We start from the raw sequence: 56,128 nt of genomic DNA on the forward strand, positions 1-56,128 counted from the left end.
GTGCTGCCGCTGGAAGAGGCCGACCTCGTCGACGACGAGCTGCTCGGGCTGATCGCACGCGCACGCCGGTCGCTGGAGCAGCAGCCGACGGAGCCGCGATGACCGTCATCCGGCTGGAATCGGTCGACGCGACGCACGCCTTCGGGGAGCGGCTCGGCAGGCTGCTGCGCGCGGGCGACGTGCTGGTGCTGACCGGCGGCCTCGGCGCCGGCAAGACCACGCTGACACAGGGCATCGCCGCCGGGCTCGGGGTGCGCGGACCGATCACCTCACCGACCTTCGTGATCGCCCGGACCCACCCGTCACTGGTCGGCGGCCCAGAGCTGGTCCACGTCGACGCCTACCGGCTGAGCGGCGCGATCGAGCTCGACGACCTCGACCTGGACGCCTCGGTGTCCGACGCGGTGACCGTGGTCGAGTGGGGCGCCGGCCTGGCCGAGGAGCTGGCCGACGAGCACCTGGAGGTGGTGCTCGAGGCGGGCGGCGACGGCGATGGCGGCAGCGACGGGCGCACGGTGCGGTTGCTGCCGACCGGGAAGCGGTTCGAGCGACTCGCCGCGGAGCTGGCCGGCTGAGCGACCGCTCGATGCCGGGATCGCGGCGGCCGACGCGTACCCTTGTGCGGTGCTACTGCTCGCCATCGACACCGCCACCTCCGCCGTCACGGTCGCCGTGCACGACGGCGACCGCGTGCTCGGCGAGCACACCGAGGTCGAGGCGCGTCGCCACGCGGAGATCCTGACGCCGACGATCGAGCGGGTGATGGACCAGGCCGGTCGCCGGCCCGCCGACCTCACCGCCATAGCCGTCGGCGTCGGACCCGGCCCCTTCACCGGATTGCGGGTCGGTGTCGCCACGGCGGTCACCCTCGGCCTGGCGCTGGACGTGCCGGCATACGGCGTCTGCAGTCTCGACGCCATCGCCCAGTCGGTGCGCGAGTCGGGTATGGCGCAGGACTTCCTGGTCGCGACCGACGCCCGGCGCAAGGAGGTCTACTGGGCGCGCTACCGCAGCGGTGCCGACCGAGTCGAGCGCGTGTCCGGGCTGCCCGGGGTCGACAAGCCGGGGGAGCTGCCCGAGCAGGTGCGGACCCTGCCGGTCGCGGGTCGCGGCCCGCTGCTCTATCCCGAGGCGTTCGGCAAGGCCCTCGAGCCGGTCGATGCCGATGCCGCCTCACTGGCCGGCTTCGCCCTGGGCGAGCTCGCGGCCGGCCGGGAACTGTTGCCGGTGCAACCGCTCTACCTGCGGCAGCCCGACGCCCAGCCCGCGTCGGCGCAGAAGTCGGTGCTGGCGAGATGAGCACCTCGATGAGCACCTCAATGAGCACTGCGGCGAGCACCCCCGCGAAGACCCCGCAGGCGAGCATCCGGCTGCGGCCCGTCGAATGGCCGGACATCGACGCCCTGACCGCCCTCGACAGCGAGCTCTTCCCGGATGACGCGTGGTCGGCGCAGTCGTGGTGGGCCGAGCTCGCGGGCCGCCCTCGCCGGCGCTACATCGTCGCCACCGCAGGGGATGCGGTGGTCGGCTATGCCGGCGTCGATTGCACCGGCCAGACCGCCGACGTGATGACCGTGGGCGTCGCACCCGCCGCGCAAGGCAGCGGGCTGGGCCGCCGGCTGCTCGACTGGATGATCCGGGAGGCCGCGGACTCGGGTGCCGAAGCGCTGCTTCTCGAGGTGCGTGCCGACAACGAGCGGGCCCGAAACCTATATCTGCGAGCGGGATTCGAGCAGCTGCAGACCCGCCGCGGCTACTACCAACCCGGCGGCGTCGACGCGCACGTGATGCGGCTGCTGCTGACCGAGGAGGCGACATCATGAGCGGGTCACTGATCCTCGGCGTCGAGAGCTCGTGCGACGAGACCGGCGTCGCCTTCGTGCGCGGCAACGAACTGCTCGGCGACGTGGTGGCGAGCAGCGTCGACGAGCATGCGCGCTTCGGCGGCGTCGTCCCTGAGGTGGCCAGCCGCGCCCACCTCGAAGCATTGGTGCCGACGATCCGCCGGGCCTGCGAGGAGACCGGTCACCGGCTCGCCGATGTCGACGCGATCGCGGTGACCTCGGGTCCCGGGCTGGCCGGCGCGCTCATGGTTGGGGTGTCCGCGGCCAAGGCGCTGTCCTGGGCCTTGGACAAGCCGCTCTACGGCGTCAACCATCTCGCGGCGCACGTGTGTGCCGACGTACTCGATCACGGTCCGCTGCCGGAACCCACTGTGGCGCTGCTGGTTTCGGGCGGCCACACCAACCTGCTGCTGGTCCGTGACATTGCCTCCGACGTGGTCGAGCTGGGCAGCACGATCGACGATGCCGCGGGCGAGGCGTTCGACAAGGTTGCCCGGGTGCTGGAGCTGCCCTACCCGGGCGGGCCGCACATCGAGCGCGCCGCCGCGACCGGTGACCCGCAGGCGATCCGCTTCCCGCGCGGGCTGACCGCGCGCAAGGATCTGGACAAGCACCGCTTCGACTACTCCTTCTCGGGTCTGAAGACCGCCGTGGTGCGGTGGGTCCAGGAGCGGCAGCTCGCCGGTGAGCCGGTGCCGGTGGCCGACGTCGCGGCCAGCTTCAACGAGGCAGTCGCGGACGTGCTGACCGCGAAGGCGATCGACGCGTGCCGCACCTACGGCATCACCGACCTGCAGATCGGCGGCGGCGTGACCGCCAACTCGCGACTCCGGGCGCTCGCCGAGGAACGCTGCGCCGAGGCCGGCATCAGCCTGCGCGTGCCCCGCGTGCGACTCTGCACCGACAACGGCGCGATGGTCGCCGCGCTCGGGTCACAGATGGTGCAGCGCGGACTGCCGCCGAGTTCCCTTGACCTGCCTGCTGATTCGTCAATGCCGGTGAGTGAGGTCAAGGCTTCCTGAGGGGGCGGCGCCGCGGTGCGCCGCGGGTGTGCGGCGTACAGCGTGCAGAAGTCGCGACGGTTGCGGGGTGTGCACGAGTTTGCGGCGTATGGCGTACAGAAGTCGCGACGGTTGCGGGGTGTGCACGCGAAAGCGGCGTATGGCGTGCAGAAGTCGCGACAGTTGCGGGGTGTGCACGGGGTTGCGGCGTATGGCGTGCAGAAGTCGCGACGGTTGCGGGTGTGCACGGGTTCGGCGGCGTATGGCGTGCAGAAGTCGCGACGGTTGCGGGTTACGCACGCGCACCTCGCCCGCCCTCGCCCGCACTCGCGCCGGCCGAACGTCACACCCCGGCCGGCGGCGCGTCGGGATCGCCGCCGAGGCTCTTCTGGAACCACGCGACATCACGCCACGCGCCGTGCTTCCAGCCGATGCGCCGGTAGATGCCGACCTCGGTGAAGCCGAGCGCCCGGTGCAGGGCGAGGCTCGCGTCGTTCGGCAGCGTGATGCCCGCGCACGCCATCCGCATGCCGTCCGTCGTGAGCCGGGCGAGCAGTTCGTCATACAGCGCCCGGCCGACGCCGCGGCCGCGGGCGGCGGGATCGAGATAGACGCTGACTTCGCAGGAGAAGCGGTAGGCGGCGCGCCCCTTGAACGGCCCGGCATACGCGTAACCGACGGTGTTGCCGTCGTTTTCGGCGATCAGCCACGCGTGCCGACGTTGCGCCTCCTCGATGCGGTGGCGGAACTCGGCGGCGTCCGGCGGCTCGGTCTCGAAGGTCACCTCCGTCTCGGTGACGTATGGCGCATAGATGGCCGCGCAGGCCGCGGCGTCGGAGTCGGCGACCGCGTCGCGGATCAGCACGTGAGCAGACCCATGCGCTCCTTGAGCGCGAGCACCCGCTGCTCGGCGGCCTGCAGCTTCTGCGCGAACGCCTTGTCCGAGGCGCCGCGCGCCGTCAGCGCCGAGATCATCGCCCGGGTGTCGGCCGGCCGGCCGGTGAGCACGATGTCGCCGCCGGCCGCGACGAAGCGGACCGCACGTTCGCCCGGAGGCGTGCCGGCGACGGCCACGGCGTTCATGTCGTCGGTGACGACCACGCCCTGCCAGCCCAGTTTGCCGCGCAGCAATCCGTCGATGATCGCCGACGAGAAGGGCGCCTGGTTGGCCTGGTCGAGCTTCGGATAGCGCGCCGACGACATCATGACCAGGTCTGCGCCGGCTTTGATGCCGGCCGAAAACGCCTGCAAATAAGGGTCGTTCGCGCTCATCACGGCATCGGAGATGCCGCTGCTGGTGATGTCGGTGTTGCCGGTGATCCGGCCGATGCCGGGGAAGTGCTTCACGGTCGCCGCGACGTTCGCCCGGCCGAGGCCCTGCACCACGTCGGTCACGGCCGTGCCGACGACGCTCGGGTCGTTGCCGTATTCGCGGCCGTAGCGGCCGATCGGCTGGTTGGCGGTGCCAATCGACGCCGGCACGGTGTCGGCGACCGGGGCGAGGTTGACGTTGACCCCCGCCGACCGCAACTGCGCGCCGATCGTGGCGGCATAGGACTCCCGTTGTGCGGCGGGCATCGTGCCCTGGTCGCGCGCCGACACCAGGCGGGTGAATCCTGCCCCCTTGAGCTGCTGGACCGCGCCGCCCTCCTGGTCGGCGGCGATCAACAGCGGGACACCGCCGGTGGCAGCCGAGGTCGCCTGGCGTTGCAGGTGATGGGAGGTGGCGGCGACCTTCGGCATACCGGTCCAGCCGCCGAGGTAGATCACGTTGCCGACGTGATCGCCGGCGATGTAGGAGTCGACCGCGGTCTGCGGGGCGTTGCCGTCGATGCCGATCATCAGCAGTTGCCCGACGCGTTGCTCCGGGGTCAGCCGGTCATAGGTGCGCCGCACGCAGCTGCTCGCCGGCACTGCTGCCCCCGACGGGCGGCTGGAGGAGGCCGACGGCGCGCTCGACGCGCTCGCACTCGGGCTCGACGCACTCGCAGACGCCGAGCGTGTGCGGGAGGGCGACGACGCAGATGTCGACGCGGAGGCGGCCGGCGCACCGGACGTGGCGGAGGGGGCACTCGCGCTGCCGGCGGCATCTCCCGAGTTGCTGGTGCAGCCGGTCAGCACCAGCGGCACGGTGACGCCGAGGGCGAGCACCACCCGCAGGCGGTGACCTGTCGGACCTGTCGGACCTGTTGAACCCGTGGGACCTGTCGAAACTGTCGGCACGACCACGACGGTAACGCAGGCGGAGCGCCGGATCGGTCAGGGAAGCGGCGCGAGCATCAGCACGGCTTGGGCGCCGCCGACCCGGGTGAGCAGGATGGTGCCGGTCGCCGATCCGCTGAGGCGCAACTGGCGGCGCAGCTGGTCGGTGTCGACGCTCGCCCCGCGCTTCTTGATCGTCAGCCGGCCGATGTCATGATCGCGTGCCCACGCACGAAGTGCCTTGACGTTGAAGGGGATTGCGTCAAGCACGGCGTACTTCTTCGCCCAGGGCACGACGACGTCGCGCGGTGAGGTGACCACCCCGAGCCCGCCGTCGAGCTCGCTGCCGTCGACCCGCCGCACCAGTGCGCCGGTCAGTCCCGCCCGGATCACCGCGCGGTCGGCCTCGTAGACGAAACCGTGCAGCCGGTCCAGTCGCGCGGTCCGGCTCTCCGCGCCGACAGCGTCGTCCTCGCGCACCTCGTAGGCGAAGCGTCCGCTCACCACGACCGCGCACCGGCCCGGCTGCCAGGCGAGTTCGCCCCACCAGAGCACGCATTCGAGCACTTCGCCGTCGAACGAGGTCCACTGCGCCTGCGTCCCGGCCGGGATCTGTGCGTGGCTGAACGCGGGGGACAGCTTCACACCGGCGCCCGGCATCCGGGCGCAGGTCTCGCGCACGAAGTCCCAGCTCGGCACGAGCTCGTCGAGCCGGAAGGTGCGCCGGGTGCGGCCGGTGATGTCCGCGACCCCGGGCGTACGCCGGGCCGGGTCCATCCAGACACCGGTGTCCGGCGCCACCTCGCGCGTCGGCAGCGGCACCGCCTCGGCGGCCTCGTGCCGGACCTTGGCCCGCTCCCAGGGACGCAGGTTGACCGCCGCCACGGCCGCGGTGAGCTCGTCGGCGTCGACCGCGGTCACCTGCAGTCCGGCCCGGGCGAACGCGCGGGCGTCGGCGCCGATGCCGCAGCCGAGGTCGAAGACGTGCCGCAGCCCCGAGTCGCGAAAACGGGCGGCGTGCAGCTGCGCGAGTTCGGACCGGGTCGCCTGCTCCAGGCCGTCGTCGGTGAAGAACATCTCCGCCGCGGCCTCGCCGAACTTGCGGGTCGCGCGGACGCGCAGACGCGACTGGGTCAGCGCCGCGCCGACCAGCTCGGCGTCGAAACCGGCGGCGCGCAGACGCCCGGCGAGCTCCAGGGCGGAGCTCTCGTCATACGGCGGGAGGGACTGCAGCAGACCCCAGCCCTCACCGGAGGTGAGACGCGCGAGGAGTGCCGGATCCATGCCGCACATCCTTCCGTATGACGAGGCGTCCGCGCCGGGCCGGTGCCGATGTCGGTGCAGTCGCCGGCCGGGCCCGGAGCGACCGGCGAGCTACGCTGCACACACCGCACTAGGGTGCGGATTGCCGCCGAAACCCACCCGAGGAGTACCTCGTGCGCGAGATCGTCGTGTTCTCCGGCTCCGCCCACCCTGCGCTCGCCGACCGCATCTGCGGTCACCTCGGTGTGCCGCGCTCGCGGGTGGACATCCAGCGGTTCAGCAACGACTGCCTGCAGGCGCAGCTGCTCGCCAACTGCCGGCAGCGCGACGTCTACCTGATCCAGCCGCTGGTCCCGCCGACGCAGGACAACCTGATGGAGCTGCTGCTGATGATCGACGCCGCACGCGGTGCCTCGGCGGCACAGATCACGCCGGTGATCCCCTATTTCGCCTACGCCCGCTCCGACAAGAAGGACGCCTCGCGCATCTCGATCGGTGGCCGGCTGGTGGCCGACATGCTGGCGACCGCGGGCGCCGACCGGGTCATCACGATGGCATTGCACGCCCCGCAGGTGCACGGCTTCTTCTCCACCCCGGTCGATCATCTGACCGCCATCGGCGTGCTCGCCGAGCACTTCCGGGTGCAGGATCTGTCCAACGCCGTCGTGGTGTCTCCGGACTTCGGAAACGCAAAGACCGCAACGCAATTCGCCCGGCTGCTCGGTCTGCCGGTCGCGGCGGGATCGAAGAAGCGGCTGGCCGACGACAAGGTCGTGATCGACACAATCGTCGGTGATGTCGCGGGCAAGCGGGCGATCGTGCTCGACGACGAGATCGCCACCGGCGGCTCGGTGATCGAGCTGATGGATCGCCTCGCCGAGCAGGGCTGCACGTCGGCGGACGTCGCGTGCACGCACGGGCTCTTCGTCGGCCGCGCGGTCGAGCGCCTCTCGACCCACCCGCTGATCCGGGAGGTCGTCACGACCGACACGGTGCCGCCGCCGACGGACTGGCCGCAGTTGCAGGTGATGTCGGTGTCGTCGCTGTTCGCGCAGGCGATCGCCCGGATCCACGACGGTGAGTCGGTCAGCAGCCTCTTCAACGGGGTCGACCCGTCACACGCCCCGCCCGAGGCGACGCTCCCGCTCGGCTGATGATCTTCCCCGGATGACTTCCACCGCTTTCGGCCCGGCGCGTCTCGTCGTCAGCTTCTACCTGGTCGCGGTCACGATCGGCACCGCGTTGCTGATGCTGCCCGTCGCCAAGACTGGTCCCGGTGGCGCGGAGCTGTCGGTGGCGGTCTTCACCGCGACCAGCGCCACCTGCATCACCGGGATGTCGACCGTCGATGTCGCGACCTACTGGACCCCGCTCGGCCAGACGATCATCCTGGCGCTGGTGCAGGTCGGCGGACTCGGCATCGTCTCCATCACCACGCTGCTGATCCTCATGGTCCGCGGCCGGCTCGGACTGCAGGACACCCTTGCCGCACAGACGGATTCGCACGCCGCGACCACCGGCGAGGTGCGCCGGGTGCTGCTGCGGATCACCCGGTTCTTCTTCGTCTTCGAGGCGATCATCGCCACTTTCCTGACCATCCGCTTCCGCATCGGCTATGACGACAACTGGCCGGATGCGTTGTGGCACGGGGTGTTTCACGGCATCTCCTCGGTCAACAACGCCGGCTTCACCAACCTCCCGCAAGGTCTGCTGCCGCTCGTCGGCGACCTGTGGATCATCGGCCCGATGTGCGCCGCGGTGTTCGTCGGCGGGCTCGGCTACCCCGTCTGGTTCGGCCTGCGCCGGCAGTGGCGGACGCCGCGCAAGTGGACGGTGCACCTGCGACTGACGGTGTGGGGATCGTTGGTGTTGCTCGCGATCGGGCTGGTCACGTTTGCGGCGTTCGAGTGGACCAACCCGGGCACACTCGGCCGGCTCGACCTGTCGGACAAGCTGGTGGCCTCGCTCGCCGGCGGTGTTTTCCCGCGGACGGCCGGCTTCAACACCGTCGACTACGGGTTGATCCGGCCGGAGACGATGATGCTGCACTACGTGCTGATGTTCATCGGCGGCGGCAGCGCCGGCACCGCCGGCGGCATCAAGGTGACGACGTTCCTGGTGCTGGGCGCGGTCATCTGGTCCGAGGTGCGCGGGGAGCGGCAGGTGGTGGTCGGGCGTCGCGCCATACCGCTCACCGTGCAACGGCAGGCGCTGACGATCGCGCTGCTCGGGGTGGCGACGGTGATGCTCGGCGCGATCGCCGTCGTCACGCTCTCCGGGGAGACGTTGCAGCTGTCGCTGTTCGAGGTGATCTCGGCCTTCTCGACCACGGGCCTGTCGGCCAATCTGACCGCCGAGCTGCCGGTTTCGGCCCAAGTGGTGCTGATCGCGTTGATGTTCCTCGGCCGGGTCGGCACCATCACGGTGGCGTCGGCGTTGGCGATGCGTCGGACCCGACGCCGTTACGAACTTCCCGAGGAGCGCCCCATTGTCGGCTGATCGCACCCGCAAGACCCCGTCGCAGCGCAGTGCGCTGGTGGTCGGCCTCGGCCGGTTCGGTGCCGCGGTCGCGCAGTCGCTGGTCCACGAGGACTGGGAGGTGCTGGCGGTCGACGAGTCGATGGACCTGGTGCAGAAGTATGCCGACACGCTCACCCAGACCGCGCGCGTCGACTCCACCGACCCCGAGGCGCTGGTGCAGCTCGGCGCGGCCGACTTCGAGCGAGCCGTCGTCGGCATCGGCAGCGACATGGAGGCGAGCGTCCTCACCGTCGTCAACCTCGTCGACCTCGGCGTCGAGGAGATCTGGGCGAAGGCGGTCACCCCGCAGCACGCCCGCATCCTGGAGCGCATCGGCGCGCACCACGTCGTCTTCCCCGAGCGGGCGATGGGGGAGCGCGTCGCACACATGGTGACCGGATCGCTCGAGGACTACATCGAGTTCGACGACGACTTCGCGATCGCCCGCACGCTCGCCCCGCGCTCGCTCTGGGGCCGGTCGCTCACCGAGTCGGCGCTGCGCACCAAACTCGACATCACCGTGGTCGGGTGAAGCGCCCGGGCACCGACTTCACCTATGCGCGCCCGGAGACGGTCATCGTCGAGGGCGACGAACTCGTGGTCTGCGGGCGCACGCACACGCTGGAGAAGTTCGCCCAGCAGAGCGAGCGCTGAGCGGCGACGAAAATTGGCACTCGAGTTGCGCGAGTGCTAATCACCGCATAGATTCGGCTCTGGCACTCTTCCTGGGACAGTGCCAGCCTGGAGCCGAGGCCGGCCCCCGCGACGGCGGCCTTGGACACGTTCACTCCCGGCGGCACTGCACCAGGGTCCGCATCCGCGGCCTGCGCCACGCAGGCCCCAGCACAGGAAGGTCCCACCGTGTCGGTGAACATCAAGCCGCTCGAAGACCGCATCGTCGTCAAGTCCGTCGAGGCCGAGCAGACCACCGCGTCCGGCCTGGTCATCCCGGACACCGCCAAGGAGAAGCCGCAGGAGGGCGAGGTCCTGGCCATCGGCCCGGGTCGCGTCGACGACAACGGCCAGCGCGTCCCGCTCGACGTCGCCGTCGGCGACAAGGTCATCTACTCCAAGTACGGCGGCACCGAGGTGAAGTACGGCGGCGAGGAGCTGCTCATCCTCTCGGCCCGCGACGTGCTCGCCGTGGTGACGAAGTAAGACTCACAGATTTTCGTATGACGACGAGGCCCCGGCTCGCGCTCGAGACTGAGCCGGGCCGGGGCATCGTCATACCTCTGGAATTTACGAAAGGTCAGTAATGGCAAAGGAACTGGAGTTCAACGACGCCGCGCGCAAGTCGCTTGAGCGAGGCGTCGACGCACTCGCCAACGCGGTGAAGGTGACGCTCGGCCCCAAGGGTCGCAATGTCGTCATCGACAAGAAGTGGGGCGCCCCGACCATCACCAACGACGGTGTCACCATCGCGCGTGAGGTCGAGCTGGAAGACCCGTACGAGAACCTCGGCGCGCAGCTCGCCAAGGAGGTCGCGACCAAGACCAACGACATCGCGGGTGACGGCACCACGACCGCGACGGTCCTCGCCCAGGCGATGGTCCGCGAGGGTCTGCGCAACGTCGCGGCCGGCGCCGGTCCGGCCGCGCTGAAGCGCGGCATCGATCAGGCCGTCGACACCGTGAGCGAGCGGCTGCTGAAGAACGCCCGCGAGCTCGAGGGCAAGGACGAGATCGCCCAGGTCGCCGCGCTCTCCGCGCAGGACGAGACGATCGGCAAGCTGATCGCCGAGGCGTTCGACAAGGTCGGCAAGGACGGCGTCATCACCGTCGAGGAGTCCTCCACCGCGGAGACCGCGCTGGAGTTCACCGAGGGCATGCAGTTCGACAAGGGTTACATCTCGCCCTACTTCGTCACCGACACCGAGCGCATGGAGGCCGTCCTGGAGGACGCCTACGTGCTGATCAACCAGGGCAAGATCTCCGCCATCGCCGACCTGCTGCCGGTGCTGGAGAAGGTCGTGCAGACCGGCAAGCCGCTGCTGATCATCGCCGAGGACATCGACGGCGAGGCGCTGTCGACCCTGGTGGTCAACAAGATTCGCGGCACGTTCAACGTGTGCGCGGTGAAGGCGCCGGGCTTCGGTGACCGCCGCAAGGCCATGCTGCAGGACATCGCGATCCTCACCGGCGGTCAGGTCATCGCCGAAGAGGTCGGTCTCAAGCTCGACCAGGTCGACCTCGACCTGCTGGGCCAGACTCGTCGCGCGGTCGTCACCAAGGACACCACCACGCTGGTGGACGGCCAGGGTGACGCCGAGCAGGTCAGCGGGCGCGTCAAGGAGCTCAAGGCCGAGATCGAGCGCACCGACTCCGACTGGGACCGCGAGAAGCTGCAGGAGCGCCTCGCCAAGCTCGCAGGCGGCGTCTGTGTCATCCAGGTCGGCGCGCACACCGAGGTGGAGCTGAAGGAGAAGAAGCACCGCATCGAGGACGCCATCTCCGCGACCCGTGCGGCCATCGAGGAGGGCATCGTCGCCGGCGGTGGCTCGGCGCTGGTGCACGCCGCCGAGGCGCTCGACGGCCTCACGCTGAAGGGCGACGAGGCCACCGGTGCGGCACTGATCGGCAAGGCGGTCGTCGAGCCGCTGCGCTGGATCGCCGAGAACGCCGGCCTCGAGGGCTACGTCGCGGTCTCCCGCGTCAAGGAGCTGAAGCCGGGCGAGGGCCTCAACGCCGCCACCGGTGAGTACGGCGACCTGATCAAGCAGGGCGTCATCGACCCGGTCAAGGTCACCCGCTCCGCGCTGCGCAACGCCGCGTCGATCGCGTCAATGGTGCTGACCACCGACACGCTCGTGGTCGACAAGCCGGAAGAGGAAGAGCCGGCCGCGGCCGGTCACGGCCACGGCCACTGACGCACGACGGGTCACCGACCCACGACGGGTCGGTCACCGGCGCGGGAACGCCCGGGCAGCAGCCGCTGTCCGGGCGTTCCCCTGCGTCCGACGGCGCACGACGACGTGCAGTGACGTGCGACAAAGTCGCGTGCCGCGGCGCCCGCCTGCCGCGGATTGACCTGGGTGGGGGCGGCGGCCTTAATCTACGAAGGAGAAGGCTCCGGCCCGGCTCGGGCGTGAGTGACGGAGAACGATGTGACCTCGGGGATCTGGCAGACGAGCGCCGACCAGGACGACCTGGCCGCCGGCGTCGATGCTGCGCGCGTAACGATTCCGCCCCGTTCTGCGATGTCACAGGCGGAGACGCAGGATCCACTGCGTGTTCTCGCCGCAGCGGCCCGTGATGGCGACGAGGCGGCGACCGACCAACTGATGGCGGCTGTGCACCAGCTCGCGGAGCGTTACGCCCGCGGCAAACTCGGGCGTTTTCCGGCCGCCGTCGATGCCGCGGCGGACGCGGCGCAGGAGGTGTGCGTGGCGGTGCTGACGGCCCTGCCGCGGTATGCCGACCGCGGCGCCCCCTTCGAGGCGTTCGTCTACCGCATCGCCGCGAACAAGGTGGCCGACGTGTAGCGCGGCGTCATACGCCGTCCCGTGCCCACCGACGAGGTGCCCGACGCGGTCGACGAAGCCCCCGGCCCCGAGGACCTCGCCCTCTCCGGCGAGCGGTCCGGCCGGGTGTGGGCGCTGCTCGACCGGTTGTCGCCGCAGCACCGCGAGATCCTCACGCTGCGGGTCGCGGTCGGCCTCTCCGCCGAGGAGACCGCCGACGCACTGCAGATGTCGGCCGGCGCCGTGCGCGTCGCGCAGCACCGTGCGCTCGCCCGGTTGCGCACGCTGCTGGAGAAGTCGGGGGACGACCTGTGAGCCCTCCCTCGATCGGAGACATCCGGCGGGACGACGAACTCCTCGACGCACTCGGTGCCCGGCGTGAAGTCTCCTCCGGCGACGAGGTCGCCGCACTCCTCGGCGACTGGGTCGCGCAGGTGGACGCCCCGCCCCGCGCCAAGCGCGGCGGCCGTTACGCCCGGGCCCGGCGCGGCTCTGCCCGCATCGGGGTCACCGCCGCGGTCGTCGTCGGCGCACTCTCGATGTCAGGTATGGCGGCAGCCGTCACCGGAGTGCCGGGCATCTCCCGGGTTGCGCAGAACTTCGGCCTGGCCGGCCGCAGTGCGCCCACCGCGATCGCCGACGGACCCGCCGGGCACCCGGCCGGGACGTCGCAGCCCGACCCCGCCGTGACCGGCACCGAGCAGCCGTCCGCGCCGCCGACCGTGCGGTCGACCACCGCGGTCTCGGCCAGGTCGTCGGCCTCGACGCCGGCCGACAGGACCACCGGCCGGGTGATGCCCGGCACGCCCGAACCCTCGATGGGCGTCTGGGTGCCGAGCCCGACCCGTATCGTCCGCGGCGGTCCGGTGCTGTCGCCGACGGCGACCGCGCCGGCCACGTCGCCGACCTCGTTGCCCGCGAGCACCAGCAGCCCCAGTGCGACGTCGAGTTCGTCCATGTCGCCGTCGTCCTCGTCGTCGAGCTCGAGCAGCCCGAGCAGCTCGAGCAGCCACACGCCGCGAGCGTCACGGAGTGCGACCAGCACGTCGCAGGAGTATTTCGGGCCGACCTCGTCGCCGCGCGGTTCCGCCAGGGGGCACGCCCGGACCCCGCTCGTCACGGGTCCGACCTCGGCCTCCAGCTCCGATGCGACGCCCACGTCGACGTCGGGTTCCAGCGCGGAGAGCAGCTCGTCCACCAGCGGCGACTGAGAGGCGTGGCACGCATCACTCAGCGACGCCTCTTACACTTTTGCAATGGCGCTCGAGCAGTCCCCGAATCCGGCCCACTCCTTCGACGTTCCGAGCAAGTTCGGTCAGCTCGGCCTCACCTATGACGACGTCCTGCTGTTGCCCGGCGAGACCGACGTCATCCCCAGCGAGGTCGACACCACCTCGCGGTTGACCCGCGAGATCAACCTCCGCGTGCCGCTCGTGTCGGCCGCGATGGACACCGTCACCGAGTCACGCATGGCGATCGCGATGGCCCGGCAGGGCGGCATCGGTGTGCTGCACCGCAACCTGTCGATCGCCGACCAGGCCGAGCAGGTCGACCTGGTCAAGCGCACCCAGACCGGCATCATCTCCAACCCGGTCACGATCGGCCCGGATGCGACCCTGGAGGAGCTCGACGAGACGTGCGGTCGCTACCGTGTGTCCGGCCTGCCCGTGGTCGACGTCGGGGGCCACCTGATCGGCATCATCACCAACCGCGACCTGCGCTTCACCCCGGTCGCCGAGTGGGCGTCGACCAAGGTCAGCGAGGTGATGACCGCCTCGCCGCTGGTGACCGGCCCGGTCGGCATCAGCCGCGACGACGCGACTGCCCTGCTGCGCCAGCACAAGCGGGAGCGCCTGCCGCTCGTGGACGACGACGGCAAGCTCGCCGGGCTCATCACCGTCAAGGACTTCGTGAAGTCCGAGCAATTCCCTTACGCCTCAAAGGATTCCGACGGCCGACTGCTCGTCGCCGCCGCCATCGGTTACTTCGGTGACGCATGGGAGCGGGCCACCACGTTGGTCGAGGCCGGCGTGGACGTGCTTGTGCCCGACGTCGCCAATGGTCACGCCCGGCTGATGCTCGACATGATCCGCAAGCTGAAGTCCGACCCCGCGACCAAGCACGTGCAGATCATCGGCGGCAACGTCGCGACCCGAGAGGGTGCCGCCGCCCTCGTCGACGCCGGTGTGGACGCGGTCAAGGTCGGCGTCGGACCGGGGTCGATCTGCACCACCCGCGTGGTCGCGGGTGTCGGCGTGCCGCAGGTGACCGCGATCTACGAGGCAGCGCAGGCGTGCCGACCCGCCGGCGTGCCCGTCATTGGTGACGGCGGCCTGCAATATTCCGGCGACATCGCCAAAGCCCTTGTGGCAGGCGCGGATTCGGTGATGCTCGGCTCCCTCCTCGCCGGCTGTGAGGAGTCACCCGGCGACCTGGTGCTGGTCAACGGCAAGCAGTTCAAGGCCTACCGCGGCATGGGATCGCTCGGCGCGATGGCCTCCCGCGGCAAGAAGTCCTTCTCCAAGGACCGCTACTTCCAGGCCGATGTCTCCAGCGACGACGAACTCGTCCCCGAGGGCATCGAGGGCCGGGTGCCCTACCGTGGCCCGCTCGGGGCGGTCATCCACCAGCTCGTCGGCGGCCTCCACCAGTCGATGTTCTACGTCGGAGCCAACACCGTCCCCGAGCTGCAGGACCGTGGGCGCTTCGTGCGCATCACCACCGCCGGCCTGAAGGAGTCGCACCCGCACGACGTCCAGGGCATTGTCGAGGCGCCGAACTACTCGTCGTGATTCGGCTCCTCCTCAACTCCTCGCCTCGTGACCCGGCCACGCTCGCGACACTTGAGCATCGGTGCGCGCCCTGCACACTGGGGGTATGACGGTGCCCGCGATCCTGGTGTTCGACGGTGACTGCGGCTTCTGCACCCGCAGCGCCGAGGTCGCCGAACGCATTGCGCGTGGCAGGTTCACCGTTGTGCCGTGGCAGCGGCTCGATCTCGACGCGCTCGGGCTGACGCCGCAGGAGTGCGAGGAGGCGGTGCAGTTCGTGCGGGGGAGCGGCTCCCGTCATACGCACGTGTCGGGGCACCGCGCGGTCGCGGCGGCGCTGCGGGAGGCCGGAGTGCCCTGGTCGGTGGTGGGCCGGGTGCTCACCGCGCCCGGGCTCGACGCGGTGGCGGCGCGGGTCTACCGGTGGGCGGCCGCGCACCGCCACCAACTGCCTGGCGGCACCCCGGCGTGCGCGCTCCCGCCCGGCCCGCGCTAGCCGTCCTTGGCCGCCGAGCGCCGGGTGGTCTGGTAGAGCACCGCGAGCAGCACGACGAACACCGCCATACCGATCCACTCCGACGCGTTCGCGAAGCTGTCGCCGACGACTGCGAGCGGTGCGTCGTTGCCGGTCGCGGCGATCAGGGCCGCGATGAGCACGCCCATGATGCTGTCGCCGACGATCAGACCGGTGGCCATCAGCACCCCGAGTCGGCGTCCGTGCTCCGGGTCGCGCCGGCCGCGCATCCACCGGTTGTAGACGACACCGAGGATCGCACCGATCGGGATCAGCAGGGTGACCGACATCGGCAGGTAGAGACCCATCCCGACCGCGAGCGGCGGCAGGCTCATCCGGGTGGTGCTGCGGGTGAGGATCTCGTCGACCACGATGGCCGCGGCACCGATGGCCGCGCCGAGACCGATCAGGCCCCAGTCGAGGCTGCCGCCGAGCACCCCCTTGGCCAGTGAGGTCATCAGCGACGCCTGCGGTGCGGCGAGTGCGTCGCCGCCGGCACCGGGCGCACCCTGGAAACCGAAGGCGGAGTTGAGCAGGTCGAGCACCGGCGCGATCACGATCGCGCCGAAGACGACGCCGACGACCAGCGCGACCTGCTGCTTCCACGGGGTCGCGCCGACGAGCTGGCCGGTCTTCAGGTCCTGCAGGTTGTCGTTGGAGATCGTCGCGACACCGAAGACCACGGCGGTCACGAACAGCACGTAGGCGACCACCGAGGTGACGTGTTGCGGCGTGCCGCCGCGGCCGTAGACCGCCACCATCAGCAGCGAGGCGAGCAGCACCACGAGGATGCCGACGCCGGAGATCGGGCTGTTCGAGGAGCCGATCAGACCGGCCATGTAACCGCAGACCGCCGCGATTACGGCGCTGATGATCAGCACGAAGATCAGGCTGAGCAGGATGACGCCGAAGGTGCTGTGGAGCGTGGTGTCGGAGAGGAATGCCCACAGCAGCAGGCCGATCGGGATCAGCGCGGCGACGATGACGCCGCCGACCACGGTGATCGGCAGATCCTGCTCGACGAGCTCGACCTGCTGGCCGGAGCGGCGGTTGCGGGTGGAGGCGATGGCCTGCGCGATGCCGCGCACGATCGGGCCGATGATCTTCAGCAGCGTCCAGATCGCGGCGACCGCGATCGCGCCCGCGCCGACGAAGCGGACCTCGGTGCTGAAGGTGTTCGACACGATGTCCTCGAGCGCCCCGCCGCCGAGGTGACCCGAGGTCTTCATCGGCACCAGCACGCCCCAGGAGATGACCAGGCCGACCAGCATCGCGATGGCGACCGTGAGACCGACCAGGTGACCGACACCGATCAGCGCCAGCGACAGGCTCGCGCTGATCGCGGTGCCGCCGTTGCCGACCCGGAACGCTGTCGACACCTCACTGCTGACCAGCTTCGTTGCCGCGAGTATGGCGAACCCGGCCGCTGCCACCGCACCCTTCACGATCGCCCACAGGCCCTGCCGGTTGCGCTCGGGGTCGGTGTCCTCGCCGCTGCCGACCTTCAGCACCTCGGCCGCGGCGACCCCCTCCGGGTAGGGGAGGTCGGAGTTGGTGACGAGGGCGCGGCGCAGCGGCACCGAATACATCACGCCGAGGATGCCGCCGACGATGCACAAGGCGAGCGTCGTCCAGTAGTGGAAGCCGCTCCACCAGCCGATGATGACCAGACCGGGCAGCACGAAGATGATCGCGCTCAGCGTGCCGGCCGCAGACGCGATGGTCTGCACGATGTTGTTCTCCTGGATGGTGCTGTTGCCGATGCGGTGCAGCAACGCCATCGAGATGACCGCGGCCGGGATCGCCGTGGCGAACGTGATGCCGACCTTGAGGCCCAGGTAGACGTTGGCCGCGGTGAACACCAGCGTGATGACACCACCCAGGATCACTCCGCGGATGGTGAGTTCGCGCGGTCCCGCGGTGGGTCGGACCGAGGTCTGGGCCATAGGGGTGGTGCTCGCTTTCAAAGGTCCGAGGTGAGGACGACCCATCGACGGTACTAGGGCGCCGGAGCGACGCCGCACCAGGTGCGCGTGTCGTCCGGTTACGGTCAGAGAGTGCCCGCACCCCGATCCGAGGACCTTGCCCGAGCGGCTGCCGATTGGCTGGTGGCGCACCCCGGCGACGCCGACGATCCGTCGCTCTACCACGGGCGGGCGGGAGTGGCGATCGCGTTGCGGGAGGCGGCGGCGCACTTCGGCGACGGGAGGTATGAGGCAGCGGCGCTGCGGGTCGGTGCGACGCTCGCCGACGAGGTCGACGCCGTGGAGGACAGCTCCCTCTACTTCGGGTTGACCGGTATGGCGGTGGCCCTTCACGCCCTCGGTGACGACGCGTCGGCGCACCGCGCCCTCGCCCGTGTGCGCGAGCGCTTCGACGGGCTGCGCTGGAACGACATGTTCGAACTCCTGGTGGGCAACGCCGGGATCGCGCTCGGGGCGCTGCAGGTGGGCGACCTCGCGCTCGCCGAACTCGCGGTCGCGCCATACCTCGAAACCGCGGACCCGACCGCACACGGCGTCAATTGGGCGGTCCGGCCGTCCCCGCCGCGGTCGCACCACGTCGCTCACGGGACGCTCGGCATCGTGCTGGCGCTGGCGCGAGTCGGAACGGCGACCGGCCGGGACGACCTGGTGGAGCTGGCGCTGGCCGGAGCCGCCGACGTGGTGGGCCGCGACGAGGCCGGACCACGCGGCTTCCTCGTGCCGCACTCCGATCCGCCGCACCGGCCGGACATCATCGAGCGCTACAGCTACGGATGGTGCAACGGCCCGGCGGGCGACGCACACGTCTTCCGGTTTCTCGGGCAGGTCACCGGCGACCCGTCCTGGCCGGCGCTCGCCGGTCGCTGCTGGGTGACCGTCACCGAGTCCGGTCTGCCGGATCGGGTCCGGCCCGGCTTCTGGGACAACAACGGTCGCTGCTGCGGGACGGCCGGAGTGCTCGCGCTGGCATGCGACCGACTCGTCGAGCTCGACGACGACCCGCGCTTCGCGGACCGCCTGGTCGCCGATCTCCGGGCCCGGGCGACGCTCGACCGCACCGGCGCCCGCTGGTCCAACCACGAGCACCGCAGCACCCCGAGCGAATTGGCACCACAGCCGGGATGGGCGATGGGCAACGCGGGCATCCTGCGAGAACTGTTGCGGTACATACGGATTCGCACTGGTCGCGGCCCGGTCGGGTATGCCGTCGACTGGCCGGACCACCCGGCCGCCCGGTGACGTCGCAGGTTCACCGCACCCAGACGAGCGCGTCCCCAACCAGGCGTTGGGCGTTGCCTGCGCCGCTTGGGGTGTTGAGCGGCCCGGATGCGGTGGCGAGCGTGGTCGAGCCGCCGCCGTCCAGGTTGACCGCGTCGACCAGGCCGAGCGACGTGGCGACCGCGGCCGATTCGTCGATCGTGGTGCCGACGCTACTTGCCATCCGCCCGTCGATCGTGACCAGGGCGATCTTGCCGTCCGCGGTGTGGCCGAAGATCGTGCGCGGGTTGCGGGCGAAGAAGCTGCCGGTGCCCGGAGGAGCCACCACCTCGCCGTCCGCGGTGAGACGGTAGCGCCCGTTGACACCGAAGGTCTTCCTGGTCAACGCGATGCGCTTGCCGAACGCGTCGGTCAGCGACTGGCTGAAGCTCAGGCAGGAGGTCGCGCCGGCCACCGTCTGCAGGGTCGTGGCGTCCGCGCCGGTTGCCTGCACGGCGGTCTGCCCGGGCGCGAGCGCGGTGCCACGGGTGGTCCAGTTGGTGCGGACCGTGCACCCGCGCTTGTCGAGCACCACCTCGGCGCCCGGCCCTGAGGGGGTCTGCGCCCCGAATTCCGTTGTGATCCAGTCGGTTTCCCCGGTTGCTGCCGGCGGGTGATCGACGGCGTCCAGGTCGAGCACGCCGCCGGTGCGGGTGTTGACCGCCCTGCCGGACCACTGCGTCCTGCCGAAGAGCATCCTGCCGGTCTGACCGTCGAAGACGACGTCCTGTTCGGCCGGGTCGGTGGTGGGTTCGGACAGCAGCTTGCCGCCATACAGTCCGAGGCCGACCGGGTCGCCCGGGTAGTCCTTGCTGGCGGTGAAGGTGAAGAACGAGGCGTTCGTGCCGACCAGGCCACCTGCGAAACCGACGAGATCAGAGACGGTTTCGGCGCGTGCGAGGTCAGGGCCATAGGTCGCCTCGAGTCGCCCCTTCGCCTTCGCCGGGTCGATCAGCACCTCGTTGACCACCCACGGCCCCTGATCGGTGGTGTTGATCTCGTCGGGGGAGGCGGGCGTCGTGCCGCGCACGATGCGGGTGCGGGTGATCCCCGCTGCCAGCGTCGTGGTCGTGCGGGTCTCGGACAGATTCGCGGCGCCGAGCGGCAGGTGTTCGGACGCGGCGTGTGAGGTCGGCACGGCGATCGCGAGACCGAGCGCGGTGACGACGGTGGCGGCATACAGACGGCGACGGGTCATGAGATCGACGCTGCCGCAGGCGCGACACCGCGCGGGCAATCGCCGGGTGAACGGTGCGGGAAGAATCCCGTGCCTCAGGGCGCCGGGTCGCGCAGCTGGCGCTTGAGGATCTTGCCGGAGGCGTTGCGCGGGAGGTCGTCGACGAAGTCGATGCGCTTGGGCACCTTGAACGCCGCGAGCTGCGAGCGTGCGTGGTCGATCAGCGCGTCCGGGGTCACCGGCTCCTTGGCGACGACGAAGGCGGTGACCGCTTCACCCCACTTGTCGTCGGGGGCCCCGACGACGGCGACCTCGGCGACCGCGGGATGGGTGTAGAGCGCGTCCTCGACCTCCCGGGACGCCACGAGCACCCCGCCGGTGTTGATCACGTCCTTGATGCGGTCGACCACGAACACGTAGCCGGCGGCGTCGCGGCGCACCAGGTCGCCGGAATGGAACCAGCCGCCGGCGAACGCGGCCGCCGACTCCTCGGGTTTGTCCCAGTAGCCGTCGCACAGTTGGGGTGAGCGGTAGACGATCTCGCCCTGTTCGCCGGGCGGCACGTCGTTGCCCTCGGTGTCGACGACGCGGGCTTCGACGAACAGCACCGGACGCCCGGCGCTGTCCGGACGATCCGCATGCTCCTCGGGGCGCAAAACCGTTGCGAGCGGCCCGATTTCGGATTGTCCGAAGCAGTTGTAGAACCCGAGGTCGGTGCCTTCGCCTGCAGCCGCTGCAGCACGGGGACGGGCATGATCGACGCGCCGTAATAGGCCTTCCGCAGCCTGCCGAGGCCCAGCTTCTCGAAGTCCGGGTGGTTGGCCAGGGCCACCCACAGCGTCGGGGCGGCGAAGAACGACCGGTGTCCGTCGTCGGACAGCCGGTGCAGGATGTCGGTCGGATCCGGCTTCTCCACGATCGTGCTGCTGCTGCCGACCATCAGCCCGGGCAGCACGAAGACGTGCATCTGCGCCGAGTGGTAGAGCGGCATGACGTGCAGCGCCTCGTCGTCCTCGGCGAAGTCGAGCGCGGTGACGCAGCTGACGTATTCGCTGACCAGCGCGCGGTGCGTCATCACCGCGCCCTTCGGCGCCGAGGTGGTGCCGGACGTGTAGAGCAATTGCACCACGGTGTCGTCGCTGGACCCCGAAAATACCTGTGGTGTCTGCGGATCCGCCGCTCCGGCGAGCGCGACCTGCAGCAGCGAGCCGTCACCACGCAGCGGCACGACCACCTGCGGCGCGTGCTCCACGTCGGCCAGCCGGTCCCGCAACGCCGGATCCACCAGGACCGCGCTGCTGCCCGACTGGCTGAGCAGATAGTCGAGTTCGCGTGCGACCAGGCCGGAGTTGATCGGCACGTGCACCAGGCCCGCGCGCGAGCAGGCGAGGAAGCCCACGACATACAGATCCGAGTTGAGGCCGTATGACGCAACCCGCGATCCCGGCTCCAGCCCGAGACTCAGCAGGTGCGCCGCCGCCGCGTCGACCGCCCGGTCGAGCTTGACGTAACTCCACGTCCGGTCCTCGAAGCGCAGAGCGACCCGCTCGCCGAAGCGGCTCGCGGATCGGCGGAGCACGTCGTCGACGGTGTTGCCGCGGGCGCTCTCCAGGTTGTCCATGCCTCACCTCACCACGACCGGTGGCGTGGTGTCCGCAGTTGCCGCAGAGTCCAGTTCGATATGGCGCCGGATCGCTGGATAACCTTGCGCGGTGACTGAGATCGAGATCGGCCGAGGCAAGCGCGGCCGCCGCGCATACTCCTTCGACGACATCGCGATCGTGCCCTCGCGGCGCACCCGCGACCCCGAGGAGGTCTCGGTCGGCTGGCAGATCGACGCCTACCACTTCGACCTGCCGGTGGTGGCAGCGCCGATGGACTCGGTGATGAGCCCGCAGTCGGCGATCGAGCTGGGCAAGCTCGGCGGCCTGCCGGTGCTCGACCTCGAGGGCTTGTGGACCCGCTACGAAAACCCGGAGCCGTTGCTGCGTGAGATCGCCGGCCTCGACCCGGCCGACGCCACCGCGCGCATGCAGGAGATCTATCAGGAGCCCATCCGCCCTGACCTGATCACGTTGCGGCTCAAGGAGATTCGCGATGCTGGTGTCACCGTCGCCGGCGCGCTCTCACCGCAGCGCACCCAGGAGCACTGGAAGACCGTCGTCGACGCGGGCGTCGACCTCTTCGTCATCCGTGGCACCACGGTGTCGGCCGAGCACGTCAGCGGGCGCGCCGAGCCACTCAACCTCAAGCGCTTCATCTACGAGCTCGACGTGCCGGTCATCGTCGGCGGCGTCGCGACCTACACCGCCGCGCTGCACCTGATGCGCACCGGCGCGGCCGGCGTCCTCGTCGGCTTCGGCGGGGGAGCGGCGCACACGACCCGTCGAACCCTCGGCATCCACGCGCCGATGGCGTCCGCCGTCGCCGACGTCGCCGCCGCGCGCCGGGACTACATGGACGAGACCGGCGGCCGCTACGTGCACGTGATCGCCGACGGCGGCATGGGCTTCTCCGGCGACATCGTCAAGGCCTTCGCCTGCGGCGCCGACGCCGTCATGCTCGGCGCCGCGCTGGCCCGCTCCAGCGACGCGCCCGGCGGAGGCTTCCACTGGGGCTCCGAAGCCCACCATGGCGACCTGCCGCGCGGCGAGCGCGTCGAGGTGCGCACGGTCGGCACCCTCCCAGAGATCCTCACCGGGCCCGGTCAGGGCGCCGACGGCACCACCAACCTGATCGGGGCACTGCGCCGGGCGATGGCCACCACCGGCTACTCCGAGCTGAAGGAGTTCCAGCGGGTCGAGGTCGTCGTCGCGCCCTACCAGCGCAGTTGACGCCGCAAGTCGAGCCCTCCTCACGTGCCGAGACATCCTAAATTTCGGCCAACTCTCCACATGTGAGCGCGGTCACCTTACTCTGGAGTAATGACCGATCAGCTGCTTTCCGAGGACGCCCGCTCGACCAGCCAGCAGGAGCCGACGGCAAGCCCCCGGCCCAGTCCTGCCGACCACGCGATCGACCCGTTGCTCGCCACCCGGCTCGCCCGGCGGGCGTTGACCTCGGCCGACGCGCCGACGGTCGACAGCGTGACGCCGTTCACCGGCGGTCTGCTCGCCACCCTGCCGGGGTCGGCCGTCGGCGACGTCGACCGCGCCTATGAGATCGCCCGTGCCGCGCAGAAGGGCTGGGCGGCCCGCCCCGTCAAGGAGCGCGCCGCGGTCCTGCTGCGCTACCACGACCTGATCCTGCAGCACCAGGACGAGCTGCTCGACCTGATCCAGCTGGAGTCGGGCAAGACCCGCCGTCACGCCTTCGACGAGATCCTCGACGTCGCCGGCGTATGCCGCCACTACGCGCGCCGCGCCGAGCACTACCTCAAGCCGCGCCGCCACCTCGGCGCCATACCCGTGCTGACCCAGTCGGTCGAGCTGCACCAGCCGCGCGGCGTCGTCGGCGTCGTCGGTCCCTGGAACTACCCGCTGTCGATGTCGATCACCGACGCGCTGCCCGCGCTGCTCGCCGGCAACGCGGTCGTCCTGCGACCCGACGAGAAGGCCTCGCTCACCGCTCTGCGCGCGATCGAGCTGCTCGACCAGGCCGGTCTGCCGGAGGGTCTGCTGCCGGTCGTGCTCGGCGCCGGCCGCACCATCGGCGAGGCCGTGCTCGACCGGGCCGACTACGTGATGTACACCGGCTCGACCGCCACCGGCCGCATCGTCGCCGAGCGTGCCGCGGCCCGGCTCGTCGGCGCCTCCCTCGAGCTCGGCGGCAAGAACGCCATGTATGTCGCCGAGGACGCCAACCTGCGCCTCGCCGCGGAATGCGCTGTGCGCTCGTGCTTCTCGTCCGCCGGCCAGCTGTGCATCTCGATCGAGCGCCTGCTGCTGCACGAGAAGATCGCCGACAAATTCCTCAAACTCTTCCTGGCCAAGGTGGAGAAGATGAAGCTCGGCGCCGACCTCGCCTACGGCAACGACATGGGCTCGCTGATCTCGCAGGCACAGCTCGACAAGGTGACCGAGCACGTCGAGGACGCCCGGGCCAAGGGAGCGAAGGTGCTGGCCGGTGGGCATGCCCGCCCGGAGCTCGGCCCCTACTTCTACGAGCCCACCGTGCTCGAAGGCGTCACCGAGGCGATGGACTGCCGGCGCGGCGAGACCTTCGGCCCGGTCGTCGCGGTCTACCGGGTCGCGGACGACGCCGAGGCGGTCGCGGCCGCCAACGACACCAACTACGGACTCAACGCCTCGGTGTGGACCCGCGACGTCAAGCGCGGCCGCCGGGTCGCCGAGCAGATCCGCTGCGGCACCGTGAACGTCAACGAGGGATTCGTGGCCGCCTGGGGCAGCAACGGTTCGCCGATGGGCGGCATGGGGGAGTCCGGCCTCGGCCGGCGGCACGGCTCGGAGGGCATCCTGAAATACACCGAGTCGCAGAACGTCACCGTGCAGCACGGGCCGGCGTTCGTCGTACCGCCCGGAGTGTCGGAGAAGCTCTGGGCGAAGTCGATGAGCAGTGGCCTTAAGATGATGAAGGGATTCCGCATCTCATGACGACGACTTTCCACAACCCCGACACCACAACGGGATTCGACCACGACGTCGTCGTGATCGGGTCCGGGTTCGGCGGTGCGGTCTCCGCGCTCCGGCTCGCCGAGAAGGGGTATGCCGTCCACGTCTACGAATCAGGCCGTCGCTTCGAGGACCACGACTTCGCCAAGACGTCCTGGAACCTGCCCAAATACCTTTGGGCGCCGAAGCTGAAGTGCTTCGGGGTGCAGCGCTACCACCAGCTGCCCGGCGTGATGATCCTCGCCGGGGCCGGGGTCGGCGGCGGGTCGCTCAACTACGCCAACACGCTCTACAAGCCGCCGGCCGCGTTCTTCGAGGACCAGCAGTGGGGCCACATCACCGACTGGGACGCCGAGCTCAGCCCGCACTACGACGTCGCCCGCCGGATGCTCGGCGTGGTCGAGGAGAACCCGTGCGACGGCCCGGTCGAGAAGCTGATGAAGGAGGCCGCGAACCAGCTCGGCGTCGGCTCGACCTATCGCAAGACCCCCGCCGGGGTGTTCTTCGGCGAGTCCGGCAAGACCGTGGCAGACCCCTTCTTCGGCGGTGAGGGCCCGGAACGCACCGGCTGCACCGAGTGCGGCAACTGCATGGTCGGCTGCCGCGTCGGCGCCAAGAACACCCTGATGAAGAACTACCTGGCGCTGGCCGAGCAGCGCGGCGTGACCATCGAGCCGATGCGCACCGTGGTCGAACTCGAGCCGCTCGGCAGCGGATTCCGGGTCACCACCGAACGCACCGGCGCCTGGGTGGGCAAGGACCGGCGTACGGTCACCGCCGAGCAGGTCGTGGTCGCCGCCGGCACCTGGGGCACCCAGAACCTCCTGCACACGATGAAGGTCACCGGCCGGTTGCCCCACCTGTCCGACAAGCTCGGCGAGCTGACCCGCACCAACTCCGAGGAGCTCGGCGGGGCGGCGGCGGTCAAGGTGCCGCAGGGCGTCGACCTGACCAAAGGGGTGGCGATCACCACGTCGTTCCACATCGATGAGCGCACCCACATCGAGAACGTCCGCTACGGCAAGGGCTCGGACCTGATGGGCCTGCTCTCGACCTTCCTGGTCAACGGCGACAAGGGCATCATCGGCCGCACCGGGGAGCTGCTCGGGCAGATGATCAAGGCCCCGGTGAAGGCCGCGCAGGCGCTCGGGCCGCACTGGAGCGAACGCACCATCATCGCGCTCGTCATGCAGAGCATCGACAACTCGATCACGGTCAAGCCGCGACGCCGCTTCGGTCGCATCGGGCTGACGACCGCGCCGGGTTATGGCGAGCAGAACCCGCGCTGGATCCCCGCCGGACACAAGGCAATTCGGGCGATCGCCGACCAGCTGTCGAAGGTCGGCAAGGTCGATGTGATCGCCGGCGGGTGCTGGCCGGAGTTCTTCGGTATGCCGATGACCGCGCACTTCCTCGGCGGCGTCGCCATCTCCGACACCCCCGACAAGGGCGTCATCGACCCCTACCACCGGGTGTGGAACTACCCGCAACTGCACGTGGTCGACGGATCCGCGGTCTCGGCCAACCTCGGGGTGAACCCGTCGCTCACCATCACCGCGCAGGCCGAACGCGCCATCTCGATGTGGCCCGCCAAGGGCGCCTCCGACGAGCGCCCGCAGCAGGGCGAGGGCTACCAGCGCCTCGCCGCACCGGCCGCGCGCGTGCCCGGGGTCGAGCTCGGTATGCCGCAGGTCCCGGCGACGGTGGCGTAGCTGGGCGGGCTGGGCGGGCTGGTCTCGATACGGCCTCGCCTAGCGGCTCGGCCTACTCGACCAGCATCAGTGGCGGTCTAGTCGCCTAGCGGCTCGGCCTACTCGACCAGCATCAGTGGCGGCCTACTCGACCAGCGACAGTGGCTTCGGGGCCGGGACGTATCCTGAGCCACGTGCTCCGATCCGCGTTCCGGCCCCGCATGCTGGGGCTGCTTGCGCTCGCCGTGGTGCTGGTCACGGCGTTTGTGATCGCCGGATTCTGGCAGTGGGGCGTCGCCCAGCAGCGCGGCAGCAAGTCGATGAGCGACGCGGAGAACCGTCCGGTCGTCGCGCTCAACACCGTGCTGCGGCCCCAGCAGGAGTTCCCCCGCGACGGCTCGCTCCAGCCGGTGCGCCTCACCGGCCGCTACGACCCGGCCCACCAGGTGCTGGTCAGCGGCCGCACCCTCGGAGCGCAGGACGGCTTCTGGGTCGTCACCCCGGTGGTCGTCGACGGCACCGGGGCCCGCATCCCGGTGGTCCGCGGCTTCGCCGCCAGCCCGTCGGACGCCGGCAAACCGAGCACCGCGAGGGTGACCGTCACCGGCGCGCTCGCGCCCGGCGAATCCCCGTCGGAGACCGGCACCCCACCCGGGCAGCTCAGCAGCGTCGACCTCGCGTCGATGCTGTCCCAGTGGGGCGGCAACATCTACAACGGTTTCGTCTTCCTCACCGGCGAGCAGCCGGCGATGAAAACCACTGGGGTGCAAGCCTTCCCACCACCCAAGCCCGGCAGCACCGGACTCAACCTGGTCAACGCCGGTTATGCGCTGCAGTGGTGGACCTTCGCGGTCTTCGCGATCTTCATCTACTTGCGCGAACTGCGCGACGAGGCGCACCCCGAACGCCGGGCCGCCAGGAAGACCACGCAGAATCACCCTGCAAGCGCCGACCAGAGCACACCCGAAGGAAGCCATGTCTGACACCGCCACCCTCACCACCGACGCCGGCGAACTGCGGGCCGGTGACGACCTGCGCAAGGTCGAGGGTGCGCTGAAGTTCTTCCGGATCATGGCCGTCATCGCCGGTGTCGCACTGCTGATCCTCTGCGTCGAGCTGATCCTGCGCTACGGCTTCGACAACATGGCGCTCGCCTGGTGGTCGCCGATCCACGGTCTGCTCTTCATGGTGTTCATGGCCTCGGTCTTCAACCTCGGCAGCAAACTGCGCTGGTCGGCGATCCGCATCGTCGGCTACATCTGCACCGCGTTCGTGCCGATCCTGTCGTTCTGGCTGGAGCGCAAGGTCAACACCGGCGTCGAGCAGCTGATCGCGCAGGCGGAGACCCGCGGGCGCTGATCTCGATACGCGGCTCGTTCCTCGCCGCTACTCGATCAGCGGGGGGAGCGGCTCGTTCCTCGCCGCTACTCGATCAGCGGGGGCGCGGCTCGTTCCTCGCCGCTACTCGATCAGCAGGGGGAGCGGCTCGTTCCTCGCCGCTACTCGATCAGCAGGGGGAGCGGCTCGTTCCTCGCCGCTACTCGATCAGCAGGGGGAGCGGCTCGATCAGCGGGCGCCGATAGACTGCGCGGGTGACAGCCCCGCTCACCGAAAAGCCCGTCCTGGTCGTCGACTTCGGCGCGCAATATGCCCAACTGATCGCCCGGCGCGTGCGGGAGGCGCAGCTCTACAGCGAGGTCGTGCCGCACACCATGCCGGCCGCCGAGATGCTCGCCAAGGACCCGGCCGCGATAGTGCTGTCCGGCGGTCCCTCCTCGGTGTATGACGAGGGCGCCCCCGAGCTCGACGCCACCCTGCTCGAGGCCGGTGTCCCGGTCTTCGGCATCTGTTACGGCTTCCAGTCGATGGTGCGCGCCCTCGGCGGCACGGTCGAGCACACCGGGCTGCGCGAATACGGCGCGACCCAGGCCGAGATCGGCGACACCACGTCGACGCTGTTCAACGGCCAGCCCACCGAGCAGTCGGTGTGGATGAGCCACGGCGACTCCGCCTCGGCCGCCCCCGACGGCGTCAAGGTCACCGCCACCACCCCCGGTGCGGCGGTCGCCGCGATCGAGGACGACGAGCGCCGCCTCTACGGCGTGCAGTGGCACCCCGAGGTGATGCACTCCACCTTCGGGCAGCGGGTGCTCGAGAACTTCCTGCTGCGCGGCGCCGGTCTGGCCGCCGACTGGACGCCCAAGGCGATGGTCGAGGAGCTCGTCGAGCAGGTGCGCGAGCAGGTCGGCGACGACCGGGCCCTCTGCGCGCTGTCCGGCGGCGTCGACTCCTCGGTCGCCGCAGCGCTGGTGCAGCGAGCGATCGGCGACCAGCTCACCTGCGTCTTCGTCGACCACGGCCTGCTGCGCGAGGGCGAGGCCGAGCAGGTCAAGCAGGACTTCGTCGACGCCACCGGCGTCGACCTGGTGGTCGTCGACGCCTCCGCACAGTTCCTCGGCGCGCTCGCCGGCGTCAGCGACCCGGAGGAGAAGCGCAAGATCATCGGGCGGGAGTTCATCCGCGTCTTCGAGCAGGCCGCGCGCGACATCGTGCTGGACCGTGGGGATGAGGAACACCCGGTGAAGTTCCTCGTGCAGGGCACGCTCTACCCGGACGTGGTCGAGTCCGGCGGTGGCACCGGCGCCGCCAACATCAAGTCCCACCACAACGTCGGCGGTCTGCCGGACGACCTGCAGTTCAGCCTGATCGAGCCGCTGCGGCTGCTCTTCAAGGACGAGGTGCGTCAGGTCGGACTCGAGCTCGGGGTGCCCGAGCAGATCGTCCACCGCCAGCCGTTCCCCGGACCCGGCCTCGGCATCCGCGTTGTCGGCGAGGTGACCAAGGAACGCCTCGACGTGCTCCGCGCCGCCGACCAGATCGCCCGCGAGGAGCTGTCCGCAGCCGGCCTCGACCGCGAGATCTGGCAGTGCCCGGTCGTGCTGCTCGCCGATGTCCGCTCGGTGGGGGTGCAGGGCGACGGACGCACCTACGGCCACCCGATCGTGCTGCGGCCGGTGTCGTCCGAGGACGCGATGACCGCCGACTGGACCCGCCTGCCCTATGACGTGCTCGCCCGCATCTCGGGCCGCATCACCAACGAGGTGCCGGAGGTCAACCGGGTCACCCTCGACGTCACGAGCAAACCGCCGGGCACCATCGAGTGGGAGTGAGTGCCGGACCCACCGGCACCCCACCGCACGGACAGCCTGCGCACAGGTCGCCGGGTCACGATCACCGGGTGAGCGCGCCCCCGGTCCCGCAGTTGCAGCAGACCCCTGCCCCCTCCGGCCACGAGTGGCCCACGCAGCCTCCCGCACCCCGGCCGCGCCGGCCCGCGGGACTGCCGCTCTGGGCGCACGGTTTGGCGATGGTCGTCCTCGCGGTCGCCGGCATGGCGATCGTCGTGCGCGTCGCCATCCACTCCACCCGCGGCTTCCACTACGACCAGCGGATGATGGAGTCGCTCACCGCGTCGCCGAGCGGCTGGGCGCGCATCCTCGACGTCCTCACCACGGTCACCGACGCCACGGTGGCGCTCTGCCTGATCGGCTGCGTCGTCGTCGCGCTGCTGCAGCGCCGCTGGTTGGTTGCGGTCGCCGCGGCCGTGCTCATCGCCGGCGCCAACCTCACCACCCAGGTGCTGAAGTATCAGGTGCTGCACTCCGTCGGAGGCAGCAACTCGCTGCCCAGCGGGCACACGACCGTCGGGCTGTCGCTCGCGCTCGCCGCGGTGATCGTCTCGCCATACCGCTGGCGGCCGATCGTGGTGCCCGGCGCCGCGCTCATCGCCACCTTCATCGGCGCCGGCACGGTCGCCGGTCACTGGCACCGTCCGGGCGACGTGCTCGCCGCCGGCATGGTCTGCCTCGGCTGGGCCGCGGTCGCCCTCCTCATCGCCGGTATGGCGGGGCGTCACGCACCGTCGCGGCCCGCCGTGCGAGGGCTGCCCGTCGCCGCGCTCGGTGGCGTGCTGCTCGCCGGGCTGATCTTCGTCGCGATCGGGGTGCGCCCGTCATACGGCATGGTCACGATGGCACCGGCCGTCGTCGCGCTCGGCCTGATCGGGGTCATGTGCGCGGTCGTGGTCGGCTGGGTCGCGGTCGTCGCCGACCGCCGGCTCGCCTGACACCGGCGCGTCGACGCACAGTTCAGGCGCGCGCCGCGCCCGCCTTCGGCGAGGTCCACCAAGCCAGCCAGCCGAGCGCCCCGAGCGGGATCTCGGCCAGGTGGGTGAACACCATGAAGACGAAGACCCCCGCGGTGGCCGCGGCCGGGCTCGCCCCCCACGTCACGAGGATGCCGAAGGCGCTCACCTCGGTGAAGCCGAGGCCGCCCGGCGTGATCGGGATCGCGGTCATCAGCCGGCTGATCGCGTAGGCGGCGAACAGGTCGGCGACCGGCAGGTTGACGTGGACCGCGTCCATCACCCGCCAGAAGAGCAGGAACCAGATGCCGAGCTGACCGATGACCCCGAACGACATCGGGAACCAGCCGCGCTTGGTGATCGTGCTCATGCGGGCCCGCTGGTCCAGCAGCATGTTCTTGACGTGGAGCGGCTTGCCCTTCTTGTCACCGCGCCGCAGCCGGGCGATCAGGTGCCCGAAGCGGTCGTCGATCTGCCCGCCCAGCCAGGCGGTCCAGCTCGGCCGGGTCAGCGCGACCACGAAGCCGATCAGCAGCAGCAGGCCGATGATGCCGCCCCACCAGGCGCCGCGGCGCACCAGGCTCGGCATGGCGTCGGTGGACGAGGAGACCGCCGCGATGCCGGCGAGCGGCAGCGCGACCCGGAACAGCACGTTCCACAGGCCGCTCACGATCAGCCCGGTCGAGATGTTGCGGCGGGCGAACCCCCACGACCGCAGCATCAGATAGCTGGACGCCATCCCGACCGCGCCACCGCCCGGCAGCAGGTTGCTGACCGCGGAGCCCGAGACGTTAAGGATCGAGGCCTTCACGTGCGACAGCCCGGGCAGCGCCGCCGACAGGGTGAAGGTGTAGACGGCCAGGCCGAGCACGGTGAGACCGAAGAGCTCTAGGCAGGTGCGCGGCCCGACCAGGCTCAGGTGATGGCCGATCTTCTCCCACGAGGTCTGGGTGACCACCGGGAGCAGCACGATGATGACCGCGGCTAGGCCCAGGCCGAGGACGGCGTTGAGCACGAGGCGCCAGGTGAGCTTCGGCATCACCGGGTCGGCGCCGTCCTCGTCACCGGTCTGGTTGTCGGCGATGATCTCGTCGATGTGGACCTTGCGGGTGTGCTCGGCCGCGTCGGCACGCCGTCCCGAGCTCCTCATGGCAACCCCGCAAAGATGTCGTCGCTCACCGGGCCGGTGTGCGCAGGGTCGCGGAACCATTCCCGACCGAATACCAGATCATAGATCGGCCGCGGAATGCGCAGAAACAGGGCCAGCGTGCGGTCGGCGCCCTCGTCGGCCGCCGCCTGCGAGGCGTGCGCCGCCATCGCCGCCCGCTTCGCCGGGATCTGCCGTCGTACGTCGATGCGGTGGGTGACCTGCGCGCGCGGGGTGAAGGCGCGCTCGTAGACACCGAGGTCGAAGTCGGCGGGGAAGCGGTAGAAGTGCCCGACGCACGAGATCACCCGCGTCAACAGCTCCCGCGGCACCGTCGCCTCCAGGACCCGCGGCGTTCCAGCGAGTTCCGCGGCCCGGGCACCGACCTCGTGCACCTTCACGTGATCGCGGTGCCCGTAGCCGCCGGCCGCGTCATACGACATCAGGACGTCGGCATGCTCCTCACGCAGGATCGCGGCGAGCAGCTGCGCCGCCTCCTCGGTCGTGGCCCGCCCGAAGCGCTGGCCGCCCGGCGGGTCCGCGGGGATCTCGCCGGTCATCCCGGAGTCGGCATAGCCCAGGTGTATGACGCGAGCCACGCCCATCGCGGTCGCGCTGCGCGCCAGCTCGGTCAGCCGGCGGTCGCCGAGACCGTCACGCAGGTCGTCCGAGGTCAGCCCGAGCGCACCGTCGGTCGCCACCACCAGCACGACGCGGTGCCCGGCAGCCGCGGCCTTTGCCAGCGTGCCGGCGGTCAGCAGCGCCTCGTCGTCGGGGTGCGCGTGAAAGGCGACCAGGGTGCGGGACATCCGTCCTATCCTCGCGCATCGGGTTGTCAGTTCCCGACGTCCCTGCGCGTCGTGTCGTGGGGGAGCGCTGCCGGAGTGATCGGTGCACGGACAATACGAGCCATGAGGATCGCGCTGGTCTCCGACTGCTACCCGCCGCGGCTGGGCGGCATGGAGACGCAGGTGCACGGCCTCGCCACCCACCTGCGGGCGGCCGGCCACGGCGTGGAGGTCTTCACGATCACGCCGGGGCCGGAGCAGCCGGTCGACGGCGTCACGGTGCACCGGCTCGGCCTGCAGCGGGACCTGCCCGGCGGCTGGCTGATCAATCCGGCGGCGGCCGGGCGGCTGCGCGCGGCGCTGCGCGCGGGCGGGTTCGACGTCGCGCACGCCCAGCTCGGGGTGGTCAGTCCCTTCGCGATGGACGGCGTGCGGGTGGCGCTCGGCCTCGGGCTGCCGGTCGCGGCGACCTGGCACAGCGTCACCGCGCGCGCCGAGCCCTTCGTGCGCGCCCTCGGCTATCCACGGCGGTGGGCCGGCCGAGGGGTGGCGTTGTCCGCGGTGTCCCCGGTGGCTGCGGAGCCGATCCGCCGCGCCGCCGGTGCGCGAGTCTCGTTGCTGCCCAACGGGATCGACACGTCGTTCTGGTGCCCGCCGGCAGCTCCCGCCCCGCGCCGGGACGGTGCTCTGCGGGTCGTCTCGGCGATGCGGCTCGCGGTGCGCAAGCGTCCGCTGCCGCTGCTGGAGGCAGTGCGCGAGGCGCGGGCGAGCGGGGCCGACCTGCGGCTGACGATCGCGGGGGAGGGGCCCCTGCGCGGCCGCCTGGAATGCTCGGCGAGCGATGCCTGGTGTGAGCTGCCCGGCCGGCTCACACCGGTGGAGCTCCGCGAGCTCTACCGGTCCGCCGACGTGTATGTCGCACCGGCGCACCTCGAGGCCTTCGGCATCGCGGCGGCCGAGGCGCTCGCGACCGGTCTGCCCGTGGTCGCGCCGCGCAGCAGCGGCGTCGCGGGTTTCGTCGAGCACGGCCGGACCGGGCTGCTCGTGGCGGACGACGCCGGATTGCGTGACGCGCTCGTGCGATGGGCGAGGGATCATCAGCTGCGGGAGAGCCTTTCGTCATACACCCGGCACGCGCGGCCGGGGCTCGACTGGTCGAGCGTGGTCGGGACGGTGATCGCGGAGTACGAGCGAGCGATCGGCTGACAGCGGCGGTGGTCAGTGCGGGTCGCGCGTCTCGGCGAGCCTGCGCTCGAACTCCTGGTCGCGACGCCACCGGGACACCGCGACGGACAGCCCGGCGAGGACGAGGAACGCGGCGCCCGCACCGGCCGCCAGCCAGACACCGAGCAACGCCCAGTCCGGATGGTCGACGAGCCGCCAGAGGGCGACCACGGCCGCGATCACCAGCAGCGCGACACCGTGGATGACGGTCGGAGTGTTGGTGCCGGTGATGGCATCGTCCGGCGTCGGAATCTGTTGCGGCACAGACTGACTCATCGAGTTGTCGGTCATTTCGCTTCCTTGATCTCCACGCCGCCCATGCCCACCCGGGCCTGCACGTCGATGGTCTTGGGTCCGTTGCCGACGGTCACCGTGCGCTTGATGTGCACGCCGCCGTAGGTCGGGTCGTCGCCGGGCCGGTTGACGCTGATGCCGCCGAAGTCGACGTCGCTGGTGACCCGCAGGGTGACGTTCTTCGGCGGGACGATCGTGAGCCCGCCGATGTTCACGCGGGCGTGCAGCGTGGTCCGTGCCGGCAGCGCGGCTGGGTCGATGCGGGACAGGTCGATCGTGCCGGAGCCGATCTTCAGCGCGAAGTTGTGCTGTGTGCCGGCGGCGACGGACGCGGGTCGCCACTGCTCGTCGCCGATCTCGCCGGTCCAGGGCATGCCCTTCGGCAGCAGGGAGGTGATCACGGCAAGCACCGCGACCACGGACGCGATCGGGCCGAGTGCACCGCCGCGGCGCCCCACTAGTCCCCCGATGACCAGGGCGAGCGCCGCGACGGCGACCCCGGCGGCCAGGCCCACCTGAAGGGCACTGTCGCCGTGGGAGGTGCCCAGCAGGAACGCGGCCGTGAAAGCGCCTGCCAGCACTGAGATTCCGAGGATGGCGAAGGTCGGTCCGGCGCCGAACGTCCGGCGCTTCGCCGGGCGCGACCACGCCTGTGTCGAGGCTGCCGGGGTTGCCGGGACTGCCGCGGTCGGCGCCATCGCCGGCACGGCGTATGCCGCGCCGGGCTTGCGCAGGTCCACCCCCGCTGCGGCCGCCCGGTTGCCGGCCGACTGCGACGGGACGGGTTCGGTGGCGCCGCCGGCCGCGCCACTGCCCGGCGCGGCACCGCCGGGCGCCGGGTGCGTCCGGTGGTCGGCAGCGGCCTCCCGCAGCTGGGCACCGAGCCGGTCGGTCCACTGCTGGCGAGTCTCGCCGTCGTGCCGGGCGCCCGGCCCCTTGCCGTTCCAGGCGAGGAATGCCCAGGCCAGCAGGCCCAGCCCGATCGCGGGGCCGCCGACGTTCCAGCCGGAGCCGAACGACCAGAAGACGCCGAAACCGCTGAACATCAGCAGGGCCGTGACGGCGCACAGCGCGATCGAGGAGATGTCGCCGTGCCGCAGCGCCTTCTCCGCGGCGATCGCCCCGTCCTCGTCCGGCAGCAGCGACCAGGCGAGGAAGTATGCCGGCACGCCCACTCCGAACAGGAACGTCGCCAGGATGAAGCCGGCCCGCACGATCAGCGGGTCGACGCCCCATCGCGCGGCCAGGCCGGCGCAGACGCCGCCGAACCACTTGCCGTCCCTGCGCCGGGTGATCCCGAAGCCGCGGATCGCGGTGAAGAAGCGGTCGATCGCGCCGGTGTGGCCGGTGCGGGGTGCGCCGCCGTGGCCGTGACCGCCGCCGTGCGGGAGGGTGTGCTGCGTCATACCCACCAATGTGTCGGTGCGACGCGGGCGCTGCCATGCGGGTCGACCCTGACGACCCCCTGAGCCGTCCCCGAAACCCGGTCGCACGGCTCGGAGCACGCGTGCGCGTGGGCCAGACTGGGCACATGAGCGAGGCGACCGGCACCCCGGAGCGAGCGCGGGCGGGACGTCCGCCGCTGGCGCGGCCGACGACGGGCCGGATGGTCGCAGGCGTGTGCGCCGGGGTCAGCACGCACCTCGGCGTGCCCCTGCAGAGCCTGCGCGTGCTCACCGCCCTCTCCGGACTGTTCCTCTTCGGGCTGCCGGTCTACGTCTTCCTCTGGCTGACCATGCCCGAGACCGACAAGCCACCGCTGATCTCGCCGTTCGAAAAGTCCCAGCAACGGGTGCCGAAGCGACGGCTGATCCTCATCGGGCTGCCGGTGCTGGTGGTGGGCGCGCTCGCGGTGACCGGCGGAGTGCGGTCGGCGGGACGGCTGTCGCTCACCCTGCCCTTGCTGGTCATCGCCGCCGGCCTGGTGCTCGTCTGGTCCCGGCTGGACCGGTCGGAGCGCCGCCAGTGGCTGAGCGCCGAGGACCGCCGGGAGACCCGCATCCGCACGATGATCGGCGTCGCGCTCGCGGCGTTCGGGCTGATCCTGCTGCTGTCGCAGGGCGGCGGACTCACCCGGCTGCGGGACGTCGCGATCGCGGTGCTCGTGGTGCTGGTCGGGGCCGCGATCCTGGGTGCGCCATTCATCGCCCGGCTCTTCGACTCGCTGCGCCAGGAACAGGCCGAACGCATCCGCGCCACCGAAAAGGCAGACATCGCAGCGCATTTGCACGACTCGGTGCTGCAGACGCTCGCGCTGATCCAGCGCCGTGCGGACGACCCCCAGGCGGTGCAACTGCTCGCGCGCGCCCAGGAGCGGGAGCTGCGCGGCTGGCTCTACGCCGACGATCGGTCCGCGGACAGCACGCTCGCCGCCGCGGTGGCCGCGGCCGCTCACGACATCGAGACCCTGCACGGCACGCCCATCGATCTGGTGGTGACCGGCGACAGGACACTCGACGAGAGCGGCGGTGCGCTGGTGCGCGCCCTGCGCGAAGCGCTCGCCAACGCGGTGCGGCACGGGGCTCCGCCGGTGTCGGTCTACCTCGAGGTCGGGCCGCGCCAGGTCGAGGCGTTCGTGCGCGACCACGGCAGCGGCTTCGCTCTCGACGAGGTGCCCGACGACCGGCTCGGGGTGCGGGAGTCGATCATCGGCCGCATGAGGCGGCACGGCGGTGAGGCGGAGGTACGACGGCGCGACGATGGCACCGAGGTGCGCCTACGGCTGATCGGCACCCCCGACACCGCGACCCAGCACGAGGAGAAAGAAGGATGAGCGGGATGAGCGCACGCGTGGTGCTGGTGGACGACCACCGGATGTTCCGGTCGGGGGTGAAGGCCGAACTCGACGACTCGGTGACCGTGGTCGGCGAGGCACCCGACGTCGACGCGGCGATCGCGGTGATCCGCGAGACGCGGCCGGACGTGGTGCTGCTCGACGTGCACCTGCCGGGCGGCAACGGCAACGGCGGCTCGGACGTGGTCACCGGGTGCGCCGGGCTGGAGACCGCATCCGGTGCGCCGGTGCGGTTTCTCGCGCTGTCGGTGTCGGACGCCGCGGAGGACGTCATTGCGGTGATCCGGGCGGGCGCGCGCGGCTACGTCACCAAGACCATCACCCCGGGGGACCTGGTTTCCGCCATACATCGGGTGGGAGAGGGTGACGCGGTGTTCAGCCCGCGGCTCGCCGGGTTCGTGCTCGACGCCTTCGGCGCGACTGCCGGCGAGATCGCCGAGGTCGACGAAGAACTCGACCGGTTGTCGGCCCGCGAGCGCGAGGTCATGCGGCTGATCGCCCGCGGCTACCAATACAAGGAAGTCGCCAAGGAGCTCTTCATCTCGGTGAAAACCGTTGAGACACATGTCTCCTCGGTGTTGCGCAAGCTCCAGCTCTCCAGCCGCCACGAGCTCACGAGCTGGGCGATGCAGCGTCGCCTGTTGTGACCCCAGCCGGCCTCGCGCTGGTCAGAGGTGCCCGATGGCGTCGACCGGATCCAGCCTGGCGGCGCGCCGGGCCGGCAATGCGGCACCGAGCAAGGTGATCGCACACGACACGACGAGGAGGAGGGCGAGGGTGGCGGGTCCGGGCAGCGCCAGGCGGTCGGGCAGGTAGGGAGCGACGTCGGGCAGCCCGCGCAGCCAGCCGCGCAAGAGAGCCCCGCCGAGCAACCCGATCACCAGGCCCGCCGCGGCAGCGAAGATCGCCGCGAGGAGCGCTTCGCCGAGGAAGATCCCGAACACCGCGCGGCTGCTGAAGCCGCACGCCTTGCAGATGCCGATCTCACGGGTGCGGTGCCGCACGAGTGCGCCACACAGGGTGAAGGCGCCGACGAGGGCGATCACCGCCACCGCTGCGAGCAGGACACGGCTCATCAGCCGGACGAACGACAGCACGGTCGGCAACGCCTGGAACTGCTGCTGCAGTGATGTCGCGCTGTAGCCGTCCGCCTGGATCCGCTGCAGGAGCGTCGGCACGTCGTCGGCGTTGTCGGCGACGACGGAGACCAGGTTGTAGCCGACGGAGTTCAGATAACTCGACGGTGTCGTGCCGGCGTCGAGCGCCGCCCACTCCACGGTGGTGTCCGGCGCGGCGTAGGCCGCGTTCTGGCCGTCGAGTTGCCACGACGGGTCGAACAGCCCGACCACCCGGACCGAGCGCTGCGCACCCTCGCCGTCATTGGTACCGACGCGGCGGGTGAGTTCCACCGAGATCGTCTTGCCGAGGGTGCTGCTCAGATCCTGGCCGTCGGCCTTGCGGGGCAGCACCACCTCTCCCGTCCGCAGCGGAAACACGTGCGAGCGGGCCGAGCTGACCAGCGGCGGTAGATAGGAGGGCCGGGGCGTGGACGCGGTCAGGAGCACCCCGGGCACGCCGGGACCCTTGTAGCCGAAGGAGCTCTGCACGCGGGGCTCGATCGATCGGACTCCGGGCAGGCGCTTCAGCTCATCGATCGTGGCAGGTGACAGCACCTTGGCCTCCGGCCCGGCGCCGTCCCGGCTGATCGCGATGCTGCGGTTGGCGGTGGACTCCAGGATGCCGTTGTTGGACGCCGCGGCGATGTTGTCGGTGACGCTGAAGGCAGCCAGGCACAGTCCGATCGACAGGCCCAGCAGGGTCGTCAGGCCGAACCATCGCCGCCACAGCGTCCGGAAGTTCTGGGCGGCGACGCGTGCGACGTTCATGACAGCGACTCCGTTGCCACGAGATGTCCGGCGTCGATGCGCAGCACCCGGTCCGCACTGCGCGCCACAGCGTCGCTGTGGGTGACCACCAGCACCGCCTTGCCGTCCGCAGCCACCGTCCGCAACAGGTCGAGCATCTGCACTTCGGTCTCCTCGTCGAGGCTGCCGGTGGGTTCGTCCGCGAGCAGCAGGTCGGGGCTGTTGACCAACGCTCTGGCCAGCGCGACGCGCTGCTGCTGCCCGGCCGACAGCTGGGAGGGCCGGTGGTCGAGCCGATCTGCGAGGCCGACCCCGGCCAGTAGGTCCGCGGCCGGTCCACGCCCGGCTCGGATGCCGGCGGCGTAGGGCAGCGCGACGTTCTGCCGGGCGGTCAGCTGCGGCAGCAGATTGCCCGCCTGGAAGACGAACCCGATGCGCGTCCGGCGCAGGCGCGCGGCCGCGGCGTCGGACAGATCACCGCAGGACGTCGTGCCGAGGGTGACCCGGCCCCCGTCCGGCCGCGCGAGAGTGCCGAGGATGTTGAGCAGCGTCGACTTCCCCGAACCAGAGCGGCCGACCAACGCCACGACCTCACCGGATCGCACGGCCAGGCTGACCCCGTCGAGCACCTCGACCGCTCCCGCAGGGCCGTGGAAGCGCTTGCGGATGTCGACGGCGTCCAAAATCTGATCGGTCATGTGGCGCCCCTATGCACTCAGGAATTGTTCGACGGAAACCGTGGTGCGCAAATCACAACTCGGCGGCTCCGAGTTGTCCCGATAAAGGTCGGGTAGACCGCGGCACCCGCGCGAGTCCTGGGCCATGACCCGCAAGGAGTCGAAATTCTCCCGTCCATCACCCTTGGTGAGCGTCAATAATGCCGTCGCCAGCATGGTGCGTTGGTCCAAGGAGAGAGTGGATCGGGCATCGAGTGATTTCTGAAAGGCACCTGCCGAGATCCACGACGGAATCGACGCGCGGCGCCCTGCCGCGGCGAGAGTGTTCACGACGGCTGCTTGAGAAACCGCTTGCTCGGGCGTCGCCGCCGGCCACTGCTGGAAGGAGGGCGTCGGCCCGGACGATCCCGCCTCGAAGCAGATTCTGCTCAATTCCGACCAGCCGACCGCATTGGTCGCGGTCACTGTTCGGGGAACCACGCTCTGATCGTCGCACAGTTTCTTGGCCCCGGCTCGTGCTTTCTTGTTTCCGGCAATGACGCTTCCACCGAGCGCGATAAGGAGTTCGGGCGGACGGCTTGCCACCTCGGGAAGTTTGCTGTAGGTGAGGAGAGATTGCGCCAGACGAGGGTCGGTGGGATTGTCCCCACGCATCCGCATGAGTCGCATCGCGTAGACCGAAGCGATCGCCGAACCGGCCAATTCTCCGGTGTTGCGGTAGAGGCCGTCCGGTAGACGACTGGCGTCGAGCCGTCGACGCGCTTCGAGGACATCGGAGGTTGCATATCCGGACCCGCGCATGACGGTGACGAGGACCTGCATTGTCGGAAGATCCGACGTGGCGACATTCGTGGTGTAAAGACCACAGGCGCCCGCCTTGTCGAGATGTCGGCTCGCGGTCGCCGTCCCCACCGCATCGACGTATGCGGCCGCGAGCTGCAAGGTCGTGGCACGGGCCTGCGGCTGCTGTGCGGCCAGAGTCGCGAGGTTCGGCACCGGCCCGGTGTATGCCGGAGCGCGTGACGGGTCGACGCGGCGAATGGCCTTCAGGGCCGCGAACACCGTCGACTGGTCCGACTCGGTGCGGGCGATCCCGGCAAGCCAGGCGGTCGACTGCGCGGACTGCGAAGCGTCCAGCCCGCCGAGCGTCTTGGTCGCGAACAGCGCGAGACCGGTGGCGTTCACGCGCGCGGCAAGGCTGGTGCCGTCCGGCGACCGGTAGGAACCGTCGGGCAGGCGGAGGCGCTGAAGGGCGGGGAGGTCGGCCTTGCTCAAGATCTTGTCGGCCCCGGCGGCGTACAGGACCGCCAGTTGGCCGTAGGCATTGGTGCCATAGGCGGCGAACGCCTCCGTGCGCAGCTTGCGCTGCATCGGCTCGGCCGGCGTGAGCCGCGTCGGAGCGCCCACGAGCGGTGCGGTGCTGACCCCCGCGACGTTCTCTCCGATCGACGCGCGCTCGGTCAGCAGATGCGGAGAGAAGTACAAACCGTTCGTGCTGCTCCGGATGACCTGCAATTCCTGGGTCGTCTTGCCCACGGGGCGCTGATCGGATCCGCACCCGGTGAGTGCGAAGGCGATGAGTGCGGTGCCGACAATGCTGGTCTTGAACAAGGAAACTCCTCAGAAACCGGCTCGGGACGTCTCCCGGAATGCACCGGGAGACGTCCACGAGGTCATGTCAGAATGCGCCGGCGTAAGCACACTTGGTGGAGACCAGGATGCTTGAATTCACCCGGCCCCACCCACAGCTGCGGGTGGAAACCCAGGCGGTGGACCAACTCGGGTCCATCACACCGGAATTGTCGGAGATCCAGGTACGGGTGTTCGTCCAGGTGACCTTACCGAGCGAGCTGCTGGTGAAGGTGATCGTGGCCGAGGGGTGTTTGCTGAGGGTGATGGAAAGGCTGCCTCCGTGGGCTTCGAGCTCCGCACGGTTGGAGATCGACACGGCATTGGCAGGGTTGGAGCCGAGCAGTTTCGTGGACGAGGTCCAGGAACACTTGTCCCAGTAGGTCCCGCAGTGCCACGCGTTCACCTGCCAGGTGTCACCGCCCGGCAGTCTGAAGCTGGTGGAGCCGCTGGTGGCGTCCGCAGCGGGTGAAGCGAGCATGGCACCGCCGCACATCGCGGCGGTGGCAACGATCCCGACAATCTTTCGGGTTGCAATCATTGTCTTGCCCTTCTTCCAGGTATCGAGGGAATTCCCTCGGCTCCGAAAAAGTACTGACGGGAAAGCGCCGTCGGGACCGGATGTGCTGACGCAGATGTGCCGCGTCTCGGGTGAGCCAGAAATTGACCGTTCTACAAATTGAGCGGCGACGTGAGGTCACGGGCGGCCCGGGCTCATTCGGGGGAGCGTGCTGGAGGTGACGGTGCCCGCCCAGCGGTTGAGTGCGGCCTTGCAGCCGAGTTCGAAACGGCTGCGGGCAGACGTCTTGAGGAGTAGATCGGCCACCACCCGGGAGACGGTCCGACGGGAGATCCCGAGCCGGTGGGCGATCGCGTCGTCGGTGTGACCGCACGCCAGCAGCGTGAGGATCTGCTGCTGGAGGCAGGACAAGGAGGAGTCGGCGCGGTCGCTCGGCGGGCCGGCGGACGCCCAGAACTTCTCGAAGGCGACCGCGAGCGGTGCGGCGAGGAGCGGGGACCTGGCGGCTGCGCCGTGCAGCGTCGAACCGTCGGGATCCCGGTGACAAAGGACCGCGACGCTCCGGTCGACGATGACCACGCCAAGCGGCAGACTCGTCACGGTGCGCACCTCGCAGTCGGCGGCGCGCAGACGAGCCAGCGCGGTCAGCATTGCGTCCTCCGCGGCGTGGTCGTCGACGAGCACGCGAATCTCCACGCCACGACCTGCGGCCGCGACGGCCGCCGCCGTGAGGTCGAGGATGCAGCTGCGGCCGATACCACTGTCGAGCACGAAAGCCGCTGACGACGCAGCCGACTCCAGGAGCTCCATCAGGCACGAGCCCAACCGGGCATCGTCCAGCGCCTGGAGTTCGTTGCTGCTCGGCCCGATTGCCGTGCCGTGGGCCCGGGCAAGGATGTTGCTGCGTGACAGTTGCATGGCCAGGCCCGCCAGCAGGCTCTGCTGGAAGGCGAGGTCGTCGCGCCGTACGGCGTCCGAGTGGCGCGCCACGACGCGATCACCGACGCGTTCGATCAGCCCCATCGCCGTGAGACGGCGTACGCGCGTCGTGCACTCGCCAACGGACTCGCCGAGTCGTGAGGCGACGGCCTCCACGGTGAGTTGCTGGTTGCTTGCGATGACTTCGTATGCACGCGCGTCGGCGTGATCCATCACCGGTTCTGTCCACGACATCGTGTTGCCCCCTCGATGTGGCAGCTGACGAGCAGCGCCGTTGGCCTGGAGCGTAGAGCAGCCGCGCTGCTCGAAGGGGGCTAACGAACAACAATCCTGACGGGCGCTCCGGGGCCGATCTGGCGACGGCTAATCGGCAGCCGGGGCCGCTTGCTCGACGCGACGCTGCTCGGCATACGCCTCGACCTTGCGCTGCAGCCTGCGCTTCAGCACTGTCGAGAGGAGCAGCCCGAAGAGCAGTGCGACGCCGAGACCGACGTAGGAGAAGTCCTTGAGGTACTTCTCGGCCGCCTTGCCGAGGTAGTAGACGAGGTAGGTGGTGCCGCCGGCCCAGCAGATCGCGCCGGCGAGGTTGGCGGCGAGGAAGCGCGGGTAGTGCATCTTCAGCGAACCGGAGAGCGGGCCGGCGAAGATGCGCAGCAGTGCGATGAAGCGGCCGAAGAAGACCGCGAGCATGCCCCAGCGGTGGAAGACGTGCTCGGCGTAGTCGATCAGGTCCTTGTTGAAGTGGTGCGGGAACTTGCGCTCCAGGAAGCCGAACAGGTGATGCCCGTAGCGCCGGCCGACCGTGTAGCCGATGGTGTCGCCGATGACCGCGCCGCAGACGGCGGAGATCGCGATGCCGTGCGGGCTGATCGACAGCTCGTGCTTGGACGACATCACTGCGGCGGCGACCAGGATGATCTCGCCGGGCACCGGTATGCCGAGGCTCTCGATCCCGACGGCGAGCCCCGCGAGAAGGTAGACCGCGAACGGCGGAATCGTCGTCAGCCAGTGCTCCATGTGCGTCCTCACTCGTCAACGTCGACGCCGCGCACGAGCGGCGTCAGCGCCAGCCTTGCCCGGTCCCTCCGGGAATGTCTGCCCCGGGATCGTACGGTGTGCGGCTGAAACGGAAGCCCGCAACGTCGAGGTGAGTCGGGTCCTGCGGCGACGGCAGCGCGGTCAGGCGCTCGCCGGCGAAGTATTCGTCCAGGCCGATCCAGTCACCGTCTCCCGCCGGCGCGAAGGTGGAACCGCGACCGTTGCCGCGCTCCGGCGCCAGCCGGAGCGTGCCGTCACCGGCAACGGTCAGCGTGTGCGGCCGCGGCCCCCAGAACCACGTGCCGGTGAGCGCGTTGGCGGCGGCCGGGTCGGGCGCCGGCGAAGCGGTCCACGGCGTGCCGGTGCGGGGCTGGTGCTGCCGTGCGAGCTGGAGCAGACCGATCGCGTCGAGGCCGATGCCCGCGGTGTTGTTGACCAGCAACACCGCGCCGTCGCCGGTCTCCGGGTCGATCCGCAACGCGGCCTGGTGGCCCGGCATCGAACCACCATGACCGACGTAGCGGGTGCCGTCGCGGTTGACGATGTCGAGCCCGAAACCATAGGCGCGAGACCAGTTTTCACCTGGTTCGTCGTTGACGAGCGTCGGGATCTGCATCTCCCGCCGCAGCCCGTCGTCCAGGACGGCCGGGTTGCCGCGGGCGAGGAAGAGCGCAAACCGCGCGAGGTCGCCGATCGTGGACCAGAGCTGACCGGCCGGCGCCATCGCGAGCGTGTCGGTGGCCGGCTCCTCGTGCAGCAGGTCGGCGTAGGGGTGCACCGCGAGACCGGGTGCGGCCGTCGTCCCCGGGCCGTATGACGTGTCGGTCATCCCGAGTGGACCGGTGATCTGCGACTGCACCAGCTCCGACCAGGACACGCCACGCAGCCGGGACGCGAGCTCGCCGAGGACGGCGAATCCCGAGTTGCTGTAGTGGAATCGGCGACCCGGCCGGTGGATCAGCCGGATGCTCGGCACCAGTTGCTCCCAGGTGCGGCCCGCGCTGCGCTCCCACCAGTCGCCGTCGGTCTCCGCGGGGAGCCCCGCGCCGTGGGTGAGCAGCTCGCTGACGCGGACGCCGGGCAGCGCGCCCGCGAGCTCCGGCAGGTGCTCGCCGATCGGGTCGGTGAGACCGACGAGGCCATCCTGCACGAGCCGCAGCGTCAGCACCGCGGTGAACGTCTTGGTGATCGACCCGATCCGGTATTGCGTTGCGGCAGAAGCTGTTTCACCGTCCGGGCGGCCGTCGATGCGACCGGCGGCGCCGGTCCAGGCGAGCGCGCCGTCGGCGATGACCCCGGCGACCACCGACGGTGCGCGGCTTGCGCGCTGCGCCGCAGCGAGGCGGGCGTCGAGCAGGCGGGTCGTGGCGTCGTCGAACTGCATGGCCCCCGATCCTGGCAGATCGCGGGCCGCGTCCGGATGAGAGAGTCGGGTGGTGCGCATCATCACCGCGAACGTCAACGGCATCCGCGCCACCGCCCGGCGCGGCGGCCTGACCTGGCTGGCCGAGCAGGAAGCCGACGTGCTCGCTCTGCAGGAGGTGCGGGCGGGGGAGGACCAGCTGCGCGCCGCGCTCGCCGACTCGAAGTTTGCCGACTGGCAGGTCGCGCACGCGCCCTCCGCCGCGGCCGGCCGGGCCGGGGTCGCGGTGCTCAGCCCGCACGAGATCACCGCGGTGCGGGCCGGCCTGCCCGGATTTGAGGAGCAGGGCCGGTGGGTCGAGGCCGACATCGAGGCACCGGGTGGCATGGTCACGGTCGCGTCGGCCTACGTGCACACGGGGGAGGCGCAGACCCCGAAGCAGACCGAGAAGTTCGCCTTCCTCGACGCGATGGGGCAGCGTATGGCGGCGCTGGCCGGGGACGCCGCGGCCGTGACCGGCGACTTCAACATCTGCCACACCGCGCGGGACCTGAAGAACTGGAAGGGAAATCGCGGCAAGGCAGGGTTTCTTCCCGAGGAGCAGGCCTACCTCGACCGCTGGCTCGCGGCCGGCTGGGTCGATGTCACCCGCGCCCGCGCCGGTGACGTCGACGGCCCCTACACCTGGTGGTCCTGGCGCGGAAAGGCCTTCGACAACGACGCCGGCTGGCGCATCGACTACGTGCTCGAGTCGCCGGCGCTCGCCGTGCGGTCGGGCGCGGTCGCCGTGGGGCGCGCTGCGTCATACGACCTGAGGTGGAGTGACCACGCAGCGGTGATCGTCGACCACGACTGAGCGGGTTCAGATCTCGATCCAGTAGCGGCGGATCCCGGCGGGCGCCTCGTCGCGCACCCCGCCGCACCGCTCGATGGTGCGCGCCGAAGCCGGGTTGTCCTCGTCGCAGGTGAGCAGAACCCGTTGCAGGCCAACGCCTTTGGCTTCTCCGAGTGCCAGCCGCAGCGCCTGCGTCGCGACTCCACGCCGGCGCGCGGACGGCCGCACCCCGTAGCCGATGTGGCCGCCGATGATGGTCAGAGCCTCGTTGAGTTCGTGGCGCAGGGCCAGCGAGCCGAGCACCCGATCGGGCGCGGCGTCGTCGACGATCCAGAAGACCGTCTCGTGGACCAGGCCGTCCGGCAGGCGCGTCGTCGCGTCGGCATACGCCTCACGCTGCGCGAGCCAGTCGGCAAATCCGGCGGGGTCGCGCAGTTGGTCGTCGCTCACGCCGCGGATCGCGTGGCCGTGCCGGGCGGCCGGTGACTCGAACTCCAGCAGATTGTCGAGAAAGCTGTCGTGCAGGCGCGCGGTCGGCCTGATTAGCCGAATCACTTTGTGCCTGACAAGTATTCGTCCCTGTATTCGTCCCTGGGGGTCATGGACAGCACGTCGTCGACGAGCCGCTGCGCGAGCTCGTCGTCGACGGGCAGGCCGAAGACGACGTGGTGGTAGAGCGGCGCGATGACATGGTTGAGCACCTGCTCGACACCCGGCGTGCGCTCGTCCCGGGTGCGGGCGAGCGCCGTCATCTCGGCGAGCTGCTCCTCCCGGGTGGTCCAGCACGGGCACTGCTCCACCAGTCCGTCGCGTGCCGCGACCAGCGCTCGCAGGTAGCGCGTGCGGTGCGGCCGGGTGATGTCACGCGCGATCACCCGCGCCCATTCACGCAGGTCACCGGCGAACGATCCGGTGTCCGGCACGCGTTCGTCGTCCCGGGTGAACGCCGCGACCGCGACCTCCTCCAGCAGGGCGTCGGCGTCGCCCCAGCGGCGGTAGATGCTCGTCGGATTGACGCCGGCGCGTTCGGCCACCATCGGGATGGTGATGTGGTCCGGGCGCTCGCGCGCCATCAGCTCGCCGACCGCGTCGTAGACGGCGTTCTGCACGCGCGCGCTCCGGCCGCCCGGGCGGCGCCGGACCTCGGGAGTCTTGGTCGCCATACAGACATTATTGCAGTTGGATTTGCATTAGCCTGGATCGGGCGTACGCTCGACCCTTAAAGCAGCGTTCATTGCAATTGGCGGAGGTGCGCATGTCGTTCCGGCTTTCCCGGCGCAGTGGTTTCGTCGTCGCAGGGCTGGCCATGGTCGGGATGATGGCGGCCGCCGCCGCGCCGTCGCCGCTCTACCCGATCTACCAACAGCTCTGGGGTTTCTCGTCATTCACCCTCACCGTGATCTTCGCGGTGTATGTCGTGGCGCTCCTCGCGACGCTGCTCACGGTCGGTTCGCTGCCCGATCACGTCGGGCGCCGGCCGATCCTGATCGCGGGCATGGTGCTCCTCGGGGTCGGGATGCTGCTCTTCGTGCACGCCTCCGGCACCGGCACCCTGTTGCTCGCACGGATCGTGCAGGGCGTCGCGACGGGGGCGATGACCGGGGCCGTGAGCGCGCTGATCGTCGATCTGGCGCCGAGCCCGCAGCGCGGCTCGATGGTGAGCAGCGGCGCGCCGACGTTCGGGCTGGGATTCGGGGCCGCGCTCGCCGGGGCGCTCGTGGAGTACGCGCCGTGGCCGAGATATCTCGTCTACTGGGTGCTGCTCGCGGCATACGTGGTGCTGGCGGTTGCGCTGTTCTACGTGCCCGAGGAGCGCGATGGGGCCCGCCCGCCCGCGGCCGTGCTGCTGCGCAGCCTGCGGCCGAGCCTCGGGATCGCACCGCAGACGCGGCCGGTGCTCGCCGGCCTGGTGCCGGCGTTCGTCGCCACCTGGGCGCTCGGCGGGCTCTACCTGTCGCTCGGGTCGTCCGTGGTCGGCAAGCTGCTCGGCGTCGGCAACCACTTCGTTGTCGGCCTGGTGCTCGCCGGCTTCTTCGTGCCGGCGGCGTTCTCGCTGCTGCTCGCCGAGCGGCTGCCCGCGCCGCGACGACGAGTCGTCGGGCTGGCGCTCCTCGGTGGCGGCGTCGCGCTCACCGTGCTCGGCGTGCTGGTCACCTCGTTGCCGGTCTACCTGGCCGGCTCGGTCGTCGCCGGTGCCGGCTTCGGGATCACTTTCCTGGTGGCGATGGGGGCGATCGTCGCGGCGACGCCTCCGCGAAGCCGCGCGCAGACCTTCGCCACCGTCTTCGTGATCAGCTACACCGCATTCAGCGTGCCGGCCGTCGTGGCCGGGCTCGCCGTCCAGGGCTTCGGTCTGCGACCGACGCTCGTCGGATACGGCGTGTTCGAGGTCGCCCTGGTGCTGGTCGCCGCGAGCCTTGCGGCGCGGCAGCAGGGAGCACGGCGCGTATGACGCCGTCCGCGTCCGGCGCGCCCGGCGCATCCGGGGCGTACGGCGCATCGGTCGCGGGGCCGCAGCCACCGACCGGCGACCCGGCGGCCGTCGGTGGCGGCACGTAGGCTTGAGCACCGACATGAGCAGCCTTTTCGACGACATCCCCCTGCCCGGACTGCCGGCGGACGCGGCGTCCGCCACCGTGCCCACCGACGTCGACCACCGTGGTGTGCCGACCTGGGCCAGCCTGGGCGGTGCGGCCCCGGCCGGAGCGGCGCCCGCCGGCGCGGGCGGGCCGTCGATGGCGCGTCCGGAGAGCCTCGTCGAGGGCCTCAACCCGCAGCAGCGGGAGGCCGTGCTGCACGAGGGGTCGCCGCTGTTGATCGTCGCCGGTGCCGGCTCGGGCAAGACCCGTGTGCTGACCCACCGCATCGCCTACCTGATGGCCGCCCGGCACGTGCAGCCCGGACAGATTCTCGCGATCACCTTCACCAACAAGGCCGCCGCCGAGATGCGCGAGCGCGTCGAAGGGCTGGTCGGGGGAGTCGCCCGCACGATGTGGGTCTCGACCTTCCACTCCGCGTGCGTGCGCATCCTGCGCCGCGAGGCCACCAAGGTGGGGCTGAAGTCGACGTTCTCGATCTACGACGCCGCCGACAGCCAGCGCATGATGGCGCTGGTGATGCGCGACCTCGACCTCGATCCGAAGCGCTTCCCGCCGCGGTCGTTCAGCCATCAGGTCAGCAATCTCAAGAACGAACTCATCGACGAAGAGGCTTACAGCACACAGGTTTCCGAGGGCACTCACCAGGAACACATGCTGGCCGAGGCCTATGCGTCATACCAGCGGAGGCTGCGGCAGGCCAACGCGCTCGACTTCGACGACATCATCATGATGACCGTCAACATCCTCCAGGCGTTCCCGGACGTGGCCGAGCACTACCGTCGCCGCTTCCGGCACGTGCTCGTCGACGAATATCAGGACACCAACCACGCGCAGTACGTGCTCGTGAAAGAGCTTGTCGGACATGGTGTTCCGGACGAGGCGTTGGGAGAGGTGCCGCCCGCCGAACTCTGCGTGGTCGGTGACGCCGACCAGTCGATCTACGCCTTCCGCGGCGCGACGATCCGCAACATCGTGGAGTTCGAGAAGGACTACCCCGACGCGCGCACGATCCTGCTGGAGCAGAACTACCGCTCGACGCAGAACATCCTGCAGGCCGCCAACGCAGTGATCGCCAAGAACCCCGACCGTCGGCCCAAGAACCTCTGGTCCGACCAGGGCGCCGGCGAGCCGATCGTCGGGTATGTCGGCGACTCCGAGCACGACGAGGCGGCATTCGTCGCGCGCACGATCGACCAGCTCGGCGACGAGCACGGCGTGAAGCCGAAGGATGTCGCTGTCTTCTACCGCACCAATGCCCAATCCCGTGCATTGGAAGAGGTTTTCGTCCGCGTCGGCCTGCCCTACAAGGTCGTCGGCGGCACCCGCTTCTACGAGCGGCGCGAGGTCAAGGACGCGCTGGCCTACCTGCGCGTGGTGTCCAATCCGGCCGACACCGTCAACCTGCGGCGCATCCTCAATGTCCCGAAGCGGGGCATCGGCGATCGCGCCGAGGCGTGCGTGTCGGCGCTCGCCGAGCGGGAGCGCATCCCGTTCGTGGCGGCGCTGGGCCGGGCCGCGGATGCGCCTGGCATCGCTACTCGTTCGGTGACGTCGATCAATGCCTTCACCGCACTGCTGGAGTCGCTGCGGCAGGTGCACGAGGCCGACGACACCGGGGTCGGTGACCTGCTCGAGGCCATCCTCGATCAGTCCGGCTACCTGTCGGAGCTGCGGCGCAGCCCGGACCCGCAGGACGAGACCCGGGTGGAGAACCTCGCCGAACTCGTGGCAGTGGCACAGGAATTCGACGAGAACTACCCGGGCGGATCGCTCGAGGACTTCCTCGAGCAGGTGTCGCTCGTGGCGGACACCGACGAGATCCCGGACGAGGACGGGGAGGAGACCGGTGTCGTCACGATGATGACGCTGCACACCGCCAAGGGGCTGGAGTTTCCGGTCGTCTTCCTCACCGGCATGGAGGACGGCACCTTCCCGCACATGCGCGCGCTCGGCGATCCGAAGGAGCTGGAGGAGGAACGGCGGCTCGCCTATGTCGGCACCACCCGCGCCCGGGAGCGGCTCCACCTGTCGCGTGCGGAGGTGCGGTCGGCGTGGGGCGCCCCGCAGTACAACCCGCCGTCCCGCTTCCTCGACGAGATTCCGTCGTCGTTGATCGACTGGCAACGCACCACGACGACGGCGACGCGTCCGTCGTCGACTCCTGCGGTGGCTCGTCTCGCAGCCAAACCGGGGGTGCGCAGTCCCGGGAATCGGCCTGTCATTGCCCTGGATTCGGGTGACCGCGTCACGCACGACTCGTTCGGGCTCGGCACCGTCGTCCGGGTCGAGGGGCAGGGTGACCGGGCGATGGCGCACATCGACTTCGGTGGCGACACCGGGGTGAAGCGGTTGCTGCTGCGTTACGCGCCGGTCGAGAAGCTCTGACCCGCGCCTCGGTCAGGGTGGGGGTCACGGCGGCGGTTCACGGCGGCGGCAGCTGCCGCCGGTAGCCGACGAACTCCCGGGGCGAACCATCGGGGGAGGGCACGGGTCCGGTCGGTTCGAAGTCGCAATGTTCGAGCACCCGTCGTGATGCGGTGTTGTCCACGAACACCCGGGCCGTCACGGTCCGGACCCCGCGTGCCGACGCTGCCGCGAGAGCGTCGGTGACACCGGCCGTCGCCAGACCGCGGCCCTGCGCGTGCTCGGCGACCCGGTAACCGAGCTCTGCCCCGTCCGGCCGGTCGAGGTCGAGCACATTGACCCGGCCGACGATCTCGTCGTCGAGGACGAGCACGCAGAGAAGTGACGTGCCGCAACGGTTTTCGTCCACGCGCTCGGCCAGCAGCTCGTCGAATCGCTCGAAGAACCCATCACCGCGATCGCCGATGCGCGCGGCGAAGAACGCCCGGTTGTCCCGCTCGAAACGCTCCAGCGCGCGGGCGTGCTGCGGTCCGAGCAGCTCCAGCCGCGGCGTCGAGGTCACCGGTGAAGTCTACGAACGGCCGGCTGCGGTGGTCGGGTGCTCGGTGGGTGGGTGCGCGCTGGTCTCGTAAGCGAGGGTGGCGTCAGGCGCACGGTTGCTTACGGGATGCGCGGGGAGGGAGGCGGCTGGCGGGGGAGCGGTGGTCTCGTAAGCAAGGGTGGCGTCAGCGGCACGGTTGCTTACGGGATGTGCGGGGAGGGAGGCGGCTGGCGGGGGAGCGGTGGTCTCGTAAGCGAAGGTGGCGTCAGGCGCACGGTTGCTTACGGGATGTGCGGGGAGGCGCGCGGTGGGCGGGTGCGGTGGTCTCGTAAGGCAGGGTGGCGTCAGCGGCACGGTTGCTTACGGGATGCGCGGGGAGGCGCGCGGTGGGCGGGTGCGGTGGTCTCGTAAGGCAGGGTGGCGTCAGGCGCACGGTTGCTTACGGGATGCGCGGGCGCGGGGAGGCGCGCGGTGGGCGGGTGTGTGGTGGTCTCGTAAGGCAGGGTGGCGTCAGGGGCACGGTTGCTTACGGGATGCGCGGGGGCGGGAGGCCTGCGGTGGGCGGGTGTGTGGTGGTCTCGTAAGCCAGGGTGGCGTCAGGGGCACGGTTGCTTACGGGATGCGCGGGGGCGGGAGGCCTGCGGTGGGCGGGTGTGTGGTGGTCTCGTAAGCCAGGGTGGCGTCAGGCGCACTGTTGCTTACGAGATGCGTGGGGGAGGGGAGCGCGGGGAGGCGCGGGGCGGGGAGGCCGTCAGAAGACGCCGCGGGCGCGCAGCCAGGGGGCGGGGTCGATCGCGACACCGTTGACGTGCACTTCGAGATGCAGGTGCGGGCCGGTCGACTTGCCGGTGTTGCCGGAGTAGCCGACGAGCTGGCCCTGCGAGACCCGTTGCCCGGCATACACCACGACGCTCGACATGTGCCCGTAGACGATCTGCACGCCGCCGCCGTAGTCGACGACCACGTGCACCCCGAGGCCGTCGACCGGGCCGGCCTGCACCACCGTGCCGTTGCCCATCGCGACGAGCGACGTGCCGATCGGCACGGGGAAGTCGTCGCCCTGGTGGTAGGTCGACCCGACGCCGCCCGGGGACACCCGTGCCCCGAAGCCCGACACCATCGGCGCGGCGCAGCCACGGATCGCGCAGACCCACTGCGCGGCGGGCTTGCTGGAGGTCGGCGACGGCGACGCGGAGGGGGCGGGTTTCGTTGACGAAGAAGGAGATTGCGCCGCCGACGAGGATGCCGAAGCGGACGCCGACGTTGATCCCGATGCCGGTCCCGATGCCGGGGTGGCCGGTCCGGACTCGGGCAGCAGAGGGCGGCCGGAGTCGCGGGACACGCTGCCCGGCAGTTCGCGCCGCACCGAGGTGGTCACAGCGTGACTCGACGCCACGGCGGGAGCCAGCCTCGCGGTCTGAGTCGCTGCCGGCACGGCACGCTCCGCGGCGAGGGTGCTGCCGAAGTTGAGCTGCAACGGATCCAACCCTGCGACCGCGACCCCGCCGACGGTGGCCGTGGCGGTGACCACGCCCACGGGCAGCACGACGCGACTCAACACACGCGATTGGTTGGCTGCGCGGTGCCGCCCGGCCCGCGGGCGAGCCGTGGTGGCGCCGCCGGACCGGTGCCGACCCGTATAACGGGTCATCGGACCGTCAGCCCCTGGGCAGTGACGACAGCAACCCGAACCCCGAACACCCGAACCCCGAAAACGCGCACCCGCGCAATGCTAACCGGCATCGCGGGCACCTGACTGCCAAACCTGTGGAAAATCTGGTCAGGTGTCAGGCATGGCGTTCGACGAGGTGCACGGCCTGGGTCCGGCCGGCGTGCTCGCCGGTGCGGTCACGCCCGGGCGGCCGCCGGTGACGCGGCATACCACCTGGCGGACGTGATGTCGGTCACCTGTCGATATGGTGCGCGTATGACGACAAGCCCGCTCCGCATCGTGGTCGCCAAACCCGGACTCGACGGTCACGACCGTGGTGCGAAGGTCGTCGCCCGCGCGCTGCGCGACGGCGGCATGGAGGTCATATACACCGGGCTGCACCAGACGCCGGAGCAGATCGTGGAGGCGGCGATCCAGGAAGACGCGGATGCCGTTGGCCTGTCAGTGCTTTCGGGCGCGCACATGACGCTGTTCGCCAAGGTGATCGAGCTGCTCAAGGCCAAGGACGCCGACGACATCGTGGTTTTCGGCGGCGGCATCATTCCGGAGGAGGACCTTCCGGCGCTGCAGGAGATGGGCGTCGCCACGGTCTTCACCCCGGGCGCGACCACGACCGAGATCGTGGACTGGGTGCGGACCCACGTGGGCACCGACGCGAGCGACGGCTAGCATCCAATACCGGACGACGAGGTCCGGACACGCTCCATCCGGCGCACTTCGGTCCCGTCGACCCAGCCTTGCTCAGAAGCAACTTCAATCTCTCGATGACGAGGATGGATTCCGCGTGGATCTTTTCGAATACCAGGCGCGCGACATGTTCGAGGCGCACGGAGTGCCGGTGCTGGCCGGCAAGACCGCAACCACCCCGGAGCAGGCCGAGCAGGCCGCCGCCGAGATCGGCCCGAAGTCCGGCGGCGTGACCGTGGTCAAGGCCCAGGTCAAGACCGGCGGACGTGGCAAGGCCGGCGGCGTGAAGGTCGCCAAGTCGCCCGAGGAGGCGAAGCAGCTCGCGCAGGACATCCTCGGCATGGACATCAAGGGCCACACCGTCGGCACCGTGATGATCGCCCAGGGCGCCGACATCGCCGAGGAGTACTACTTCTCGGTGCTGCTCGACCGGGCCAACCGCAACTACCTCGCCATGTGCAGCAAGGAAGGCGGCATGGAGATCGAGCAGCTCGCGGTCGAGCGCCCCGAGGCGCTGGCCCGTGTTGCGGTCGACCCCAACGTCGGCATCGACGAGGCCAAGGCGCAGGAGATCGTGCAGCAGGCCGGCTTCGACGCCGAGACCGGCGCCAAGATCGTGCCGGTGCTGCAGAAGCTCTGGGACGTGTATGCCGGTGAGGACGCGACCCTGGTCGAGGTCAACCCGCTCGTGAAGACCGGCGCGGGCGACATCGTCGCGCTCGACGGCAAGGTCACCCTCGACGGCAACGCCGACTTCCGCCACCCCGACCACGAGGCCCTCGAGGACACGGCCTCGACCGACCCGCTCGAGGCGAAGGCCACGGAGAAGGGCCTCAACTACGTCAAGCTCGACGGCGAGGTCGGCATCATCGGCAACGGCGCGGGCCTGGTCATGTCGACCCTCGACGTGGTCGCCTACGCCGGCGAGCAGCACGGCGTGAAGGCCGCCAACTTCCTCGACATCGGTGGCGGCGCCAACGCCAAGGTGATGGCCGACGGTCTCGACGTCATCCTCGGCGACGAGCAGGTCAAGTCGGTCTTCGTCAACGTCTTCGGCGGCATCACCGCCTGCGACGAGGTCGCCAACGGCATCAAGGGCGCCCTGGAGATCCTCGGCGACAACGCCACCAAGCCGCTGGTCGTGCGTCTCGACGGCAACAAGGTCGACGAGGGTCGCGCGATCCTCAACGAGCTGAACCACCCGCTGGTCACCCAGGTCGACACGATGGACGGCGCGGCGGCCAAGGCCGCAGAGTTCGCCGGCTCCGCCAAGTGATCCGCTGACGGCATACGAGAAGGAATCTTCAATAATGTCAATCTTTTTGAACGCTGACAGCAAGATCATCGTGCAGGGCATGACCGGCGGCATGGGCTCCAAGCACACCGCCCTCATGCTCGACGCCGGGGCGAACATCGTCGGCGGCGTCAACGCCCGTAAGGCCGGCACCACCGCCGAGATCGGCGGCAAGGAGCTGCCGGTCTTCGGCTCGGTGAAGGAGGCGATGGACGCGACCGGCGCCAACGTCTCGGTCGCCTTCGTGCCGCCGAAGTTTGCCAAGGACGCCGCGATCGAGGCGATCGACGCCGAGATCCCGCTGCTGGTCGTCATCACCGAGGGCATCCCGGTGAAGGACACCGCCGAGTTCTACAATTACGCGGCGACCCGGGAGGGCAACAAGACCCGCATCATCGGCCCGAACTGCCCCGGCATCATCACCCCGGAGGAGTCGCTGGCCGGCATCACGCCGCACACCATCGCCGGCAAGGGCCCGATCGGGCTGGTCTCCAAGTCGGGCACGCTGACCTACCAGATGATGTACGAACTGCGCGACTTCGGCTTCACCACCGCGATCGGCATCGGCGGTGACCCGGTGATCGGCACCACCCACATCGACGCGCTCGAGGCGTTCGAGGCCGACCCCGACACCAAGGCGATCGTGATGATCGGCGAGATCGGCGGCGACGCCGAGGAGCGGGCCGCGGCATACATCAAGGAGCACGTGACCAAGCCGGTCGTCGGCTACGTCGCGGGCTTCACCGCGCCCGAGGGCAAGACCATGGGCCACGCGGGCGCGATCGTGTCGGGCTCGTCCGGCACCGCCGCAGCCAAGAAGGAGGCCCTCGAGGCCGCCGGCGTCAAGGTCGGCAAGACGCCGTCCGAGACCGCCAACCTGATGCGCGAAATCATGAAAGACCTTGAGAAGTAAGGTCGTTCACGACTGACAAGAGCCGGGTGCCCGACGCGGGTGCCCGGCTCTCGTCATGTCACGGGGCCTCACCCGGCGACGATCGCGAGCACGGCGCCGCCGATGAGGAACGGCCCGAACGCCAGGTGGGTATGCCGGTTCGCGCGCCGGGTGAGCACGAGCGCTGCAGCCCACAGGCCCGCGCCGAGGAAGGCGAGCGCGATCGCGCCGACGACCGTGCCCCACGAGAGCCAGCCGGTGAGGATGCCGAGGCTCGCGCCGAGCTTGACGTCGCCGAAGCCGAGCCCGGCGCCGCCCGGTGAGGCGAACATGATCGCGAAACCGACTGCGAAGACTGTCAGTCCGGCCGCCGCGGCACGGCCGAGCGCGGGCCAGTCGTGCGTGCTCGCCGACGCTGCTGCTGCGACCAGCAGGCTGCCCGGGATCAACGGCAGGGTGATGCGGTCGGGCAGCCGGTGGGTGCGCGCGTCGATGACCGCGAGCGCGAGCAGCGGGATGCCCGCCGCCGCGTAGCCGACCGCGGCGACCAGGTCGAACCGGT

General features: G+C 70.4%; 54 protein-coding genes and 4 pseudogenes (2 of these 58 cut by a window edge). 33 read left to right on the plus strand and 25 right to left on the minus strand.

Going from position 1 to position 56,128, the window contains the following annotated elements:
• The 5 genes in view from HJ588_RS12120 to tsaD are tightly spaced (at most 49 nt apart) and all read left to right on the plus strand, a layout consistent with a single transcriptional unit that may run on beyond the window.
• On the plus strand, positions 1–102 hold the 3' portion of the coding sequence (locus HJ588_RS12120; RefSeq protein WP_171155916.1) for an alpha/beta fold hydrolase. 990 nt of this gene lie to the left of the window's left edge; only the last 102 of its 1,092 coding nucleotides appear in the window; the start codon falls outside the window, past its left edge; it ends in the stop codon at positions 100–102.
• Complete coding sequence (gene tsaE, locus HJ588_RS12125; RefSeq protein ID WP_171155918.1) at positions 99–575, plus strand: tRNA (adenosine(37)-N6)-threonylcarbamoyltransferase complex ATPase subunit type 1 TsaE; 477 nt, start codon at positions 99–101, stop codon at positions 573–575. Before HJ588_RS12120 ends, tsaE begins: the two co-directional genes overlap by 4 nt.
• A gap of 49 nt (positions 576–624) precedes the next feature.
• The gene (gene tsaB / locus HJ588_RS12130; RefSeq protein ID WP_171155920.1) at positions 625–1,299 is read left to right on the plus strand and encodes a tRNA (adenosine(37)-N6)-threonylcarbamoyltransferase complex dimerization subunit type 1 TsaB; all 675 of its coding nucleotides are present in this window, start codon (positions 625–627) and stop codon (positions 1,297–1,299) included.
• Positions 1,300–1,307: 8 nt separating this feature from the next.
• The gene (rimI, locus tag HJ588_RS12135) at positions 1,308–1,823 is read left to right on the plus strand and encodes a ribosomal protein S18-alanine N-acetyltransferase (protein WP_246242416.1); all 516 of its coding nucleotides are present in this window, start codon (positions 1,308–1,310) and stop codon (positions 1,821–1,823) included.
• A complete protein-coding gene (tsaD, locus tag HJ588_RS12140; RefSeq protein WP_171155923.1) occupies positions 1,820–2,866 on the plus strand; it encodes a tRNA (adenosine(37)-N6)-threonylcarbamoyltransferase complex transferase subunit TsaD in 1,047 nt (348 codons plus the stop codon). Before rimI ends, tsaD begins: the two co-directional genes overlap by 4 nt.
• Before the next feature lie 322 nt (positions 2,867–3,188).
• Here tsaD and HJ588_RS12145 read toward each other — a convergent pair whose 3' ends face one another.
• Both HJ588_RS12145 and HJ588_RS12150 read right to left on the minus strand, forming a co-directional pair.
• Positions 3,189–3,710, minus strand: a complete 522-nt coding sequence (locus tag HJ588_RS12145) for a GNAT family N-acetyltransferase (protein ID WP_171155924.1) — start codon at positions 3,708–3,710, stop codon at positions 3,189–3,191.
• On the minus strand, positions 3,704–4,741 hold the full coding sequence (locus HJ588_RS12150) for a glycoside hydrolase family 3 N-terminal domain-containing protein (protein WP_343036701.1): 1,038 nt from the start codon (positions 4,739–4,741) through the stop codon (positions 3,704–3,706). Before HJ588_RS12150 ends, HJ588_RS12145 begins: the two co-directional genes overlap by 7 nt.
• Between HJ588_RS12150 and HJ588_RS12155 the strand changes: the two genes are divergently transcribed.
• Entirely contained in the window at positions 4,731–5,012 is a 282-nt protein-coding gene (locus HJ588_RS12155) for a hypothetical protein (protein WP_171155926.1), read from the plus strand. The two genes, HJ588_RS12150 and HJ588_RS12155, sit on opposite strands and share 11 nt — an antisense overlap.
• Before the next feature lie 92 nt (positions 5,013–5,104).
• Here the strand turns inward: HJ588_RS12155 and HJ588_RS12160 are convergent, their stop codons facing one another.
• Positions 5,105–6,331 carry a class I SAM-dependent methyltransferase gene (locus HJ588_RS12160; protein WP_171155928.1) on the minus strand — a complete coding sequence of 409 codons (1,227 nt, stop codon included), beginning with the start codon at positions 6,329–6,331 and terminating at the stop codon, positions 5,105–5,107.
• Between the two features lie 152 nt (positions 6,332–6,483).
• Here HJ588_RS12160 and HJ588_RS12165 point away from each other — a divergent pair, with 152 nt between their 5' ends.
• From HJ588_RS12165 to HJ588_RS20210, 8 genes and pseudogenes are all read left to right on the plus strand, one after another.
• Positions 6,484–7,464, plus strand: coding sequence for a ribose-phosphate diphosphokinase (locus HJ588_RS12165; RefSeq protein ID WP_171155930.1), 981 nt, complete (start codon positions 6,484–6,486; stop codon positions 7,462–7,464).
• 13 nt (positions 7,465–7,477) lie between these two features.
• Entirely contained in the window at positions 7,478–8,809 is a 1,332-nt protein-coding gene (locus tag HJ588_RS12170) for a TrkH family potassium uptake protein (protein WP_171155932.1), read from the plus strand.
• Positions 8,799–9,484: pseudogene (locus HJ588_RS12175) on the plus strand (potassium channel family protein). The gene HJ588_RS12170 and the pseudogene HJ588_RS12175 overlap by 11 nt, the downstream one beginning before the upstream one ends.
• A 207-nt stretch (positions 9,485–9,691) precedes the next feature.
• Positions 9,692–9,988: a co-chaperone GroES gene (groES, locus tag HJ588_RS12180; RefSeq protein ID WP_171155934.1), complete on the plus strand. Its 297-nt coding sequence runs from the start codon at positions 9,692–9,694 to the stop codon at positions 9,986–9,988.
• A gap of 100 nt (positions 9,989–10,088) precedes the next feature.
• The gene (groL, locus tag HJ588_RS12185) at positions 10,089–11,699 is read left to right on the plus strand and encodes a chaperonin GroEL (protein ID WP_171155936.1); all 1,611 of its coding nucleotides are present in this window, start codon (positions 10,089–10,091) and stop codon (positions 11,697–11,699) included.
• A 237-nt stretch (positions 11,700–11,936) separates the two neighbouring features.
• Positions 11,937–12,314: a sigma factor gene (locus HJ588_RS20200; protein WP_425483550.1), complete on the plus strand. Its 378-nt coding sequence runs from the start codon at positions 11,937–11,939 to the stop codon at positions 12,312–12,314.
• A 21-nt stretch (positions 12,315–12,335) separates the two neighbouring features.
• Positions 12,336–12,608: a sigma-70 family RNA polymerase sigma factor gene (locus HJ588_RS20205; RefSeq protein WP_425483551.1), complete on the plus strand. Its 273-nt coding sequence runs from the start codon at positions 12,336–12,338 to the stop codon at positions 12,606–12,608.
• Positions 12,605–12,730, plus strand: a pseudogene (locus HJ588_RS20210) (anti-sigma-D factor RsdA); the annotation flags it as partial. The gene HJ588_RS20205 and the pseudogene HJ588_RS20210, both read left to right, overlap by 4 nt.
• 32 nt (positions 12,731–12,762) lie before the next feature.
• On the opposite strand, the gene HJ588_RS19485 reads toward HJ588_RS20210, so the two are convergent.
• The gene (locus tag HJ588_RS19485) at positions 12,763–13,491 is read right to left on the minus strand and encodes a hypothetical protein (RefSeq protein ID WP_246242419.1); all 729 of its coding nucleotides are present in this window, start codon (positions 13,489–13,491) and stop codon (positions 12,763–12,765) included.
• Between the two features lie 58 nt (positions 13,492–13,549).
• Between HJ588_RS19485 and guaB the strand changes: the two genes are divergently transcribed.
• A complete protein-coding gene (gene guaB, locus HJ588_RS12200; RefSeq protein WP_171155941.1) occupies positions 13,550–15,085 on the plus strand; it encodes an IMP dehydrogenase in 1,536 nt (511 codons plus the stop codon).
• 85 nt (positions 15,086–15,170) lie between these two features.
• Positions 15,171–15,560 (plus strand): thiol-disulfide oxidoreductase DCC family protein, encoded by a 390-nt coding sequence (locus tag HJ588_RS12205; RefSeq protein ID WP_171155943.1) that lies wholly within the window; start codon positions 15,171–15,173, stop codon positions 15,558–15,560.
• Here HJ588_RS12205 and HJ588_RS12210 read toward each other — a convergent pair.
• The gene (locus HJ588_RS12210; RefSeq protein ID WP_425483552.1) at positions 15,557–17,569 is read right to left on the minus strand and encodes an OPT family oligopeptide transporter; all 2,013 of its coding nucleotides are present in this window, start codon (positions 17,567–17,569) and stop codon (positions 15,557–15,559) included. The two genes, HJ588_RS12205 and HJ588_RS12210, sit on opposite strands and share 4 nt — an antisense overlap.
• 66 nt (positions 17,570–17,635) lie before the next feature.
• On the opposite strand from HJ588_RS12210, the gene HJ588_RS12215 reads away from it, so the two are divergent.
• Positions 17,636–18,802, plus strand: coding sequence for a lanthionine synthetase LanC family protein (locus HJ588_RS12215; RefSeq protein WP_171155948.1), 1,167 nt, complete (start codon positions 17,636–17,638; stop codon positions 18,800–18,802).
• 10 nt (positions 18,803–18,812) lie between these two features.
• Here the strand turns inward: HJ588_RS12215 and HJ588_RS12220 are convergent, their stop codons facing one another.
• The 4 genes and pseudogenes from HJ588_RS12220 to HJ588_RS20045 all read right to left on the minus strand — a co-directional run.
• Positions 18,813–20,018: a phosphodiester glycosidase family protein gene (locus HJ588_RS12220; protein ID WP_171155950.1), complete on the minus strand. Its 1,206-nt coding sequence runs from the start codon at positions 20,016–20,018 to the stop codon at positions 18,813–18,815.
• 74 nt (positions 20,019–20,092) lie between these two features.
• A complete protein-coding gene (locus HJ588_RS20035) occupies positions 20,093–20,437 on the minus strand; it encodes an AMP-binding enzyme (RefSeq protein ID WP_343036755.1) in 345 nt (114 codons plus the stop codon).
• 120 nt (positions 20,438–20,557) lie between these two features.
• Positions 20,558–20,833: pseudogene (locus tag HJ588_RS20040) on the minus strand (hypothetical protein); the annotation flags it as partial.
• A pseudogene (locus HJ588_RS20045) lies at positions 20,770–21,618 on the minus strand (AMP-binding protein); the annotation flags it as partial. The pseudogenes HJ588_RS20040 and HJ588_RS20045, both read right to left, overlap by 64 nt.
• 91 nt (positions 21,619–21,709) lie before the next feature.
• On the opposite strand from HJ588_RS20045, the gene HJ588_RS12230 reads away from it, so the two are divergent.
• The 7 genes from HJ588_RS12230 to HJ588_RS12260 all read left to right on the plus strand — a co-directional run bounded on the left by HJ588_RS12230 (position 21,710) and on the right by HJ588_RS12260 (position 30,385).
• Positions 21,710–22,831, plus strand: a complete 1,122-nt coding sequence (locus HJ588_RS12230; RefSeq protein ID WP_171155953.1) for a GuaB3 family IMP dehydrogenase-related protein — start codon at positions 21,710–21,712, stop codon at positions 22,829–22,831.
• Positions 22,832–22,921: 90 nt separating this feature from the next.
• Complete coding sequence (locus HJ588_RS12235) at positions 22,922–24,550, plus strand: succinic semialdehyde dehydrogenase (RefSeq protein ID WP_171155955.1); 1,629 nt, start codon at positions 22,922–22,924, stop codon at positions 24,548–24,550.
• Positions 24,547–26,280, plus strand: coding sequence for a GMC family oxidoreductase N-terminal domain-containing protein (locus tag HJ588_RS12240; RefSeq protein WP_171155957.1), 1,734 nt, complete (start codon positions 24,547–24,549; stop codon positions 26,278–26,280). The genes HJ588_RS12235 and HJ588_RS12240 overlap by 4 nt, the downstream gene beginning before the upstream one ends.
• A 173-nt stretch (positions 26,281–26,453) precedes the next feature.
• A complete protein-coding gene (locus tag HJ588_RS12245) occupies positions 26,454–27,242 on the plus strand; it encodes an SURF1 family cytochrome oxidase biogenesis protein (RefSeq protein WP_171155960.1) in 789 nt (262 codons plus the stop codon).
• Positions 27,235–27,618: a DUF3817 domain-containing protein gene (locus tag HJ588_RS12250; protein WP_171155962.1), complete on the plus strand. Its 384-nt coding sequence runs from the start codon at positions 27,235–27,237 to the stop codon at positions 27,616–27,618. Before HJ588_RS12245 ends, HJ588_RS12250 begins: the two co-directional genes overlap by 8 nt.
• Positions 27,619–27,851: 233 nt before the next feature.
• Positions 27,852–29,429 (plus strand): glutamine-hydrolyzing GMP synthase, encoded by a 1,578-nt coding sequence (guaA, locus tag HJ588_RS12255; RefSeq protein ID WP_171155965.1) that lies wholly within the window; start codon positions 27,852–27,854, stop codon positions 29,427–29,429.
• Positions 29,430–29,497: 68 nt separating this feature from the next.
• Entirely contained in the window at positions 29,498–30,385 is an 888-nt protein-coding gene (locus HJ588_RS12260) for a phosphatase PAP2 family protein (RefSeq protein WP_171155967.1), read from the plus strand.
• Positions 30,386–30,407: 22 nt separating this feature from the next.
• On the opposite strand, the gene HJ588_RS12265 is transcribed toward HJ588_RS12260, so the two are convergent.
• Both HJ588_RS12265 and HJ588_RS12270 read right to left on the minus strand, forming a co-directional pair.
• The gene (locus HJ588_RS12265; RefSeq protein ID WP_246242426.1) at positions 30,408–31,553 is read right to left on the minus strand and encodes a lysylphosphatidylglycerol synthase transmembrane domain-containing protein; all 1,146 of its coding nucleotides are present in this window, start codon (positions 31,551–31,553) and stop codon (positions 30,408–30,410) included.
• Positions 31,550–32,359, minus strand: a complete 810-nt coding sequence (locus tag HJ588_RS12270) for a PIG-L deacetylase family protein (protein WP_171155969.1) — start codon at positions 32,357–32,359, stop codon at positions 31,550–31,552. The genes HJ588_RS12265 and HJ588_RS12270 overlap by 4 nt, the downstream gene beginning before the upstream one ends.
• Before the next feature lie 102 nt (positions 32,360–32,461).
• Between HJ588_RS12270 and HJ588_RS12275 the strand changes: the two genes are divergently transcribed.
• Positions 32,462–33,544 carry a glycosyltransferase family 4 protein gene (locus HJ588_RS12275; RefSeq protein ID WP_171155972.1) on the plus strand — a complete coding sequence of 361 codons (1,083 nt, stop codon included), beginning with the start codon at positions 32,462–32,464 and terminating at the stop codon, positions 33,542–33,544.
• Between the two features lie 12 nt (positions 33,545–33,556).
• On the opposite strand, the gene HJ588_RS12280 is transcribed toward HJ588_RS12275, so the two are convergent.
• Together HJ588_RS12280 and HJ588_RS12285 are read right to left on the minus strand one after the other, a co-directional pair.
• Positions 33,557–33,853 (minus strand): hypothetical protein, encoded by a 297-nt coding sequence (locus HJ588_RS12280; protein WP_171155974.1) that lies wholly within the window; start codon positions 33,851–33,853, stop codon positions 33,557–33,559.
• Positions 33,850–35,262 (minus strand): PspC domain-containing protein, encoded by a 1,413-nt coding sequence (locus HJ588_RS12285; RefSeq protein WP_171155976.1) that lies wholly within the window; start codon positions 35,260–35,262, stop codon positions 33,850–33,852. Before HJ588_RS12285 ends, HJ588_RS12280 begins: the two co-directional genes overlap by 4 nt.
• A gap of 125 nt (positions 35,263–35,387) precedes the next feature.
• Between HJ588_RS12285 and HJ588_RS12290 the strand changes: the two genes are divergently transcribed.
• Entirely contained in the window at positions 35,388–36,629 is a 1,242-nt protein-coding gene (locus HJ588_RS12290) for an ATP-binding protein (protein ID WP_171155979.1), read from the plus strand.
• Positions 36,630–36,634: 5 nt separating this feature from the next.
• Positions 36,635–37,297, plus strand: a complete 663-nt coding sequence (locus HJ588_RS12295; RefSeq protein WP_425483553.1) for a LuxR C-terminal-related transcriptional regulator — start codon at positions 36,635–36,637, stop codon at positions 37,295–37,297.
• Positions 37,298–37,318: 21 nt separating this feature from the next.
• Here HJ588_RS12295 and HJ588_RS12300 read toward each other — a convergent pair whose 3' ends face one another.
• The 7 genes from HJ588_RS12300 to HJ588_RS12330 all read right to left on the minus strand — a co-directional run bounded on the left by HJ588_RS12300 (position 37,319) and on the right by HJ588_RS12330 (position 44,702).
• The gene (locus tag HJ588_RS12300; protein ID WP_171155983.1) at positions 37,319–38,536 is read right to left on the minus strand and encodes an ABC transporter permease; all 1,218 of its coding nucleotides are present in this window, start codon (positions 38,534–38,536) and stop codon (positions 37,319–37,321) included.
• Positions 38,533–39,213: an ABC transporter ATP-binding protein gene (locus HJ588_RS12305; RefSeq protein ID WP_171155985.1), complete on the minus strand. Its 681-nt coding sequence runs from the start codon at positions 39,211–39,213 to the stop codon at positions 38,533–38,535. The genes HJ588_RS12300 and HJ588_RS12305 overlap by 4 nt, the downstream gene beginning before the upstream one ends.
• A 9-nt stretch (positions 39,214–39,222) precedes the next feature.
• On the minus strand, positions 39,223–40,803 hold the full coding sequence (locus tag HJ588_RS12310; protein ID WP_171155988.1) for a hypothetical protein: 1,581 nt from the start codon (positions 40,801–40,803) through the stop codon (positions 39,223–39,225).
• A gap of 67 nt (positions 40,804–40,870) precedes the next feature.
• Positions 40,871–41,362, minus strand: a complete 492-nt coding sequence (locus tag HJ588_RS12315; protein ID WP_171155990.1) for a hypothetical protein — start codon at positions 41,360–41,362, stop codon at positions 40,871–40,873.
• A 156-nt stretch (positions 41,363–41,518) separates the two neighbouring features.
• Positions 41,519–42,514 carry a helix-turn-helix transcriptional regulator gene (locus HJ588_RS12320; protein ID WP_171155992.1) on the minus strand — a complete coding sequence of 332 codons (996 nt, stop codon included), beginning with the start codon at positions 42,512–42,514 and terminating at the stop codon, positions 41,519–41,521.
• A 129-nt stretch (positions 42,515–42,643) separates the two neighbouring features.
• Positions 42,644–43,297 carry a DedA family protein gene (locus HJ588_RS12325; protein WP_171155994.1) on the minus strand — a complete coding sequence of 218 codons (654 nt, stop codon included), beginning with the start codon at positions 43,295–43,297 and terminating at the stop codon, positions 42,644–42,646.
• A gap of 43 nt (positions 43,298–43,340) precedes the next feature.
• The gene (locus HJ588_RS12330; protein ID WP_171155996.1) at positions 43,341–44,702 is read right to left on the minus strand and encodes a serine hydrolase domain-containing protein; all 1,362 of its coding nucleotides are present in this window, start codon (positions 44,700–44,702) and stop codon (positions 43,341–43,343) included.
• 52 nt (positions 44,703–44,754) lie between these two features.
• On the opposite strand from HJ588_RS12330, the gene HJ588_RS12335 reads away from it, so the two are divergent.
• Positions 44,755–45,537, plus strand: coding sequence for an exodeoxyribonuclease III (locus tag HJ588_RS12335; protein ID WP_171155999.1), 783 nt, complete (start codon positions 44,755–44,757; stop codon positions 45,535–45,537).
• Between the two features lie 6 nt (positions 45,538–45,543).
• Here HJ588_RS12335 and HJ588_RS12340 read toward each other — a convergent pair whose 3' ends face one another.
• Together HJ588_RS12340 and HJ588_RS12345 are read right to left on the minus strand one after the other, a co-directional pair.
• Positions 45,544–46,071 (minus strand): GNAT family N-acetyltransferase, encoded by a 528-nt coding sequence (locus HJ588_RS12340; RefSeq protein WP_171156000.1) that lies wholly within the window; start codon positions 46,069–46,071, stop codon positions 45,544–45,546.
• The gene (locus tag HJ588_RS12345; protein WP_171156002.1) at positions 46,068–46,679 is read right to left on the minus strand and encodes a TetR/AcrR family transcriptional regulator; all 612 of its coding nucleotides are present in this window, start codon (positions 46,677–46,679) and stop codon (positions 46,068–46,070) included. Before HJ588_RS12345 ends, HJ588_RS12340 begins: the two co-directional genes overlap by 4 nt.
• Positions 46,680–46,771: 92 nt before the next feature.
• Between HJ588_RS12345 and HJ588_RS12350 the strand changes: the two genes are divergently transcribed.
• Entirely contained in the window at positions 46,772–47,968 is a 1,197-nt protein-coding gene (locus tag HJ588_RS12350) for an MFS transporter (protein ID WP_212755896.1), read from the plus strand.
• Positions 47,969–48,089: 121 nt separating this feature from the next.
• Positions 48,090–50,501 carry a DNA helicase PcrA gene (gene pcrA, locus HJ588_RS12355; RefSeq protein ID WP_171156004.1) on the plus strand — a complete coding sequence of 804 codons (2,412 nt, stop codon included), beginning with the start codon at positions 48,090–48,092 and terminating at the stop codon, positions 50,499–50,501.
• Between the two features lie 37 nt (positions 50,502–50,538).
• On the opposite strand, the gene HJ588_RS12360 is transcribed toward pcrA, so the two are convergent.
• Positions 50,539–51,042, minus strand: coding sequence for a GNAT family N-acetyltransferase (locus tag HJ588_RS12360; protein ID WP_171156006.1), 504 nt, complete (start codon positions 51,040–51,042; stop codon positions 50,539–50,541).
• A 730-nt stretch (positions 51,043–51,772) separates the two neighbouring features.
• The gene (locus tag HJ588_RS19790; RefSeq protein ID WP_171156008.1) at positions 51,773–52,582 is read right to left on the minus strand and encodes a peptidoglycan DD-metalloendopeptidase family protein; all 810 of its coding nucleotides are present in this window, start codon (positions 52,580–52,582) and stop codon (positions 51,773–51,775) included.
• Positions 52,583–52,948: 366 nt separating this feature from the next.
• Here HJ588_RS19790 and icmB point away from each other — a divergent pair, with 366 nt between their 5' ends.
• The 3 genes from icmB to sucD all read left to right on the plus strand — a co-directional run bounded on the left by icmB (position 52,949) and on the right by sucD (position 55,587).
• Positions 52,949–53,362, plus strand: coding sequence for a coenzyme B12-dependent isobutyryl CoA mutase small subunit (icmB, locus tag HJ588_RS12370; RefSeq protein WP_171156011.1), 414 nt, complete (start codon positions 52,949–52,951; stop codon positions 53,360–53,362).
• Positions 53,363–53,477: 115 nt separating this feature from the next.
• Positions 53,478–54,656, plus strand: coding sequence for an ADP-forming succinate--CoA ligase subunit beta (gene sucC / locus HJ588_RS12375; RefSeq protein ID WP_171156013.1), 1,179 nt, complete (start codon positions 53,478–53,480; stop codon positions 54,654–54,656).
• Positions 54,657–54,690: 34 nt separating this feature from the next.
• Entirely contained in the window at positions 54,691–55,587 is an 897-nt protein-coding gene (sucD, locus tag HJ588_RS12380) for a succinate--CoA ligase subunit alpha (RefSeq protein ID WP_171156015.1), read from the plus strand.
• Positions 55,588–55,655: 68 nt separating this feature from the next.
• Here sucD and HJ588_RS12385 read toward each other — a convergent pair whose 3' ends face one another.
• Positions 55,656–56,128, minus strand: the 3' portion of a protein-coding gene (locus HJ588_RS12385; protein ID WP_171156019.1) for a prepilin peptidase. 10 nt of this gene lie beyond the right edge of the window; only the last 473 of its 483 coding nucleotides appear in the window; its start codon lies off the right edge, out of view; its stop codon occupies positions 55,656–55,658.

Origin of the sequence: Flexivirga aerilata (genome assembly GCF_013002715.1) — a bacterium.
GTDB classification, from domain to species: Bacteria; Actinomycetota; Actinomycetes; order Actinomycetales; family Dermatophilaceae; genus Flexivirga; species Flexivirga aerilata.

Coding starts and splice junctions, on each gene's coding strand:
- tsaE (WP_171155918.1), top strand. CDS start 99: ATGACCGTCATCCGGCTGGAATCGGTCGACGCGACGCACGCCTTCGGG.
- rimI (WP_246242416.1), top strand. CDS start 1,308: ATGAGCACCTCAATGAGCACTGCGGCGAGCACCCCCGCGAAGACCCCG.
- tsaD (WP_171155923.1), top strand. CDS start 1,820: ATGAGCGGGTCACTGATCCTCGGCGTCGAGAGCTCGTGCGACGAGACC.
- HJ588_RS12160 (WP_171155928.1), bottom strand. CDS start 6,331: ATGGATCCGGCACTCCTCGCGCGTCTCACCTCCGGTGAGGGCTGGGGT.
- HJ588_RS12170 (WP_171155932.1), top strand. CDS start 7,478: ATGACTTCCACCGCTTTCGGCCCGGCGCGTCTCGTCGTCAGCTTCTAC.
- groL (WP_171155936.1), top strand. CDS start 10,089: ATGGCAAAGGAACTGGAGTTCAACGACGCCGCGCGCAAGTCGCTTGAG.
- guaB (WP_171155941.1), top strand. CDS start 13,550: ATGGCGCTCGAGCAGTCCCCGAATCCGGCCCACTCCTTCGACGTTCCG.
- HJ588_RS12205 (WP_171155943.1), top strand. CDS start 15,171: ATGACGGTGCCCGCGATCCTGGTGTTCGACGGTGACTGCGGCTTCTGC.
- HJ588_RS12210 (WP_425483552.1), bottom strand. CDS start 17,569: ATGGGTCGTCCTCACCTCGGACCTTTGAAAGCGAGCACCACCCCTATG.
- HJ588_RS12220 (WP_171155950.1), bottom strand. CDS start 20,018: ATGACCCGTCGCCGTCTGTATGCCGCCACCGTCGTCACCGCGCTCGGT.
- HJ588_RS12235 (WP_171155955.1), top strand. CDS start 22,922: ATGACCGATCAGCTGCTTTCCGAGGACGCCCGCTCGACCAGCCAGCAG.
- HJ588_RS12240 (WP_171155957.1), top strand. CDS start 24,547: ATGACGACGACTTTCCACAACCCCGACACCACAACGGGATTCGACCAC.
- HJ588_RS12250 (WP_171155962.1), top strand. CDS start 27,235: ATGTCTGACACCGCCACCCTCACCACCGACGCCGGCGAACTGCGGGCC.
- HJ588_RS12265 (WP_246242426.1), bottom strand. CDS start 31,553: ATGAGGAGCTCGGGACGGCGTGCCGACGCGGCCGAGCACACCCGCAAG.
- HJ588_RS12270 (WP_171155969.1), bottom strand. CDS start 32,359: ATGTCCCGCACCCTGGTCGCCTTTCACGCGCACCCCGACGACGAGGCG.
- HJ588_RS12275 (WP_171155972.1), top strand. CDS start 32,462: ATGAGGATCGCGCTGGTCTCCGACTGCTACCCGCCGCGGCTGGGCGGC.
- HJ588_RS12280 (WP_171155974.1), bottom strand. CDS start 33,853: ATGACCGACAACTCGATGAGTCAGTCTGTGCCGCAACAGATTCCGACG.
- HJ588_RS12285 (WP_171155976.1), bottom strand. CDS start 35,262: ATGACGCAGCACACCCTCCCGCACGGCGGCGGTCACGGCCACGGCGGC.
- HJ588_RS12290 (WP_171155979.1), top strand. CDS start 35,388: ATGAGCGAGGCGACCGGCACCCCGGAGCGAGCGCGGGCGGGACGTCCG.
- HJ588_RS12295 (WP_425483553.1), top strand. CDS start 36,635: ATGAGCGCACGCGTGGTGCTGGTGGACGACCACCGGATGTTCCGGTCG.
- HJ588_RS12300 (WP_171155983.1), bottom strand. CDS start 38,536: ATGAACGTCGCACGCGTCGCCGCCCAGAACTTCCGGACGCTGTGGCGG.
- HJ588_RS12305 (WP_171155985.1), bottom strand. CDS start 39,213: ATGACCGATCAGATTTTGGACGCCGTCGACATCCGCAAGCGCTTCCAC.
- HJ588_RS12315 (WP_171155990.1), bottom strand. CDS start 41,362: ATGATTGCAACCCGAAAGATTGTCGGGATCGTTGCCACCGCCGCGATG.
- HJ588_RS12320 (WP_171155992.1), bottom strand. CDS start 42,514: ATGTCGTGGACAGAACCGGTGATGGATCACGCCGACGCGCGTGCATAC.
- HJ588_RS12325 (WP_171155994.1), bottom strand. CDS start 43,297: ATGGAGCACTGGCTGACGACGATTCCGCCGTTCGCGGTCTACCTTCTC.
- HJ588_RS12330 (WP_171155996.1), bottom strand. CDS start 44,702: ATGCAGTTCGACGACGCCACGACCCGCCTGCTCGACGCCCGCCTCGCT.
- HJ588_RS12345 (WP_171156002.1), bottom strand. CDS start 46,679: ATGGCGACCAAGACTCCCGAGGTCCGGCGCCGCCCGGGCGGCCGGAGC.
- HJ588_RS12350 (WP_212755896.1), top strand. CDS start 46,772: ATGTCGTTCCGGCTTTCCCGGCGCAGTGGTTTCGTCGTCGCAGGGCTG.
- pcrA (WP_171156004.1), top strand. CDS start 48,090: ATGAGCAGCCTTTTCGACGACATCCCCCTGCCCGGACTGCCGGCGGAC.
- icmB (WP_171156011.1), top strand. CDS start 52,949: ATGACGACAAGCCCGCTCCGCATCGTGGTCGCCAAACCCGGACTCGAC.
- sucD (WP_171156015.1), top strand. CDS start 54,691: ATGTCAATCTTTTTGAACGCTGACAGCAAGATCATCGTGCAGGGCATG.